34 protein-coding genes and 5 pseudogenes are annotated in these 42,458 nt (G+C 68.5%); 18 read left to right on the top strand and 21 right to left on the bottom strand.

The genetic code is table 11. The features are described from left to right. Nucleotides 1–236: 236 nt before the first annotated feature. Nucleotides 237–950 (bottom strand): VOC family protein, encoded by a 714-nt coding sequence (locus ACIF8T_RS38190; protein WP_400041795.1) that lies wholly within the window; start codon nt 948–950, stop codon nt 237–239. A 181-nt stretch (nt 951–1,131) separates the two neighbouring features. Here ACIF8T_RS38190 and ACIF8T_RS38185 point away from each other — a divergent pair, with 181 nt between their 5' ends. Then, the gene (locus ACIF8T_RS38185) at nt 1,132–2,814 is read left to right on the top strand and encodes an SWIM zinc finger domain-containing protein (protein WP_400041793.1); all 1,683 of its coding nucleotides are present in this window, start codon (nt 1,132–1,134) and stop codon (nt 2,812–2,814) included. 205 nt (nt 2,815–3,019) lie between these two features. Here ACIF8T_RS38185 and ACIF8T_RS38180 read toward each other — a convergent pair whose 3' ends face one another. The 6 genes and pseudogenes from ACIF8T_RS38180 to ACIF8T_RS38155 form a co-directional block, all read right to left on the bottom strand. Continuing rightward, nucleotides 3,020–4,168, bottom strand: coding sequence for a cytochrome P450 (locus tag ACIF8T_RS38180; RefSeq protein WP_400041791.1), 1,149 nt, complete (start codon nt 4,166–4,168; stop codon nt 3,020–3,022). A 620-nt stretch (nt 4,169–4,788) separates the two neighbouring features. Beyond that, nucleotides 4,789–5,591: pseudogene (locus ACIF8T_RS38175) on the bottom strand (transcriptional regulator); the annotation flags it as partial. Nucleotides 5,592–5,767: 176 nt separating this feature from the next. Further along, nucleotides 5,768–6,148 carry a beta/gamma crystallin domain-containing protein gene (locus ACIF8T_RS38170; protein ID WP_400041789.1) on the bottom strand — a complete coding sequence of 127 codons (381 nt, stop codon included), beginning with the start codon at nt 6,146–6,148 and terminating at the stop codon, nt 5,768–5,770. A gap of 467 nt (nt 6,149–6,615) precedes the next feature. Next, nucleotides 6,616–6,990 carry a beta/gamma crystallin domain-containing protein gene (locus ACIF8T_RS38165; protein ID WP_400041787.1) on the bottom strand — a complete coding sequence of 125 codons (375 nt, stop codon included), beginning with the start codon at nt 6,988–6,990 and terminating at the stop codon, nt 6,616–6,618. 473 nt (nt 6,991–7,463) lie between these two features. After that, nucleotides 7,464–7,829: a beta/gamma crystallin domain-containing protein gene (locus ACIF8T_RS38160; protein WP_400041785.1), complete on the bottom strand. Its 366-nt coding sequence runs from the start codon at nt 7,827–7,829 to the stop codon at nt 7,464–7,466. Between the two features lie 90 nt (nt 7,830–7,919). Next, on the bottom strand, nt 7,920–8,777 hold the full coding sequence (locus ACIF8T_RS38155; protein WP_400041784.1) for a hypothetical protein: 858 nt from the start codon (nt 8,775–8,777) through the stop codon (nt 7,920–7,922). A gap of 345 nt (nt 8,778–9,122) precedes the next feature. On the opposite strand from ACIF8T_RS38155, the gene ACIF8T_RS38150 reads away from it, so the two are divergent. Next, nucleotides 9,123–11,417, top strand: coding sequence for an ATP-binding protein (locus ACIF8T_RS38150; protein ID WP_400041782.1), 2,295 nt, complete (start codon nt 9,123–9,125; stop codon nt 11,415–11,417). 130 nt (nt 11,418–11,547) lie between these two features. Here ACIF8T_RS38150 and ACIF8T_RS38145 read toward each other — a convergent pair whose 3' ends face one another. Both ACIF8T_RS38145 and ACIF8T_RS38140 read right to left on the bottom strand, forming a co-directional pair. Further along, nucleotides 11,548–12,420 carry an IS3 family transposase gene (locus tag ACIF8T_RS38145; RefSeq protein ID WP_400041781.1) on the bottom strand — a complete coding sequence of 291 codons (873 nt, stop codon included), beginning with the start codon at nt 12,418–12,420 and terminating at the stop codon, nt 11,548–11,550. Next, on the bottom strand, nt 12,417–12,725 hold the full coding sequence (locus tag ACIF8T_RS38140) for a transposase (protein ID WP_400041779.1): 309 nt from the start codon (nt 12,723–12,725) through the stop codon (nt 12,417–12,419). Before ACIF8T_RS38140 ends, ACIF8T_RS38145 begins: the two co-directional genes overlap by 4 nt. 276 nt (nt 12,726–13,001) lie before the next feature. Between ACIF8T_RS38140 and ACIF8T_RS38135 the strand changes: the two are divergent. The 3 genes and pseudogenes from ACIF8T_RS38135 to ACIF8T_RS38125 form a co-directional block, all read left to right on the top strand. Further along, nucleotides 13,002–13,235, top strand: a pseudogene (locus tag ACIF8T_RS38135) (IS1380 family transposase); the annotation flags it as partial. A 94-nt stretch (nt 13,236–13,329) separates the two neighbouring features. Then, the gene (locus ACIF8T_RS38130; protein ID WP_400041802.1) at nt 13,330–13,716 is read left to right on the top strand and encodes a hypothetical protein; all 387 of its coding nucleotides are present in this window, start codon (nt 13,330–13,332) and stop codon (nt 13,714–13,716) included. A 2-nt stretch (nt 13,717–13,718) separates the two neighbouring features. Further along, nucleotides 13,719–14,030 carry an RICIN domain-containing protein gene (locus tag ACIF8T_RS38125; protein WP_400041799.1) on the top strand — a complete coding sequence of 104 codons (312 nt, stop codon included), beginning with the start codon at nt 13,719–13,721 and terminating at the stop codon, nt 14,028–14,030. A gap of 102 nt (nt 14,031–14,132) precedes the next feature. Here ACIF8T_RS38125 and ACIF8T_RS38120 read toward each other — a convergent pair whose 3' ends face one another. From ACIF8T_RS38120 to ACIF8T_RS38110, 3 genes are all read right to left on the bottom strand, one after another. After that, nucleotides 14,133–14,345 carry a hypothetical protein gene (locus ACIF8T_RS38120; RefSeq protein WP_400041801.1) on the bottom strand — a complete coding sequence of 71 codons (213 nt, stop codon included), beginning with the start codon at nt 14,343–14,345 and terminating at the stop codon, nt 14,133–14,135. 47 nt (nt 14,346–14,392) lie between these two features. Then, nucleotides 14,393–14,836, bottom strand: a complete 444-nt coding sequence (locus tag ACIF8T_RS38115; protein WP_400041778.1) for a hypothetical protein — start codon at nt 14,834–14,836, stop codon at nt 14,393–14,395. 118 nt (nt 14,837–14,954) lie between these two features. Continuing rightward, nucleotides 14,955–15,677, bottom strand: a complete 723-nt coding sequence (locus ACIF8T_RS38110; RefSeq protein WP_400041776.1) for a hypothetical protein — start codon at nt 15,675–15,677, stop codon at nt 14,955–14,957. A 277-nt stretch (nt 15,678–15,954) separates the two neighbouring features. On the opposite strand from ACIF8T_RS38110, the gene ACIF8T_RS38105 reads away from it, so the two are divergent. Next, entirely contained in the window at nt 15,955–19,761 is a 3,807-nt protein-coding gene (locus tag ACIF8T_RS38105; RefSeq protein ID WP_400041775.1) for a WD40 repeat domain-containing protein, read from the top strand. Nucleotides 19,762–19,818: 57 nt separating this feature from the next. Here ACIF8T_RS38105 and ACIF8T_RS38100 read toward each other — a convergent pair whose 3' ends face one another. Next, on the bottom strand, nt 19,819–20,028 hold the full coding sequence (locus ACIF8T_RS38100) for a transposase family protein (protein WP_400041798.1): 210 nt from the start codon (nt 20,026–20,028) through the stop codon (nt 19,819–19,821). Nucleotides 20,029–20,111: 83 nt separating this feature from the next. Beyond that, a pseudogene (locus ACIF8T_RS38095) lies at nt 20,112–20,420 on the bottom strand (oxidoreductase); the annotation flags it as partial. Nucleotides 20,421–20,472: 52 nt separating this feature from the next. On the opposite strand from ACIF8T_RS38095, the gene ACIF8T_RS38090 reads away from it, so the two are divergent. Beyond that, nucleotides 20,473–20,820, top strand: coding sequence for a TetR/AcrR family transcriptional regulator (locus ACIF8T_RS38090; RefSeq protein ID WP_400041773.1), 348 nt, complete (start codon nt 20,473–20,475; stop codon nt 20,818–20,820). Between the two features lie 260 nt (nt 20,821–21,080). Here ACIF8T_RS38090 and ACIF8T_RS38085 read toward each other — a convergent pair. After that, nucleotides 21,081–21,888: pseudogene (locus ACIF8T_RS38085) on the bottom strand (transposase family protein). A gap of 108 nt (nt 21,889–21,996) precedes the next feature. Between ACIF8T_RS38085 and ACIF8T_RS38080 the strand changes: the two are divergent. Next, nucleotides 21,997–22,218, top strand: a complete 222-nt coding sequence (locus ACIF8T_RS38080) for a hypothetical protein (RefSeq protein ID WP_400041771.1) — start codon at nt 21,997–21,999, stop codon at nt 22,216–22,218. A 1,226-nt stretch (nt 22,219–23,444) separates the two neighbouring features. On the opposite strand, the gene ACIF8T_RS38075 is transcribed toward ACIF8T_RS38080, so the two are convergent. Further along, on the bottom strand, nt 23,445–23,600 hold the full coding sequence (locus tag ACIF8T_RS38075) for a DUF6131 family protein (RefSeq protein WP_400041770.1): 156 nt from the start codon (nt 23,598–23,600) through the stop codon (nt 23,445–23,447). 103 nt (nt 23,601–23,703) lie between these two features. Further along, nucleotides 23,704–23,883: a hypothetical protein gene (locus ACIF8T_RS38070; RefSeq protein ID WP_400041768.1), complete on the bottom strand. Its 180-nt coding sequence runs from the start codon at nt 23,881–23,883 to the stop codon at nt 23,704–23,706. Between the two features lie 353 nt (nt 23,884–24,236). On the opposite strand from ACIF8T_RS38070, the gene ACIF8T_RS38065 reads away from it, so the two are divergent. Both ACIF8T_RS38065 and ACIF8T_RS38060 read left to right on the top strand, forming a co-directional pair. Beyond that, a complete protein-coding gene (locus ACIF8T_RS38065; protein WP_400041766.1) occupies nt 24,237–24,587 on the top strand; it encodes a transposase in 351 nt (116 codons plus the stop codon). A 464-nt stretch (nt 24,588–25,051) separates the two neighbouring features. Then, complete coding sequence (locus ACIF8T_RS38060; RefSeq protein WP_400041765.1) at nt 25,052–25,537, top strand: hypothetical protein; 486 nt, start codon at nt 25,052–25,054, stop codon at nt 25,535–25,537. Between the two features lie 1,130 nt (nt 25,538–26,667). On the opposite strand, the gene ACIF8T_RS38055 is transcribed toward ACIF8T_RS38060, so the two are convergent. Then, on the bottom strand, nt 26,668–28,020 hold the full coding sequence (locus ACIF8T_RS38055) for an endonuclease domain-containing protein (RefSeq protein WP_400041763.1): 1,353 nt from the start codon (nt 28,018–28,020) through the stop codon (nt 26,668–26,670). 171 nt (nt 28,021–28,191) lie between these two features. Here ACIF8T_RS38055 and ACIF8T_RS38050 point away from each other — a divergent pair, with 171 nt between their 5' ends. Continuing rightward, nucleotides 28,192–28,371, top strand: a complete 180-nt coding sequence (locus ACIF8T_RS38050; RefSeq protein ID WP_400041800.1) for a hypothetical protein — start codon at nt 28,192–28,194, stop codon at nt 28,369–28,371. On the opposite strand, the pseudogene ACIF8T_RS38045 reads toward ACIF8T_RS38050, so the two are convergent. Continuing rightward, nucleotides 28,352–28,516 (bottom strand): annotated as a pseudogene (locus ACIF8T_RS38045) (XRE family transcriptional regulator); the annotation flags it as partial. The gene ACIF8T_RS38050 and the pseudogene ACIF8T_RS38045 sit on opposite strands and share 20 nt — an antisense overlap. Nucleotides 28,517–28,883: 367 nt before the next feature. Here ACIF8T_RS38045 and ACIF8T_RS38040 point away from each other — a divergent pair. The 5 genes from ACIF8T_RS38040 (at nt 28,884) to ACIF8T_RS38020 (ending at nt 37,978) form a co-directional block, all read left to right on the top strand. Further along, complete coding sequence (locus ACIF8T_RS38040; protein ID WP_400041761.1) at nt 28,884–29,213, top strand: trypco2 family protein; 330 nt, start codon at nt 28,884–28,886, stop codon at nt 29,211–29,213. A gap of 568 nt (nt 29,214–29,781) precedes the next feature. Further along, nucleotides 29,782–33,960, top strand: a complete 4,179-nt coding sequence (locus tag ACIF8T_RS38035; protein WP_400041760.1) for a hypothetical protein — start codon at nt 29,782–29,784, stop codon at nt 33,958–33,960. Between the two features lie 537 nt (nt 33,961–34,497). After that, nucleotides 34,498–35,391: a replication-relaxation family protein gene (locus ACIF8T_RS38030; protein WP_400041759.1), complete on the top strand. Its 894-nt coding sequence runs from the start codon at nt 34,498–34,500 to the stop codon at nt 35,389–35,391. Between the two features lie 962 nt (nt 35,392–36,353). Beyond that, a complete protein-coding gene (locus ACIF8T_RS38025; protein WP_400041758.1) occupies nt 36,354–36,959 on the top strand; it encodes a TetR/AcrR family transcriptional regulator in 606 nt (201 codons plus the stop codon). Between the two features lie 23 nt (nt 36,960–36,982). Then, nucleotides 36,983–37,978, top strand: coding sequence for a DMT family transporter (locus ACIF8T_RS38020; protein ID WP_400041797.1), 996 nt, complete (start codon nt 36,983–36,985; stop codon nt 37,976–37,978). Nucleotides 37,979–38,500: 522 nt separating this feature from the next. On the opposite strand, the gene ACIF8T_RS38015 is transcribed toward ACIF8T_RS38020, so the two are convergent. Next, on the bottom strand, nt 38,501–39,091 hold the full coding sequence (locus ACIF8T_RS38015) for a TetR/AcrR family transcriptional regulator (RefSeq protein ID WP_400041757.1): 591 nt from the start codon (nt 39,089–39,091) through the stop codon (nt 38,501–38,503). Between the two features lie 75 nt (nt 39,092–39,166). Between ACIF8T_RS38015 and ACIF8T_RS38010 the strand changes: the two genes are divergently transcribed. Continuing rightward, a complete protein-coding gene (locus tag ACIF8T_RS38010; protein ID WP_400041755.1) occupies nt 39,167–40,096 on the top strand; it encodes a DMT family transporter in 930 nt (309 codons plus the stop codon). A 793-nt stretch (nt 40,097–40,889) separates the two neighbouring features. Here the strand turns inward: ACIF8T_RS38010 and ACIF8T_RS38005 are convergent. Then, nucleotides 40,890–41,438 (bottom strand): SMI1/KNR4 family protein, encoded by a 549-nt coding sequence (locus ACIF8T_RS38005; protein ID WP_400041753.1) that lies wholly within the window; start codon nt 41,436–41,438, stop codon nt 40,890–40,892. 815 nt (nt 41,439–42,253) lie between these two features. Between ACIF8T_RS38005 and ACIF8T_RS38000 the strand changes: the two genes are divergently transcribed. Then, on the top strand, nt 42,254–42,376 hold the full coding sequence (locus ACIF8T_RS38000) for a hypothetical protein (protein WP_400041751.1): 123 nt from the start codon (nt 42,254–42,256) through the stop codon (nt 42,374–42,376). Nucleotides 42,377–42,458 lie beyond the last annotated feature (82 nt).

The following is a 42,458-nucleotide window of genomic DNA, read 5'->3' as shown; positions in this document are numbered from 1 at the left end:
ACCCGCTGGAACAACTCCCACAACCCGTCCGGGACCAACCGCTCCACGATCGTCATGCCTCAAGATTACGAACCCAAATGAGACGATGTCTTAGCCGGGGGTGGGCAGCCGCAGGGAGGCCGTCCCGGGCCGGGCACCGCTCTGCGCCTCAGGGCCCGGCGGCAGCACCGACGTCTCGAGAGCACCGACGAGCCCACCGCGGCAACCGCCTGCCTCGGTTCCCGTCGATTCCGGCTTCACCGGCGTGTGAGCACGCGGAACTCGTTGCCGTCGGGGTCGGCCAGCAGCACCGCGTCGTCCCCGCCGTGGGCGGGATCAAGACGCTTCGCTCCGAGGGAGAGCAGGCGCTCGACCTCCGCCTGCTGATCGCCGTTCGGCGCGAGGTCGAAGTGCAGGTCCTTGCCGGAGTCCGGCATGAGCGGCGGACCACCCCATGTGATCTTCGTACCGCCGTTGGGCGACTGGATGGCGGTCTCCTCGTCCTGGTCCCAGACCAGCGGCCATCCCAGCGCCTGGCTCCAGAAGTGGCCCACGGCCTGCGAACCATCGCATGCGAGCGCTCCGATGAAGCCGCAGCCGGCGAGGAAGTTGTTGCCCGGCTCGAGGACGCAGAACTCGTTGCCCTCGGGGTCGGCGAGCACCACATGGGAGGCGTCCGGTTCCTGGCCGACGTCGGCGTGCTGCGCGCCGAGGTCGAGTGCCCTGGCCACGGTTTCCTGCTGGTTCTCCAGGGAGGAGCTGGTCAGGTCGAAGTGCAGCCGGTTCTGGGCGATCTTCTGCGCCCGGGAGGGACGGAAGCCCAGGCGGTAGCCGGCCTCGTTCCCGGACAGCAGGGCGACGCCATCGTAAAAATCGTCGGCTCTCTCCAAGCCCAGGACGCCGGACCAGAAATGCGCCAGGCGCTCGGGCTGGTGCGCGTCGAAGGAGATTGCGAAGAGTCGGCTGCTCATTGCGCCACGCACCCTCGGTCCGTTGAGTGTCCACTGTCGGCAGGGCGCCATGCCGACGCCGCGAACGCGGATCCTACGGGCCGGCCGGCCTCGGTTGCAGCCGAGTATTCCACGGCCCCGCGTGCGGACAGCCCGGGCCGTGGGGCCTCCGGAAGCCGCCGATCTGCGATTGAATACCGGTGTGGCACGGAAAATCGTGGGGTTCGGCGAGGACGATCTGCGGGCGCTGGCGGGGACTCGGTCCTTCGAGCGGGGGCTGGGTTACCTGGACGCGGTGAGCGGTCTGGAGGTAGAGGAGCACTCGGTCACCGCCGTGGTGCACGGTACGGACGTTTACGAGGTAGAGCTCACCCTCGGCGGGGACGACGGGCCCTCGGGGTGGTGCGACTGTCCCTACGGGCAGGAGGGCAACTTCTGCAAGCACTGTGTGGCGGTGGGACTGACCATGCTGCGGCGGGCGAAGACGATCCCGCATCAGCAGGTCGCCGCACGGACACGAGCCTCCGGCCTGGAAGCGTGGCTCACGGCACTGTCCCGGGACGAACTCCTGGCGCTGGTGCGGGAGCAGATCGCCGAGGACCGCCGGCTGCGCCGGCGCCTGGAACTGCGGGCCGCCGTCGCTCGCTCCGACACCGATACGGTCCGGGACCGGATCATGGCACTGATTGATCCGCGGCCTTTCGCCCGGTACGGGTACGTCGAGTACGCCGATGCCTCCGGGTACGCGCAGCAGGTGGCAGAGGCGGCGGCTGCGCTGCGCGTCCTGACCGCCGACGGTCAGGCGATGCAGGCGCTCGGTCTGGCCGAGGAGGCGATCCGAGTACTGGGAGAGGCGTACGGGGAGATCGACGACTCCGACGGTGTGGTGGGGCAGGCCGCCGCCGCGGTGGCCGAGGCCCATCTGGAAGCGTGCAAAGCCGCGCACACCGATCCAGAGCACCTGGCCGAGTGGCTGGTCGGCCAGGTGCTCGGCGACAGCAATGACGTGATCGACCTGGACCCGCTCGACTACGCCGAGGCGCTGGGGCCGAGTGGGCTTGTCCGCCTGCGGCAGTTGGCGGCCGAGGCACGGCGGCGCAGGCCGTCCGGCTGGGCGGAGCAGCATCTGATGGAGCGCCTGGTCGAGGCGGAGGGCGACGTCGACGCGCTGGTCGCTCTGTACGCGCAGAACCTCGACCCGTCCGGTGCAACGCATCTGCGCATCGCCGAGGAACTCGAATCGGCGGGCCGCGCGGACGAGGCGCTCACGTGGGCGGAGCACGGAATTCGGGACTGTGCCGCCGAGACGTACATCGACGGCCGCCTGGTCGACTACGTGTGTGCCCGTTACTCGGAGGCGGGGCGGCCGGCGGACGTAGTCGGGGTGCGCCGGGACCGCTTCCGTGTCGAACGGTCCCTGGCCGCCTACCGGCAGTTGCGCTCCGCCGCTCAGACGGCGCAGTGCTGGGAGGCCGAGCGTGTGGCCGCGCTGGCTGCCCTGCGAGAGGACGCCCGCCGCGCTCATGGCGGGCGGTATCGCGGACCCGTGCTGATCGATGCGCTGCTTGACGACGGCGATGTGGACACGGCCTGGCGCGAGGCCGCCGGCCTCGCGGACGACCGGCAGTGGGAACATCTTGCCGACCTGTCACGCGAGACACGTCCGGCCGAGGCGCTCGGAGTCTATCTGCAACTGGTCGAGCGGCTGAAGGAGCCGACCGGCGACCGTGCCTACGAGCACTTGGCCCGCCTGCTGCTGGGTGCCCGTGACTGCCATCGTGCGCTGGGAACGCAAGAAGCATTCACCGGCTACCTCGCCAACCTGCGGGCAGAACTGAAACGCCGGCGCAAGCTGATGAGCATCCTCGACCGATGCGGGCTCTGAGGGAGCGCAGGCCCGCTCACCGCGTACCGGACGACAACTCCCAGATCCAGTGTCTCGCGTGTCCAAGAACAAGGGTCAAGGCCCGTGCCTCCGGCGGTGGCAGGAACAAGGACCTCGACAATCCTCATTCTTGCTGGTCAGAGGAACTTTCTGTTTTCCGGACCGCCTGCCGGACAGCCCGCTTCATGAAAGCGAGAGGCTCAGTTCAGCGCTCGGGTGTTGCGGCGGGGGCGAGGCTGGTCCAGCCGGCAGGTGGAGCCAGGAGTGTACGGACGTGGGGCTTGCGGGTGCGCCTTCGCACGTGCCCCCGGTGGTCGTAAAGGATGAGGTGGCCGAGGCGTTCGAGTGCTTTGACAGCGAAGCCGTTCGCCGGGCACATGCCGTCGCCTTTACCGAAGGGGAGGTAGGAGCGCCGCTGGTCGTCGGTCGGCTGCTCCCAGCGCGAGGGACGGAAGTCCAGTGGCCTGTCCCATACGGCCGCCGACCGGTGGATCGCGTGCGTGCCGATCAGGATGTGCTCGCCCTCGTGGACCCGGGTGCCGGCAACGTCGTGGTCGGCGGCGGCCACCCTGATCAGGCGCCATGCGGTGGGGTACAGGCGCAGTGCCTCCCTGACCAGCCAATGAATCTGTTCCTGCCGCACCGCCGGGGTGTCGTAGCCGTGCTGGATGCCGAGCATCACCACCCACTCGAGAGTCACACCGGTGAAGCCGACCGTGGACAGGACGAGGCGTTGCAGCAGTTGTGCGCGATCGCCCGGGGATAGTTCACCGGGCAGGCCGAGTACCAGATCGACCAGGTCCTGTGGGTCGCCTTTTCGCGCCGGCAGCCGGCGGAGTTGTTCGGCGAGCCCGGCTCGGACGGCGGGCACCGTACGGTGCGAGCGTCTCAGCACGTGGCCGACGATGTCGTCAGCCACAATGCTCGACGTCACGTAGGCGTCGACGAGCGCGTTGATTTCGGTATGACGCTGGTGCGCGATAACGGGGGCGAAGTACCGCCGGACCATTTCGACGCCCCAGCGCTGGTGCCGCAGACGGCCGCGGTCGTCACTCACCTCATCGAGGGCGGAGTCGAGGTCGAATGATGCCGCCAGGTCGTGCCGGGCCAGGACCCTGAGTAACTCGCGGGAGGCTTCGCTCCGGACCGCCTGGGGCAGGGGGTGCGGTCCCAGGCGGTAGAACCCGGACTGGGACAGGTAGTTGCCGGCCGAGTCGACCAGGACGTCCCGGGCCGCGTCGGCATCGGCTACGAAGAGGGTTCCGAAGCGGAGCCTGAACGGACCGTCGCGGTCCGCGGCCTGCTCCTCCCAGCGCCGCAGTTGCGGCCACAGACTTTTCCTGTCCAAGAGCATGGGTTGTTCACCCGTCTGACGGAGGGTGGGACGCGCGGCGGCTTGGCCGCGCGTCCCATCCCTTTACAAAGAGCACGTCAGGCGTTGTGCCCGTACCTGTCGCCGTACTGGTTGCGGCGCGTACGCGCTTCACCACTGAGCACCCGGAGGCTTTTGATGATCCATGACACGGCGGCTGCCCTACCTTGCCGGTCGGAGTTGTACCTGTTCCGGCTGCCGAGCGTCAGTCCTGCTTCCCGTAGCCGACGAAGTACCCGTGCCACCGCGCACGCATCTCACCGCTAAGCGCCCGAAAGCTGCTGGTCACCCACGACATCGTCGTCCTCCTTGCCGGTCGGTGCTTTCGGGTTCTACGACCCGATAAGGCATCTCGCCGTCTGCTGCCGCTCTCGTCGTGCGTGGCCGATTCACCGGTGAGTCGGCCGACCGCGAGGGCACCAATTAATCCGTGACGCTACTCCCACTGCAGAAACGGGTGAACTGTCGGAACCGGCCAAAGACGGTGATGCGACCGGGCGACACAGCCGCGCTATGACCGGCCCTCTGCCAACACCCACGGGCCTCCGGCCCGCTATCGCCAGGGACCAGCGGGCGCGTTCACGACCTCGGGTAAGACATGAGCCCGGCTCGACGGCGTAGGCGACGGTGGGCGTTGCGTACCAGGCCGGACCCTCGGGGCGCTCACCCTTCGGCGTGAACGGAGAGGGCAGCAGGCTGCCGTCCAGCTCCACCCACTCCTTGCCGACCTTCACTCTCGACAAGTCGACGTGGGAGAGGTCGACCAGCCAGGAGCCGGGCAGCTTCGGGGCGAAAACCGGATTGGTGACATGGGTGGGCGTGCCGAGGCCGACGATCAGGCCGTTGGCTCCGGCGGCGAAGGCCATGTTCACGTCGATGCCGACCAGGTGCCACAGGGTGCACTCGGCATCCGTCACCGGCCGCGCCCAGCAGTAGGCCTCCTCGAACAGCTTCTCGGCGGGGCCGCGGACGTGGAAGCGCGGCAGGTCCGCCAGGAGCGGGTGCCCGCCGGGTGCCTCGCACGGCGCGCAGTCCCCCCGGGTCCTTGCCCACGCTGCCGGGGTTGTGCTCGGAGCGCCGCCTGCCGTCGGCGCCGGGCTCGGAGGCGCAGGTCGGCGGGTGCAGCGCGGTCATCAGCTCCAGGCCCGTCACGGTGGTCGAGCCGCGCGGCGCCATCACCCGGGACGCGTAAACGCCCAGCACGCGGCGAGGTCCGCCGGCGAAAGCTGTGCGGCGTGGCCCCAGTGGCGGGCATCGAGCGCGTTCCACGACGGGATGCACAGTTGCACGCAGGCCCGCTCCGAACGGTCGCCGGGCGGTAGATCCGCGCCCACGGTCCGAGCCCGCGCTTGGTGAGTTTCCAGTCGGCGCGAGCCAGCTGCTTGATGACCTTGTGGCCCTCCGGCGAGAAGTGGAAAGAGGGGCGGGAACCTCGGAAAACCGGCTTCCGCCCCTCTTACGAGGGTGTGCTCGTCAAGCACTTAGCGTCGTGATGCTGCCGCTCAGATAGCGAAGAACCACAACTCGATCGAGTTTCCCACCGTGCGGCACTCTGCCGGGCATGCGGTGTGGAGCTGCGAATCAAAGGATTCTGATCCGCTCTATCCTGACCCCGTCAGGATGGTTGGGCCATGTGAAGGTGGTCCACTTGCCGATGGGGGTGTCGGGCTGCCACCTCCCGTCCCCATACCACTGGACCCGGTTGTTTCCGGTCCAGATTTTGTGAACCCATTGGGTTCCCGACCTTCCGAAGGACCATTCACCCGCGTTGGCATAACACGTGTGGTAATACTTCACGGCGCCGGTGCTCGTGTTGTGCCAGTCCACATGAAGGTACTCGTTGATGTCGTTGCACTCGACCGGGTTGATCGCGGACGCGGACTGCGGGGTGAGGATGAGCGAGGCCGCCGCGACGGCGGATACCAGTGCGGCCTTGACTGCCTGCCGGTTAATTCGTCTCACGCATTTTCTCCTTCGCGGAATTGTGCAATTTCAGGCCACCCGCCCTGGCGCGGTATCATGCGCAAATACAGGTGAAGTCACCGGCCTTGGGCGCCAGCTGTACAGCCGGTGGCGCTGAGCACTTGGCCTCCGTTTTTTACTTGCGGTGGCGTCCGGATCCTGAGAGGAAAAAGAAAGCACATTCCTGCTGGGGCGACAGGTTTTGTCTAAGAATCCTGCCGTTCCAGCAGAAAAGAATTTTCCGCGTGCACACTGCCGTCTCGCGCCCCAAGCTCGTCGTCTCGTATCGTCCGACGGGCGCAAGGCGGTCGACCATGCCGGGTCCCGTCTGTCGGCCGATCTCACCGATGCCACCGGCCTGACCGGTGCCTTCGCCGGTGCACTACGTCGGCTGCAGCCGCGCGGGACCAGACACGGCCCGGGCCGGGTGGCGGTCGATCCGGCGGGTGCCCGTTATCGCCGGTGGATCAGAGGATCCTGATCCGGTATGCCCTGACCCCACCTGGGTGGTTCGGCCAGGTCATCTCGGTGTACTTGCCGATCGGCTGCTCGGGCTGCCACCTTCCGTCCCCATACCACTGGACGCGGTTGTTACCTGTCCAGATTCGGGTGACCCAATAGTCCTGGACGCCCCCCACAGAGTGCTGGCCGGCGTTGGCGTAGCAGAAGTTTTCGTCCCGAGTGGTGCTGCCCAGGTGCGCTGTGACGTGGAGGTATTCATGGTTTCCGCATGGGACGATGTCGATCGCCGACGCGTTCGTCGCTGTGGCGGCCATGAGGGAAGCCGTCAGGGACACAGTCGTCAGTGCAGCCAGGGCCGCCCGTTTAGCTGTCTGATGCATGGGTGTTCTCCTCAGAACTCTTTCACCGAAGGCCCGGCGTAAGCGCCGCGGCCGAATGGAACGCTACGGACACCGCAGGCCGCGGTCGTCGCAGACCGCGGTCGTCACCCTGCGGAGCCATTTCGACGTAGCTCCTGCAGGGGACAGGTCCTGCGCCGGGCCCCAGGGAACGGATCGCCGTGGACGTGGACAGGTGTGGTCGTTTTCGGGCCGTCCTGTCGGCGCGGCTGTCTGGATACCGGCCCCGCGAGTTCCCCGGCCGGGCTGCGGACACAGCTCCGCCAGGGGATATTGCGATTGTTCGGGCCGAGCGGGCTAGGCCGTGCTTACCCACCGCTGGAGGCTCCGACCCTGTTCGCTCACACGCCAGCGGCCCTGCAATTAATCGATCTTTGAGGGCCTTAACGATTGGCCCTCAAAGATCGAGGACGGCGATCGGACAGGACCACCGTCCCCCCGCTAACACCGACGGTTCAGAGAATCCTGATTCCCGTTACGCTGACCCCACCCGGGTGATTCGGCCAGGTGAAGACAGTCCACTTGTTGATCGGGGTATCGGGCTGCCACCTTCCGTCCCCGTGCCACTGGACCCGGTTGTTGCCGGTCGAGATCTTCGTGATCCACCAACCCCTGGCGAAATCTAAGGTTCCGGCGTTGGCGTAGCACACGGGTTGGGTGGGCCCATGGGTCGGGTGGATGTCGATCTGCAGGAACTCGCCTGAACTGCACGGTACCTTGTCGATCGCGGACGCCTGCGTCGTGGTGGCGAGGGTGAGTGAGGCCGACGCCACGACGGCCGTCAGCGCGGACAGGACCACCCGTTTGGCTTTTTGGTTCATGGAACTTCTCCTTTTCGTGTCGTGCTGGAGGGCCGGACGGTGGTGCGGTCTGGCACAGTGCCGTCCGGAGTCGAGGGGTGAGGCTTTGGTTCAGGTCGTGTCAGACGCGGCCAAGAGGTGTGCGGCCCGGTCGACCTGCGCCTGAACCTGTTTTTTGTAGCCGGTCAGGACTTTGGCGTTGGCGGATATGAGCTGCTGCTGGTATCCGGTGAGGACAGCGAAGTAGACGGCGGCCAGATTCGATGACCGCGTGCAGGACTCGTCGGCCGCGGCCGCGGCGATCTCCTTCGCGGTCGCCTTCTTGGCGTTCAGGAAGCCGTTGGCCAGCTCCTCGGGGTCGTCGGCCGGATGTCCCGCCGTGCTCATGCAGGCCGACCAGCGTTCACGCGCGGCGCCGACCCGACTGTCCGCGGCCGCCTGCTGGAACGACTGGCCGAACAAGTCTTGGGTGAGCTTCCATCCCCGGGTGTCGGCGAGAGACGGCACTTGTTTGTCCGCCTTGTCCCAGCAGGCGTTGTAGTCCTTCAGTTCCTGGCCGGTCGGGCCTTGGGTGGCTGGAAGGGATACTGCGACGTGGAAACCGAGGCGCTTGGCGGTCGCACTGCCGATGTAGCCCCAGGCGCCGGCCGGGCGGATCGCTTCTTTTTCTTCTTTCGTCTTCGCGGCAGTCTGGGTCTTCTTCTGGCCTGAATAGCTTGTGTATCCCCGGTTTTGCATGCAGCGGGCGACCAGCGCCTCGTTTGTCCGGTACAGCAGGACGTCGTCCTCCTCGGAGGTGCCGTAGGCGGACAGCGGGAGGCCCGTCAGACCGTCATATCCGGTGGCGGGTGTTGTCGACGTGGCCGCGATGGTCGGCGGGGTCGGCGTCACATGCGTCGCGCTGTCGGCGAGGCCAGCGGAGCAGCCCGCGGTCAGCACAACGGCAGCGATCGCCGTGATGGAGGTCATGCTCATGACGGGCCGTACGGCTCGCCGCGTGCCGGGGGCAACTCGAACGGTTCTCATGCTGGGCTTGCCCTTTCCGGGAGCAGGAGCGCGGTGCCGGCCGCAGGGAGGCCAACCGGTTCTCGTCGGATCGGCCGGTCCGCCAACCCTGAGATCTGCGGCCCGGGGCGCGGAGCCAGGTACGCGGACGGCGAGCAGGGGGTGTTTTATGGACAGATGCATTCACCACCCGATCGGGGCGGATGTGACAAGTAGACTGCTCATCACGATCGATGCCCAGGCAGAACAGCAGGCACAAGTACCGCCGGTACAAGATGCCTGCACGCATACTCGGCGGGGAAGCGGACGTTGGACAGCTCGTTAGGGGCGCTCTTACGGCGCCTGCGGCATGCGGCCCATATGACCATCGAGGAGTTGTCGAACGCTTCCGGGGTGAGCGTGCGAGCGATCGGCAACCTGGAGCGCGGTGAGAGCCTCGGGCCGCAGCGCGCCACCGTGATCGCACTCGCGGACGCGCTACGACTGACCGGTGATTGTCGCGACGAGCTACTACAAGCCGCCCGCGCAGGTCAGCGCCGCAACCCGGCACCGGCACCGGGGCTGATGACGATGCCTCGCGCGGTGCCCGACTTCACCGGCCGCAGCCAGGAGGCGGACTGGCTGGCCTCACTCGCGGACGGTTCGCCGGACGAGCCGGCGCCCATCGTCGTGATCTCGGGCCAGCCGGGGATCGGCAAGACCAGCTTGGCCGTGCACACCGTCAGTAAGCTGTCGCACCGTTTCCCCGACGGGTACTTCTTCGTCGACCTGCGCGGCCTGGAGGCACGGCCGCTGGACCCCAGCATCGTTCTGGAACGGCTGATCCGCACCCTGGCGCCGACCCATAACCGGCTGCCGCTCGATTTGGGTGACCGGGCAGCCCTGTACCGGTCCGTGGCCGCCGGGCGCCGGATCGCCGTGGTGTTGGACAACGCGGCGGACGAGGCCCAGGTACGTCCCCTGCTGCCGGCGACCGGCGCGGTCCTGACAGTGATCACCAGTCGTCGGCTGCTCACCGGCTTAGAAGGGGTGGCCCGGCTCCCACTGCCGCCACTGCCTGACGCAGAAGCCCGCGACCTGCTGGAGCACCTGATCCCCGGCCCACCCGCCGCTGGCCATGCCACCGACGCGATATCGCAACTGGCGCACTCCTGCGGCAACCTCCCGCTGGCCCTGCGGATCGTCGGCAACCGCATGGCCAGCCGCCCCGACTGGTCACCCGACCGGCTCGCCGCCCGTCTCGAGGACGAGGAACGCCGTCTGGACGCACTGACCGCTGGCGACCTGGAGGTCACCGCGGCTTTCGAATTGTCCTACACACAGCTGTCCGGCGCCGCGCAACAACTCTTCCGACGACTGTCCCTGATGCCGGGAGCGCACTGTGGTCCCCAACTGGCCTCAGTGCTGGGAGGGCTGCCGGACGCCGACACGGAGGACGCCCTGGACGAGCTGGTCGAGCTCGGGCTGCTTCAGTCAGGTTTCAGTGCGCGCTACTGGTTGCACGACCTCATCCGCATCTTCGCCCGACGGCGACTGGAGCAAGAAGAGCCCGAAGACGAGCGCGCCGCCGTCGAAGCACGAGCGGTGGACTGGCTACTGGACACGGCGATCGCGGCTGGCCGCTGGTTCGAACCGGACTACTACAAGGCTCTCCCTGAACACTGGGACGACCGCGTGCAGCTGAACTCCCCTGAGGCCGCACAGCAATGGTTGATGGCCGAGGCTGACGGCTGGCTCGCCGCGCTGGAACTGGTCGCCGCCACTGGAAGGTGGCGACGGGTGGTCGACGTGGCCGAAGCCATGCACTGGTTCTCCGACCGCTGGATCCACTGGGGGTACTGGCCCCGGGTATTCACCCTGTCCAGCAATGCCGCCGCCGAACTGGCCGACCACACCGCCGCCGCAACGCATCTGAACTACCTCTCCTGGGCGCACAACGCTTGCCTCGGCGACACCGCGGGAGCGAGCGACTGCGCCCGTCGAGCCCACGCGGAAGCGGTCATCGCCGGGGACCTGCGACAGCAGGCGTGGGCCGACTCATACTTGGCGGTGGCGCTGTTGAAGGCCGGGGATGCCCACGGCGCGCTGCCACTGGCCGCCCGAGCGAGGCGAGGGTTCCGCACCGTGAACGACCGAGAAGGCATGGTGATGCACTCGCTGTCCACCCTGGGCAAGGCGCTCGAGCGCATCGGGAAGCCCGACGAAGCGCTGTGGGCCTACAAGCACAGGCTCACACTGGCGTCCGACCCGGCCACCGCGCCGTCGCCCATGATCGCGGAAATGACACGGGTATCGGCGGCACGCGACATCGGCCTGCTACACATCACGCAGCGAAGGTGGCAGGAAGCGATTGAAACACTCGAGCCGGCCGTCGCCTGGGAACCGGCCTCGAACATTCCCCAATGGCAAGCGCAGATGTACGCCGCGCTCGGCCGGGCACGCCGGGAACTGGGGCAGACCGGAGGCGCGTTGGCCGACGTAGACCGCGCCATCGCGATCTACCAGCAGATCGGTGACGACAATGCCATAAAGGCCATCCAAGCCCTGCGCAACGGTTTGGGCCCGGACCCGAGCACTCGATCCACAACGGAAACGACATCATGAAGTGGCCGACGGATCACCTTCCATCCATGCTGGCCTCGCTGGTCAACGCCTGCTCCAAGCCGTCGCCGGACTACTCTCCTACCAACAAACTGAGCTTGTTCCGCTTTGACGGACACCGTTGGTGTGGTGGTCAGGCCGCGAGGGTGGCCTCGTAGTCGGCGGGTGTGCGGTAGCCGAGACTGCTGTGCAGCCGCTGCAAGTTGTACCAGCTCTCGATCCACTCGAATATCGCGGTGCGGGCAGCAGCCCGGCTGGGCCAGGAACGGGTGTCGATCAGCTCGTTCTTCAGGGTGGCGAAGAACGACTCGGCCAGCGCGTTGTCCCAGCACTGCCCGGTGCGGCCGACCGAGAGCCTGACACCGAACTTCGAAGCCAGAAGGGCGAATTCACGGCTGGTGTCCTGGCAACCACGATCAGAGTGGAAGATCACCGGGCCGGCCGGGCGGCGGGTCCGGCAGGCGGCGCGCAGGGCATCGGCGACCAGCTCGGTGCGCAGGTGGTCGGCGGTGGCCCAGCCGACGACCCGGCGGGAGGCGATGTCGATGACGGTGGCCAGGTAGAGCCAGCCCTCCTCGGTGGCGATGTAGGTGATGTCACCGCACCAGCGGGTGTCGACCGCAGCCGGGTCGGGCTGGAAGTCGCGAAGGACCAGGTCGGGTCGGGTGGCCGCGTGCGGGTCGGGGATGGTGGTGCGGTGCCGGCGTCTTCGGTGCCGGCCGGCCAGTCCGGCCAGGCGCATGAGCCGGGCCACCCTGCGGCGTCCACAGCCGGCGCCCTCGCGCTGGAGAACGGCGTGGATGCGCGGTGCCCCGTAGGTTCCGCGGGACTGCTCGTGCACGGCCGTGATCTGCTGCGTCAGCTCGGCGTCCCGCAGTGCGCGGGCTCCCGGCGTGCCGGTGCGGCGGGCATAGAAGGCGGCTCGGGAGACCTTGAGCAGTTCACACGCACGCTTGACGTTGTGACCTGCGGTTTTCTCCGCCTCGATGAACGGGTGCACCGTCACCGGGTCTCCTTCGCGAAGAAAGCCGTGGCCCGCTTGAGGATCTCCACGTCCTCCCGCAGCCTGCGGTTCTCCCGCCGTAGTGCGGCCAGTTCCTCGCGTTCGCTGCTGGTCAGGCCGTCCCGTTCGCCGGCGTCGACCTCGGCCTGCTTGACCCAGTCCCGCACCGCGGTCTCGGTCAGGTCGAAGTCCTTGGCGACCTGACCGACCGAGCGGTCACCCCGCCGGGACAGCTCGACTATCTCGGCCTTGAACTCCGGCGTGAACGAGCGGCGAGGGCGAGGCTTCTTCTTCCCCATGCTCTCCATGATGGACATCATCCTTCCGGGGCCGAAGCCCCTGATCTCTGATGTCCGTCAAAGCGAATCAAGCCCAAAACTGCAGTCCTGTCCGATGGCCCACGCATATGAACCTCGACAGCGTGCTTGTGGTCCTCGACCTGACGCTTCCGGATGGCTCACGGATCGGTGTCCGCTGCACTCCGACATCACCTCATCGGCGGCGTCATTGCTGTGTTCGGTTCCACATGCTCGTTCCTGCCATGCGAGGGTGGTCTGCCGCGCCGCACGTGGCAGTGCGGGGGCGCGGTGGCGGGGCTCACTAAGTACCGGCGCGGGCGGCAGACCCTCATCCGCTGCGATTCCGCCTGCGGCACCCACGACTTCGTGTCCTGGCTCGCGAAGCGAGGACGCTGGCTGTCCTACTCGGTCGGCTTGGTGATCACCGAAACCATCCACAGCCACGTCCTCAAGATCCCGGCACCAGCCTGGACCCCGGCCATCGAAACGGACGGTGAGATCCGCGACGGCGCACTGGTCTGCCACTACGCCGACGAGACCGCCCCCGCGCACAGTCAGAAGCTGGTGGCCGCGCACCTACGACGGAGTGCACTGGCAAGGCCATCACGACGCCGTGGCGAGCGGCTGGTCGGCCGACCGGTCGGGCATGCCAGTGATCCGGAAACTGTCAAGCGGCACCTATTTCACGAGTTACGAGATCTGCAACCCCGGCGGTCAGTACCAGTGCATGGTGTGCTTCCGGACCTCGGCGGACGACTGGAACTGGGGCGATCCCGCATCACTGGGGTTCCGTCCGGAGACCGTCGACGGCAAACACTTCCGGGCCGCACCCATCATCGCCTGGGCGCCCGCGCCGAGCAGCGGCCCCGACGGACGGATCCTGCTGATCGGACAGCGCCTGCTCAACCGGGACGGCACTCCGGCCGCGGACAGCGGACGTACGATCCTCGCCAACACGAGAACGGCAGCGGACCCTGGTACGAGCTCGCGTCGCCGGTGAGCATGCCGAACCCAGGTGTGAACTGCTGCCAGAACTACAGCTCACCGCTGCTGCCGTCGGCCGACGGGTCGAGGGTCCTGCAGATCGCCACCGACTGGAACGGCACGGTGTGCCGGCCGTACTTCGCCACCGGCGGCCTTACCGGCAGCAGTGACGCGGCGGGCATCGTCGACGGCGCCCGCTACCGGCTGGTGAACACCAACAGCAAACACTGCCTCGACGCCGCCGGCGACTCACGCGTTCCCGGCGGCAACGTCCGGCAGTGGACCTGCAACGGTCCTCAGCCGCAGCTCTGGCGACTGGAACGCGTTTGAGCGGACAGTCCGGGCCTGGCAGCAGAAAGCGGACGGTGCTGGCACCGAGGCGGAACACCGTCCCGGCCGCCGTGCTGACCGGGACGGTGTTCCGCCGCCGGGCTATGTCTGGTACCGCTCCTCTATGGCGGCCGGACACGACTGTGCGGCACGGATACGGCCGACGTCGAGCTTGAGGCTGCGGTCGAAGCGGTAGATGCCGTTCTGCTCCTGGAAGACGAGCATGGCCGCGCCGAACACGGCGATCGCCGCCAGTCGCCTCTGGCGCAGCAGCAGATAGCCGACGCCGGGCAGGGTGGTGTTGCCTGGCGCCACCGTGAGGCGGTCGGTGGGCCCCCTTGGGGGTTCGTACCTCGGGCACGTCATGAGATCTGCGCCCCCGCGCGTGCCGAGAAGTACCGGCGGCCCGTCTCACCGCTCACCGTCCACAGGGCCGCCAGGTCCGCGAACGCGAACAGAAACGCCGGATGGCTCGGCGCTCCGGCGATCAGCGAACCGAGGAAGGTGAGGACTGTCCCCAGGGCCGCGATGGACAAGCACACGATGAGCGCGACACGCACCCAGGAGCGCCGCCCGCGCGCCATCGCGACACAGGTGATGTGGAGCGCCGCCAGCCCGCAGCAGAACAGCGCCAGCAACCAGGCCATGGCCATCGGCATGGGAGGGTCTTGGCCATGATCCAGCTTGCTCTGGACCTCGTCGATGATCGCCCAGCCGCCGAAGAAGGCTCCGATCGCGTGCACGCAGACCAGGACGAGGATGAAGATCAGGGATTTCGGCATGCGGGTTGTCGTGGAGTTCGGCACCGCCGTCACCTCGGGTTTTCGTTGTCCGGCAGGTCGTGGACCCGCGCCCAGTCCACTTTGCAGACGGCGCTTTGCAGACCGTCCTTGTGGAAGTTGTCGAGTTGAATGGTGTGGTGCATCAACGGCGCGCACCGGATGCAGTCCCGGTCCTCGCTCGCGCCGCTGGAGAAGCGAAACCATTCCTCGCCGTCGATGAAGCCGCGCAGGTGGTCAGGGCCCAATCGGCGGCGATGTTGCGCCACTGCGCCAGGTTCACTCTGCACCTCCGCGTGTGCTCCTGCTGCACGGGAATGTCCTCGGGGTGCGGGTAGTGCAGGAACGCCTCGGCGCAGCGCTCACCGGGTGCGCCGTTCTTGAGGGAGTCGTACTTGCCGCCCTCGGGGTGCTCGTTTGCGTCCGGCCAGAGGATGAGCAGCAGGTGGTACGTCCGGCCGTCGTCGGGCGTGGTCGCTCGGGAGTGGACGCGCCTCTCCCACCTGCCGTACTTCTGGCTGTGCTGCGAGGCAAGCCAGCCGGTGTCGCCGTCCGTCTCGCCGGTCATGAGCAGGACTCCACCGGCGAGGCGGGCGTTGGTGTCGCGGCGGCGGCCGTTGCTGGCGTGGGCGAGCCAACAGGCGGCCGGGTCGCTGCCCGTCAGGCGCCACTTGGCGCGGTCCGGTACGGTCGGGTCAGCCCCGGAGCCGTAGTCGAACTCATCCTCCAGGCGGCGAGCGGTTCGCCGAAACTGTGCCGCTCCGCTGCGGTGCTTGCGGAGCCGGGCGCTGTCGTCGCCGTGAGCGTCAGCGTGAGTGCTGCCGTGCCCAGCCACGGCGAGGTGCCGGGTGCGATGTCGTCCGTACATGGCCCTCCTTCAGCCTATTGCGGGTGTGTGCGGACGGGAGCGGCCCAAACCCTCCCCTCGCAGGGTTCGGACCGCCGCGCACGTCCTGTCGGGGCCTCGTCCTTGGGCCATTCGATCGACGTCTGCGGTTGTTCGGCTGGTCCCTCACCAGCACCGAACAATTCCGGGGCGTGAACTGAGCCGAGAGGATTGAAGGAAGCGTGAGGATTGGGTGAACAGCAGTGCCCTTTCCGGGAGCGCCGCCGTTGGCCAAGGAAGGACATACGAAGGGGGGAGCATGCCGGGACAAACGGGGCCGGGCCGAGCCGAGGGCGACCTGGATCCGGAAGCCGGACCGGTGCAACGGTTCGCCGCCGGGTTGCGGGCGCTGCGCAAGTCGGCCGGCAGACCCACCTACCGGGAGATGGCCCGGCAGTCGCGCTACGGCGTGACCACCCTGTCGCAGGCGGCGGCCGGGAAGCAGTTACCCACCCGCGCGGTGACGCTCGCCTATGTGAAGGCGTGCGGCGGTGACATTGCCGAGTGGGAGCGGCGCTGGCGTGAGGCGTCGGAGGAACTGGCCGCAGAGGCCGCCGACGACGAGACCGCCCGGCCGCCCTACCGCGGCCTGACCCGCTTCGAGCCCGGTGACGCCGGACTCTTCTTCGGCCGTGACCAGCTTGTGGAGCGACTCACCGAACTGAACCGCAAGCACCGCTTCACCGCTGTCTTCGGCCCTTCGGGCAGCGGCAAGTCTTCACTGCTGCGGGCCGGGCTGATCCCTAGGCTGCGGGCGGCTTCCGATGGGAACGTGCCTCCGGCGGCTGTGCGGATCCTCACGCCCGGCGCGGACCCGCTGCACACCCACGCCGACCGGCTGGAGCCGGTACCGGACATCGACGCCGACACCTGGCTGATCGTCGACCAGTTCGAGGAGCTGTACACTCTTGGCGCCGACCCTGCCGACCGGGACGCCTTCATCGATCGCCTCGTCGCCGCCGCCGACTCCGGCAGCAGGCTGCGCGTCGTCATCGCGGTGCGGGCCGACTTCCTGGGCCGTTGTGCCGAACACCCCGCTCTGACTGCCGCGTTGCAGGACGCCACCCTGTTTGCCGGGCCGATGAGCCGCGCGGAGTTGCGGGAAGCCATCGTCCGCCCGGCCGCCGCGGTCGGCCTGATCGTGGAACGCTCTTTGACCGACCGGCTCCTGGATGAGGTTGAGGGCGCTCCCGGCGGACTGCCGCTGATGTCGCACGCCCTGCTGGAGACCTGGCGCCATCGCAGCGGCCGCGCCTTGACGGAGGCCGCATACGAGTCCGCCGGCGGACTGCACGGCGCCGTCGTACGGACCGCCGAACAGGTCTACGACGAACTGACTCCTGACCAGGCGGAGTTGGCCCGGCGCATTCTGCTGCGCCTGGTGACGCCCGGGGACGGGACCCCCGACACCCGCCGCCCCACCGATCATGCAGAGCTCGACTTCGGTGACCCCACCGATACTCGGCTGGTGCTGGAACGTCTGGCCCGGGCCCGCCTCATCACCTTCGACGACGGCACAGCCGACCTCGCCCACGAGGCTCTCATCACCGCCTGGCCCCGGCTGCGTGCCTGGATCGACGCCGAACGCGACCGGCTGCGCGTTCACCGCGCGCTCTCCGAGGCCGCCCGCACCTGGCAAGACCTCGGGCAGGAGAACGCCGCGCTGTACGCAGGCTCACGGCTGAGCGCTGCCCGCGACGCCTTCCCGCACCATACGGCACGACTGGACCCGGTCGACGACGAGCTCACCCCGCTGGAAAGACATTTCCTCACCTCTTCCCTCCACCGTCGGCACCGTGCCGCACTCCTGCGCCGCGTGGTCGTGGCCGTACTCGCCGTGCTCGCCCTGCTCGCCACCGGCACGGCGGTCGTCGCCCTCCAGGCGCGTGCCGCAGCGCAGGCCGAACGGGACGACGCCGTCTTCGGGCAGCTCACCGCCGAGGCCGACCGGGTTCGCGAAACGAACTCCGGTCTGGCTGCACGGTTCGACGTCGCCGCGTACGGCATGCGCTCCACACCGGACCTGCGGACCCGGCTGGCCTCGGACGCGGGCCGAGCGCTGGCCACACGGCTGCCCGGCCACGACGGTGTCGTCAGCTCCGTGGCATTCGCACCCGACGGCCGCACTTTCGCCAGCGGTGGCCACGACAGCACCGTCCGGCTGTGGGATGCCGGCGGCCGGGCCTTGGGCGAACCTCTGCGCCTCGGCACGAGCCTGGTCGGCGCGGTCGCCTTCGCGCCGGGGAACCGGGACCTGCTGGTCGCCGCCGGCGAAGGTGGCGCCGTCCGCCTGTGGGACCTGCGTGACCGGCAGCGCCCGCGCGTCGTGGGCAGGCCGCCAGCGAGCCACGACGGGCAGAACATCGCCACTGTCGCCTTCGCTCCCGACGGCCGCATCCTGGCCACGGCCGGTGATGACGGCACTGTACGGTTGTGGAACGTGTCCGATCCGGCCCGTCCGGAGCCGCTCGGGAAGCCCGCCGTGGCCGACGAGTCGCGAGACCGCAGCGTCCGAGCCGTCACGTTTGCCCCGCACGGGAAGACGCTCGCGACGGCCGGCTACGACGGCACCGTACGGGTGTGGCGGTACAGCACAGACGACGGCATCACACCGCTGGGCGAGCCTCTGCGTGCCCACACCGACCCGGTCTGGACCCTGGCCTTCTCCCCCGACGGCCACACCCTGGCCAGCGCCGGCTTCGACGAGACCATACGCTTATGGGACGCGTCCGACCCGGACCACGTCGAGCCCTTGGGCAAACCGCTCACCGAGCACTCCGCGCCGGTCATGTCGGTCGCGTTCAGCCGCGACGGCGAAACCCTGGCGAGTGCGGGCGAGGACGACGCACCGCTGCTGTGGAACGTTGCCAACCCCGCCTATCCGCAGCAGCTCGGGGAGCCTCTCACCGGCCACACAGGGGCCGTGTGGGAGGTCGCCTTCAGCCCCGACAGCCGCACCCTCGCCAGCACCGGCGCTGACGGCAGCGTCCTGCTGTGGCACCGGCCCCCCACCGTCCTCACCGACTTCACCAACCCGGTGACCGCCGTCGCCTTCAGCCGCGACGGCCGCCTGCTCGCCGCCGCCAGCACCGATGACGGACTGGTGCGCCTGTGGGACGTACGCCGCCCGGACCGCCCACGCCGGCTGCCGCGGACGCTCCGCCACAAGGACCGGGTGCTGACCGTCGCGTTCGCGCCAAACGGCCCTACGGTGGTCAGCGGCAGCGCGGACGGCACCGTACGCCTGTGGGACGTCACCACACCGGACCGTCCTGCCCCGCTCGGCGAACCCGTGCCCGCGCACGACGGCGCAGTCAACGCCGTCGCGTTCGCGCCGGACGGCCGCACGCTCGCCACCGGAGGCGAGGACGGCACGGCGCGGCTGTGGGACGTCCGGCGCCGGGACCGCGCACGCCCGACGCTCGGCGCACCGCTGCGCGGCCACACGGACGCCGTCACCTCCGTCGCCTTCTCGCGCGACGGTCGCCTGCTGGCCACCGGCGCCGAGGACGCCACGGCCCGCCTGTGGCACGTACGCAGAGGAACATCGGCCCGTCCCGCGGGCGCCGCACTCACCGGACACGACGAGGCGGTGCACACGGTGGCCTTCTCCGCGGACGGCAGGACGCTGGCCACGGGCAGCGACGACCGCACGGTCCGGCTGTGGGACGTGAAACGGAGCGGTTCCGCACGTCCGGCGGGCAAGGAGCTGACCGGACACCGGGCGGCAGTCAGAGCCCTGGCCTTCGCCCCGGACGGGAAGAAACTGGCGACCGGCGGCGGCGACCACACGGTCCGCCTGTGGGACGTGTCCGACCCGGCCCGCACCGAGCCCTTCGGCCAGAGGCTCACCGGCCACCTCGACACCGTCACCACCGTCGCGTTCAGCCCTCGGGGCGACACGATCGCCTCCGCAGGCTACGACCTGACCGTCCGGGTGTGGACCCTCGACCCGGACCGCGCCGCGGACCACGTCTGCGACCACACCGACCAGGTCCTCACCCGAGCCGTCTGGGAAGAGCATCTGCCGCGGCTCGAGTATCGAGAGGTGTGCGAAGGGCATTGAACGGCGTCCCGTAAGGGAGTGGAGGACAGGACTTGATGTCTTCGACTGGGGTGGGGTTCATCCAGCGAGGACCAGGTTGCGCAGCCGGGTCACGTCGAGGGCGGCGTGGTGGGCACCGTCGCTGCGTAGTCGGCGGTCGCGGAGGATCTTGTAAGTCTTCATCCTGGAGAAGGCGTGCTCAGCACGGGCTCCCGCTCGGCAGTGGACGGTGTTGTCAGCCTGCTGCGAGGGGGTGAGTGGTCGGTTTTTGCGCGGCCAGTGCGGGATGAGAGCAGGACTACCGCGATAGCCGCCGTCGCCGAGAACGGGCCGCGTTCTTCACGGTCCGGTCCACGCCCGATTCGCGGTAGGACCGGGGAGCCGGAGATTGTGAGGCGGCGCTGGAGTTCCAGTGTGAAGAGGAGATTCGCCAGCTTCGACTGGGCGTACGCGCGCCGCGGGTCGCAGTCGGACGTCCAGTTCAGGTCCTCGAAGCGGATCCGTCGGCCGGCCCAGCGGTGGGCGCCGGAGGATACCGTCACCACCGGGTCGATGATGTGCGGCAGGAGCAAGTTCGTCAGCGTGAAGTGGCCCAGATGGTTCGTGCCGGACTGCATCTCGAAGCCGTCCGGCGTCCACTGCTTCGGCAGCATCATCACGCCCGCGTTGTTGATCAGCACCAAAAGCCGTCCCTACCACCACGGAGACCGACGCGCCACCCTGCTTGCAGCTATGGAACACACTCTGCGTGAGAAAGGAGTCGGTTCCCTGTCGCTGCGTGAACTCGCCCGTGAGGTCGGTGTCGGCCACGCCACGCCCGGTCGGCACCTCAAGGACAAGCAGGCCCTGATCAACGCCCTGGCACTGACTGGGTACGATCGGCTGAGGCAGGCCCTGGACGCCGCCGACGACCCCACACTTCCCCTCGAACCTCAGCTCACCGCTCTCGCCCAGGCCTATCTCGGTTTCGCCACCGACAACGCGGAGCTGCTGGAGCTGATGTACGCCCGCAAGCACGACCCCGACGCCTCGGAACAGACGACCGCCGCCGTCGAACGGACGGTGGACAAGCTCGCCTAGGTCGTCGCAGACGCCCAGAAGCGCGGCGAGATCATCGCGGGCGCCCCCGAGGACCTGAACCTCGTCGCAGGCGCCGCCCTCCACGGCATGGCCGCCTTCATCACCGGCGGCATGCTGACCCCGGAGGCGGCCCTGGCTGGCGTAGAGACCCTGATTCATCACCTGCTCCACGGCCTGAAGCCCCGCTGACGGTCGCATACGAGCCAGCAGCCCGACTGGCCGTCTCCTTCTGGGCAACTACAACACTCAGTGAGCCGTTTTCATCCTGAATAGCTGCAGGTCATGAGCGTGTGGATGGCCTGGACGATGGTGCCGATGCGACGGGCGGGGCATCTGGCTCGCCGGAGCAGTCGCCAGGACTTCAACTGCGCGAAGGCGCGTTCGCCCGGTGCTTTCAACCGGGCGTGGTCATGGTTGAACTGCTGGTACGGCGCGGATGGTTCGCGGTGGTTTTTGTACGGGTGCGCACGATCGCGCCGGCGCCCTCCCTGGTAGGCGTGGCCCGCGAGGATGAGGATCTGTCTCGTGAGACAGGCTTGGATGATTCCGTGAGCACGCACGGCGGTCAGATCGTGGGTACGTCCTGGCGTGGCACGGGAGAACCAGGAGGGTGTGTCGTCCGGCCGTGCGGTGACCTGGACGTCCATGCGGTGCTGCTTGTACTCGGGAGCAGTACGGCTCGTCCGCATGGATGCGGTCGGTGACGTTCAGGGTGCCGTCGACGGTGACGAAGTCGCCTTCGCCCAACCCGACCAGAACTTCGCGCGGGCCCGGCACCCAGGCCGCAGGGACGTCCAGGGTCTCGTCGATGTAGCGCCAGGCGGTGGCTGTCGAAACGCCGAAGCCGGCTGCCGGCGCGGGCGGCGTCTCGTTCTTGCGCAGGTGAAACAGGGCGAGCAGGGCCTACTTGAAACAGCTCAGCTTCCGCCACCGCGTACGGCGTTCACATCTTCGTGCGTAGATGAGGCAGGAAACGTTCTCGACCAGCTCATGCGGGACGCCGACCGTGGCGCGATACGGGACCAAACGAGGCTCCTCGGACGATGCGTGGTGCGTAGAGAACACCACCGCAACGACCAGGAGCCTCGTCTTGTCATCCACCCCCGTTGACCTGCCGCTTCACCCTACGGAAACAGGATGAAAACGGCTCAGTACCGCGTAGGGGACAGTTGGAGCTTGGCCTTGTTGCCGGAGACCGATTTCACCCAGATCCTCAGATTGTTGAACTGGACGGTGCCACCCGGGCTGGTGCTGCCGCTGAGGCGCCCGTCGGCGGCTGACATCTTCACGGATCGGGAGCTGATGCTCATGATCTTCAACTTCCCGAACCCGAACTTGCGGCTGTCGACCTTGATGGTCTTGGGCGCCGACACGGTGGTCCTGCAGCGCCCGTCGTAGCAGGGCCCGTTCGCGGCAGACGCCAACGGCGCCATCACGCCGAACCCGAGTGTGCCCGCCATAGTTAGCGCCACGGCACTCATCGCGGCCCGTCGGCGCATACCAGTGGTAGTCACCAGGGTGGTGGCTGTCAGTCGACAGATATGGCTCATGTAATCGCCCTTCGGCCGGTCGGAAATGGTGCTGCGGGGAGTTCATGTGCCACCGGAATCCGGGCACCCAGTGTGCTCGGGTTCCGGGTCGGCCGGTGCCCCGCTGCACTGATTCCAGCACTCGCCTGGTTGTTCAGAAACCTGATCCGTCCCCTGAACAACTCGTGGCTGCGCCCGGGACGGGGCGGCGCTGGCAAGCGCGCGGTAGAACCCAAGGCAGTGGAGGACCTCACGCGATCTCGCCCCGTCCTGTCTCGTGCGGTTCCGCGCTCAACAGGTCTGTCAAACGTCCGGCCCTGTCTCATATTCGGCAGTGACGGTGTCATGAGGAGTCGTTGACATTCATGTGAAGGGTGCCAACGAGCTCGGGCAGACGGTTTTCTCGGGCCTGTCCCCACTGGTCATCGAGGACGCAGCCGACGAAAGTGAGCGGATCGTGGTGCGGGCACGGACTCCGCTGGACACCGCGGTCTGCCCGGTGCGCGAGGCCTCGTCAGAACGCGTGCACGGATGTCACTGGCGGACGGTGGCCGATGTGCCGATGTGCCGATGTGCCGATCGATGAACGACGGATGGTGGCCCGAGTGCGGGTGCGGCGTCTGGTATGTCCCACGCGCGGCTGCCGCCACACCTTCCGCGAGCAGGTGCTCGGCGTCCTGAACCGATACCACCGACGTACGACTCGCCTGGCCAGGCAAGTTAAGACCGTAGTGAAGAAGTTAGCGGGCCGGGCCGGGACCCGGTTGCTGGCGCTGGTGGACTGGATCACGCTGCCGCAGGCCGGACGCACCCGGGTGTGGTTCTCCACCGCCCACGGGGCGCAGATCACCTCGGAGTCGCCAGGGCTGCGGGGCCGGCGGCCCTCGAGGACGGTGCCGGACCGGACCACGGTGCGACCCCGGGCCGGAGCACCTGGCCGCCACCTGGCACCTATACCCGCCTCCACGCTCATGTACCGGCGTCGGCGCCGGGAGCGCGGCAACGGTTCACCGGACAAGACTGCAGAGGGTGTCTGGGCGGGCGCCGGTTTCTGCTTGCGAGATCACCGCCGGGTTCGGTGCGTGTGCGGGGAGGTCACCAGTAGTGCCGGCGTCCGGCGACCGCATGCCCCATGGAGCCTAGGATCCACAAGAGCGCGCCAATGACCGCGAGGACGATTCCGACCGTCCACAGGATCGATATCCCGGTGACGAAGCCGACCACCAGCAGGATGATGCCAAGGAGGAACATGACCGCCTCCGTTGCGCGGTAGTACTGCTCTCACCGTGAACCCCAGCGCCGCGTCAGGGAAGCCTCGGGGTGGCTGAGCGCGACCAGGTCAGATGGGGCTGCATCAGGGCTGATCCGTGGGCGGCGGCCGGCCACCGTCGACCGGTGAGGGCGCCTGCCGCATCTGCGTGACCAGCAGGTCCAGTATGCGAAAACGGGCCAGGAGACCGAAAAGATGCGCCTCGTCGATGACAGCCCCGTACCAGACGGTGTCCTCACCCAACGCCGCGGCGTCCAGCATCACGGGGAAACTTCATGAGCGGGATACACCCTGTAACCCTGCGGATCCCTGATGCTCCGGCCCACATCCGGCGTGGGAGCCTGCGGACCGGCCGCATGCGGCAGAAGCGGGGAAGGACCGGGCATTCCTCCCCCGGAGCACAGCCCGACCGCGCGCCCTGACGAGCACAGCCGGCGCGGGTTCCAGGAAGTCGCGGTCATGATGCCGCACCGCCCGTTCGGCCGTCGGCGCCGGACTGCCATCCCCACCAGCCCTCCCCGCCGGGCTTCCGTCCAGGCCCGGTCCCGTCGTGAGGTTCCCCTAGACACGGGAAGTGGTGACGGCAGGTCAGATCGGACTCACAGAGAGGAGCCCGGTTGACGCCTGCGTCAAGGAAGTGCCCGCTGGAGTTACGTGAGCGTGCGGTGCGGATGTACCGCGCCGCGGAGCCAAAGCCGGTGATCCGCCGTATGGCCGAGGAGATCGGTGTCCATCACGAGGACCCGCGCGGCTGGATCCGTCAGGCCGAGGCCGAAGCCGGTGAGCGCGACGACCGGCTCATCAGCCCCTCCCGAGCAACGGGGGAACCTCGTGTCTGCAATCCGCGAGTGTGTAGCCACGCCTATAGGGACGACGCCCAGACGACAACACCGAGCGGGACGAGGACACAGGCAAGGCCGAAGCTGAGGAATGTGTACGCGAGCACCTTGAAGGCTTTGTGTGCTTGAGCCCGAAATGCGGCAAAGCAGGTAAAGCTGATGATCGCAAGGCACGGCAGAGTGATGAAGACGAAGCCCAACGCTGCCACGATTTCTTCCCGTCATCCGACCGCCCCGCAGCCCGAAACTACAGCAACGACTCCAGCCGCCCGTCACCCGGCCCGGCAACGACCAACTGGTCCGCTCACGCGAACGGTGACAAGCCCTTGATCTCCAGGTGAGCAAGCAACGAGTCAAAGCATGCATCCGCCATGGCCAGGTCCGCACGGAAGAACGAGTCCTCATCAAACGGTCCACCACTGACAACGACGACCACAGTCCGGCTATGTCGCCCGGAAGCCAACGGCGCTGGTGCATAGCGGCCCAGCAGACGATCACTGCAGTCGCCGCTGACCGGACCGCCTCGGCAGCACCCTGACCGGTGGTTGTACTGTGCCGCTCACATAGAGGGCGCTCAGGCATCAGGGGGTCGCGTGAACATCGGCATGGCTCGTCCGCTCGGACCGGGCGGCGAGTCGCGAGGCGCTCTCCGCCAGGTCGCACATCATCTCGGCGCCATGCATCTGAGTGGCGCGATCCTGCTGTTCACCTACGTAATCCCTCCGGCCTGGGCTCTCGACGCCTACGGCGCGGCACCGGCCGGCAACCCTTCGGCGGACGTGCCCCCGTTTGCAATCGTCGCTGTGATGCTGTTCCACTGCGTGGGCTTCCACGTCCTCGTGCAGATCCCCTCCGGACTTCTGGGTACGAGGCTGGGTTCCCACCACGGCGGCATGATCGTCTACGCCTCACTCCTGGCGATTGCGGGAGTCCTTACCGCCTTGGCTCTGCTGATAGTCCTGCGTGTGGAGGATGTCGGTGAAGTCATGCAACTGTGGGCCGACTTCATGATGCGTGGCGCGCTCGGACTGGCGGGCTACCTGTGGATGACTCAACGAACCCGCCGAGCAGACCGCTGAGGCCACCCTGCTGTTCGTCCTGGGCGGCACCGGACACCCGGTGTACGGCATGTCCATCCGCTGCGGCAACGCCACGCCATGCAGCACCTTTTGTGCCAGGTGTGCGGCGGCCCGGCCGCGACGACTGCGGGGTGCTGTAGCTGCTGGAGGACAACCAGGGCGGCTGAGCGGGCTGGCCGAACGACCTGCTGACGACGCATCCGCCCCTCTGCCTGCCGTGCGCCGGCACGGCCGTCGCGCAGTGCCCGCACCTGACCGGCAACGCCGCCGCCGTCCGCGTCCGCGACAGCGACGTCTGCGCCGTCTACGGGCGCATCTGGTCAACCTCGGCATTCGGACGACCAGCACGCACCGCGGTCAAAGACGTCGTGCCCTACGACACAGCAGCAGCACGCTGGGTGCTCGCCGGACAACTCGTCCGCGCCCTGAACTACGGCACCATCCTTGACCTCCAACACGAACTGCGATGATCGCCATAAACGGGGCCGCCCGGCGAAGCGCTCCCCCAGTCCCCCACCGGGCGGCCCACCAGTCGACGCGACACGTAGGGAAGGAACGGAGCGCCCCGCACCCGTACCCGTAGCTGGTATCTCACCCGGACGACGCGCGCCTGCCCCGGAACCTACTCGCCCTGCGGGGGTGGCCCTCTATTACCCCCTCGCCTCCGCGCTCACTCGCGAGGTGTCGCTGTACTCAAAGACCTCGAGCAGTACGGTCCCGTCCAGGGGCTATGGACGCCTCTGTCCGGCGGCACGTCCCGCCCGTAGACCAATCTCTAGCAATCCTGCTGCTATGGCCAGCCAGTAGGTGGTAAGCCCTCGATATCCCGGACCGACATTCGGAGCATTCGACCGTTTTCTGCCCGTTGGCCCACCCTTGAAGTCGCAGGAGTGTCCGCGGGGAAGTGAGCCGTCATCGGGGTGCCATTTGGCCTTGATCGCCACGTCCCCCCGCGCGAGCGGAGGTGGCCGACCATGGATGACCCGCCGGCCCTCGGCCTGCCGTCCTCTCCACGCGAACGGAGGTGAGTCGGGTCACGTCCGCAGCTGGAGTGGTGTACCTACCGATGGCCACTCGGTGATCTCGTCATTATCCCGACCAGCGTCGGTATCGGGTCTGTCGTTGTTGACTCAAAAAAGCGCCAGGCCCTCACCGCTGGTGTCCGCGATGACGGGCCGGACTTGGGCTGGGAGGTCGTCCAAGCGGTCGGGTCCGGCCTCAGCCGCTACGGCAGGAACGGTCTCGGTCAGCCAGGTGCGAAACCGCTCGGCTGCTTCGCGGTAGGGGACGTGCGCCAGGACACGGTGCTCTCCGGAGGGGCACAAGTCGACGGCGACAGTGAACTGGCAGGAACCGGGCGCATGGTGGCTGCCGGTCCAGGACACGCGCAGCGCACCGCAGGGTTTACGCCCGCGGGAGCTACTGGGATCACGGTGGGTCGGGCGCAGTGGTCGGCAAGCTATGTGGGCGGTCCATGCGGCGAGGTGGGGCAGGGGAAGGGTGGTGCGGGCGCGGCAGCCGGGGCAGCGGTGCCAGTGGCGGAGCCAGTCGGCGGTATGGGTGTGGAAGAGGCGCGTGTAGCGATTCGTCACGCGGATGTGGTTGCTGTAGAGGTGGTCGGGGCGTTCTTGTGTGTTGCAGGAGTGGCAGACTGGGGCACGGACGTAGCCGTGTTCGTGGCAATGGTCGAGTACGGCGGCGGGCGCGGTGCGGCAGACGGCACACGTCCACTCGGCCACCTTGCGGGAGATACTGGGTTTCCTGCTGAGTACCGAGTACAGGTGACCTTTCAGTTCCTCGTTGTACGGGCGCAGTGGAGCGATCGGGCGGTGGGAACTCGTCGTCTGCGGAGCGTCGACGGTTCGGGCCTGCCGGTGGTGGGAGGGCGACTCGGCGACGGTTGCGCCTGCCTGACGGGTCCGCGCGGCTCGCAGCCACCGCGTTTCGGTGTGCTCAGCCGCATCCAGCAGCCTGACCACAGCACGCGGCAGCCACCACGTCCGCGTCTTCCGGTCACGGGTCTTCTCCACGAGAATCCGCCGCCAGTCGATCCCCGCCAGATGGCAGAGACGGCCGTCGTCACATCGTGCTGCCCGCTCGGGTTCGCCCAGTTCCTGCAGTTCCCGGGCAATGCGCCGACGCCATCGCAGCAGCGTTCCCTCATCGTGCTCTAGCTTTGCCCAGTCACGGAACGGACCGATACGAACCAGGTCCCGGCGATCCATCTCAACCGCGTTCAGCTCCGCTGCCGCCCGACGCACCTCGGCCTCCGCAACACTCCACCGGCCGCCGCCAGCCTTCACCGTCACCACCACACAGCCGCCGAGCAGGACGTAGCCCATCTGAGCATGAGCAGGGGAGCGGGTGAACGCCGCAAAAGCCGTCGGCACAGTGCTTCCTGCCGTCAAACCGGCCCACAGAGCGTCCGCGGCGCCCAGAGTGATCAGATCGCCCATACGGCCCGGAGTGACACGCTCTGCCATACCGACAGGCTAACGGCCGACCTCCACAACACCACCCGCAGCGCCTCCACATCTACAGCCTCGACAACCAAGCGCCCACAGACCCGCGCAGACCATTACCGAGCCGAGCGCGCAGCACCTGCGCAGCCGCCGGTCTCATGGCATGGAAAGCCCGGCGAGCAGTGGGACACCATGCCGATCACCCCCACCACCGCGGCGTCACTGAAGACAGCGCACACCCTGACCGTGGTGCGCGCCCATCTGGCCTTCGCCGCCGACGCCCGCCGACTCGGGCACGAGCACGGCCCCTGGGACTGGACGCCGGAGGTGTCGCACTCCATCGGCGAGGGAGAACGCGTTCGATGTCGGTGAAGCGGACCTCGTCCAGGCTCCCGGCGCGGCGGCCGCCGTCCTGGAAGTACACCTCGCGCAGCGCGTCGGCGGCGATCTGCTGGAGCTGCTGGTCGCTGGCGCCGGCTTCCTGGGCGTCGAAGAGGCAGGCGGCGTGCTGCGGGACTACGCCGAGCCCAACTGCGGGCACCATAACCACATCGCCGACCCCCTTGAGTTGGTCATCCAGAGGGCTTCGGGCTGACCGCCTGTCTTTTCGGGAATGCCTCCTCCACCGCGGGCGGTCCCTCGCAGCGAAACCGGCTTCGCCGAGGGCTCTGCCGGCGTCGCGAGCTGACCGCAACACGAGCGTCAATCTCGCACTGGGGCGGGCCCGAAAGCCGCCTTCCGATCCGGTTCGGTGGGCAGGGGCACCCCGCCTTCCCGATCCGCCGGACAGGGCAACCGCCCCTTGGCTATAGTCGGTCCGCTGCGGTGGAGCGCCAGGCGGAGTGCCCGGCCTCTGCGACTGCGTATGAGTCCGGGGGGACCATTTGAAGATCGAGCTCGGGGACGCCGTCGCCGCTGTGCGCGACAGCCTCATGGAGGCCGCTCGACGTGGCGAGGGCCAGGACGTCACCTTCGACGTCGGTCCGATCGAGTTGGAGTTTCTCGTTGAAATCCGCCATGAGGCGCGGGCCAAAGCCGGTTTCCGTGCCTGGGTCGTCACCGCAGACGCCGAGGGTTCCGCAGCGCGCGGTCACAGCCACCGGGTGATGGTGACCCTCACACCGCGTCGTGGTGACGGCCCGGTGAGGATCGTCGCGCGAGGGCGGGACACGGCGGCCGACGCTGTTCCGGACGACGACCTTCTCATCCGGTGAGCCCGATGACACGCGTCTTCCTTCCGGGGGTGCAGGGGTCGGTGCCCGTCCGGGGTGTCCGGTGAGCCTTAACCGAGTTGTGCGGGTGGCCACAGAGGACGGGTGGGCGGCAGGGTACGAGATTGCGCCCTGTCTGGTTCTGACGGCCGCACATGTCGTGGGCGATCTTGACTCGCCGGTCTTGGTCTCCCGAGCCGGGAGAAGCACCGATCACCTCGGGTGCGTGGTGTGGCGGGGGATGCCGGAGGACTGTGTCGAGGATGACAGGTCTCACATAGACGCCGCGCTGGTGCACATCTCCTCGGAAAGCTGGGTGCCCGCCGAGCCCGCCGGAGTGTTGTGGGGGCGGATTGCCGGAGACGCATCCGCTTCGTGGCGCGCCACCGGTTTCCCTCATTCCGAGCAGCGCTCCCGGGAGTCGGAGCAGGCAGAGGGCAGGATTAGTCCCCTCAGCGGTCTAGCCGGGGGCGTTTACGTGCTGGACTGCACGACCTACCGTGGCCGAGGGACCGATGACTCCGCCTGGCGAGGGATGTCGGGAGCGGCTGTTCTATGTGACGACTTCGTGGTGGGCGTCGTCGTCAGGGACGTGCCCGACCGCATCCCGGCAAGGCTGGAGGCGGAACCGGTTATCAAGCTGCTGCGTGACAAAGCATTCCTCGCCGCCTTCGACGAGTACGAGGTTCGCGGTCCGCACATTCCCCAGCCCGTCGAGTACGTCACTCTCTCCGACCCCGATCATCACACGGTAGTACGCCGCCCTCCGCGTTCGGCCGTGGAGTTACTGCACCCGGCGCGTGCGGTCGTGCCCTTCCACGGCCGGGAGGAGGAGCTGCACGCACTGACCGCGTGGATGCAGCAGGCCGACAGCGAGGTTGCGGTGCTGCACGCCCCCGGCGGCCGGGGCAAGACCCGGCTCATGGTGGAGCTCGCCCACCGCCTCCAGCCGCGGTGGTCTATCGTCTGGCTGCGTCCCGGTACTGCACCGGGGCCCCATACCTGCGCGCCCGGACTGCCTCTGATGATGGTGGTCGACGGTGCCGACGGCCGCATCGAGGAGACGCGTGCGGTACTGGAGTTCACCGCGCGGCATCGCGGAGCGCCAGTCAGGGCGGTCCTCCTCGCCCGTTCGGCCGGCGACTGGCGCGAGGAGGTCGCCGGTGATTCCCTCCAGCTTGGATCGATGCTGTCGGCCGCGTTGGTCCATGAGCTCGCGGAACTGCCGCTGGGCGACCTCGACGGCTATCTCACCGCCGCCCACGCCCTGGCCGAAGAGCTGGAAGCGCTGTCCGGTCAGAAAGGGTCCTTAAAGGGCTGGTTCACTGAACGGACCCCGCCTCCCCTTCCTGAGAACACTGACGGCTCCCCGCTTACCTTTCACATGGCCGCCCTGGTGCATCTCCTGGACGCGGCGCAGGGGGTAGCGGCCCCCGCAGGTGACACATCGGCGGTCGAGGAACGTCTCCTGCAGCACGAGCGGGCGCACTGGCGTGGCACCGCCAGTGCGCACCGGATCTATCCTCCTCTGCTGCGCAGGACGCTAGAGGACGTGGTGGCCGCGGTCGTGGCCCTGGGGCCGAGCGGTCCGCGCGAGACGACCGCCGTACTCGCCCGAGTGCTCGGTGACGACAACGGCGGCGGAGTGCCCGGCGGGGTCCGGGCCGTGCACGCCTGGGTCCTGGCCGCGCTCCCGGCCGAGGGCGGCGCCATCGGGCGTCTGCGGCCGGACCGGCTGGCCGAACGGCTGGTGGGCGAGCATTTCCGAAACAGCCCGGGCCTGGTCGACGCGCTGCTGCCGACCGCGACACCCGGTCAGGTCACCAGATTCCTCACCCTGGTCACCCGGGCCTCCGTGCGGGGGGCCGGCCCCAGCACTGAGGAACTGACCGACTGGTGCCTGCGCCACCCGGCGGCGCTCGGTCCGGCAGCCGTCGCCCTGGCCTCCCGTCTGGAAGAGCCGGCCCCCCTGCTGGCCGCGCTGCAGGCTCTCATCGACCGCCCCGACGCCACGCTCGACGACCTCGAGCACCTGGCCGCGGCTGTCCCGCCCCACCCATATCTACTGGCACCCTGGGTGCTGGCCCTGCACCGGCGCATCGTCGCGACCCACCGGCTGCGTGCCGCCGACGACCCCGAGGCACGCCCGGGTCTTGCCGTTGCCCTGCGGGAGATGTCCAAACGCTTGTCTTCCGTGGGTGAGCGGGAGAAGTGCCTTGACGTAATACAGGAGGCTTACGACCTGTGGCGGGAGATCCCGGCGGACCATCCGCGCCACCAGGCCGAACGGGGAGCCTGCCGCGTCAACTCGTCCCAGTTCCTCAGCGATGTCGAACGCCGACGGGAGGCGTACCAGGCCGCGACGGAAGGCGCGGAACTGCTGCGCGCCGCGTTGCGCCCCGACGACTGCGAGAGCCGGGTGAACCTGGTGAAAGCCCTGGACACGCTTGCGGTGGCCGCGAAAGCCCTCGGAGACTACGACACGGCGTGGCGCGTGGTCGAGGAGAGCAGGGAACTGTGCGAGGCCCTGTGGGATGGCGATCCGGAGGCGCACGACTCCCTCATGGTGAACCACCTGAATAACCACGCCATCGTCGCGATGGAATCCGGCTGCCGCGACAACGCCCTGGCATCGACCCGCAGGGCGGTCAAGCTCCGGCGGCGGCTCGCCGACGAGAACCCCGACGCCGAGCTGTCGGGGCTCGCGCTGATCCTCGCCACCGCCTCCTCTGCGGCGCAGTTGGCCGGTTCCCACCGCGAGGCGCTGGGCAACATCCGTGAATCCGTCGCCATTCGCAGGCGGCTCGCCGAGGCACGCCCGCGTGTGTACCAGGCGGACCTCGCGAACGGCCTCAACAGTCTGGCCATCGACCTCGACAACCTCGGGCACCATGCCGAAGCGCTCGACGCAGCCGAGGAATCGGTATGGCTCCACCGTGACCTGGCCGACGAACAACCGCACATTCATACGCCCCGTCTGGCACTGGCCCTCAACACCCTGGCGCTGAAGCGTCAGACCAACGGCTACCGCCGCCGGGCGCACCGCATCGCGAAACAGAGCGTCCGCCTCCACCGCGAGCTCGCCCGCGTCGAACCGAACAGCTTTCTCAACCTCCTGGCCACGTCCCTCATCACCCTCGCGGGCACGTTACGCGCCGAGGACGGAACACCCCAGGAGACGGCTCGTGCGGCCGACCACCTCCGAGAGGCGGCAGACATCCTCCGGGACCTGGCCCGAACCGCCCCGTCAGCCCACCTCCCGGACCTCGCCGCCTGCCTGAACAACCTGGCAGGCGCCTACCTCGCACTCGGTGAACCGGACAAGGCTCTGGAGACGGTCCAGGAGTCCATGGAACTCAACAGCGAGGCGGAGAGGAACCTGCCGAACCTGTCGGCCGCTTTCGCCGAGCCGATGCTCCGGAACTGGCTGACCGTCTTCAAAATCCACTGCGACCTCGGCGACTTCGACAAGGCGCTCCACGCGGGCGCGCAGGCCCTGCAACGGCTGCGCACACTGACCGTTGAGGCGCCCGCACGCTACGAAACCGATCTGTGGAGCGTCCTGGCAGCTACCGGTGAGCTGCTGTGGGCCAGCAAGGAGCACGAGGAGTCCCTCAAGCGATCTCGGGAAGCACTGGACATCAAGGACCACTGGGTCCGGCAGGACCCCGAACGTCACCGGACTCAGCAGGCCGACGCTCTTGAGATGCACGCGCGACGGCTGTGGTGGCTCGGCCGCACGACAAAAGCGGCCACGACCGCGGACGAGGCGTGCACGCACCGGCGCGCCGAACACCGGCACCATGGCGACGACGCCACCGGGCTCGCCCTGGCACGTTCCGAGGCACTGCTCGCCGAAATGCTGGACGCCTGCGGTCGCTGGCAGGACGCCCTGGCCCCCGTGGACAGCGCTCTCGCCGGGCTGCGTACCCACCACTCCGGTGATCCGTCCGGCCTTCGGGCCGAACTGTCGACCGTGCTCCTACGCCGGGCCGGCTTGCTGTGGCGTGCCGGTGCCCCGTCAGAAGCGGCCGTGAGCATCGAGGAGGCGGTTGCGGTCGCCCGCACCGACGCCGAACCGCCGCTCGCCGACGCCGTGGTGGGCGACGCTCTGCTGCATCGGGCCATACTGTTGTTCGAGGCGGCGGCTGCCTTGGATGAGGCTCCGCCGGAATCCGCCATGTCCCTGCTCACCGAGGTCGTCGAGTTCTGCGCGGCGCTGCCTGAGGACACCTTGGGCGAACTGCTGCTGCGCGCCGGCTCACTGCACGCGTTCGCCACGTGCGCCGTGACCGTGCCAGGCCGGGAGGAGAAAGGAGTCACGGCGAGCGAACACGCCGTGGACATCGTGCGCCGCCTCGATGACGGCTCCCCACCGCTGGGCCCCATATTGACCGAATTCCTCATCGGGCACGCACGGGCACTTACCCTGACCGGAAGGGCGCAGCGCGCCGTGAACGTCGCGCAGGAAGCGGTTCGGCGGGTACGTCTCCACTCCGCCGGGGAACCGCACGCCCACCGTGAACTGCTCGCACGCGCTCTGGCCGCTTTCGCTCGCGCCCGGCTGACGGCCGGCGACCGCTCCGACGCCGCCCGCGCCGCTTCCACCGAGGCCGTCGACCTGTTCCGCGAACTCATCGAGGAGCAACCGCTCGCCCTGGCCCGGCACGCCCGTGAGGCGCAGGAAGTTCACGACCGGCTGCACGCAAGCCGCCCGGGAAGTACGGAAGAGTCGGCTCCGTCCAGCTGAGCGCGGACCGCGCGCCGCCTGTCCAGGCGCAACCATGGAGGGTGCAGCCGAGTGCCGGCGCCGGGCGACCACTGTCTCGCGCTCCTCGCCGGGCAGGGCGGCCCTGCCCGGCGAGGCGGCTACGCGCCCTTGTCAGCAGCGAGCGATCCGAATCGGAGGCATTGCGATCTACAGGTGCGGTCAAGTGCAGGCCGCCCCGCTCTCCCAGTCGCACACTGCCCGTCCCCATTCCCTTCCCCCTTCTCCTGGCGGTGAGGTGGTCGCCGGGGGGCATACAGGGGATGTCGGGCTCCCGACCACGGTCAGGCCAGCGTGGTGACCTGCGAATACGTGAGCCGGGCCCGGACAGATACGGGCCGGTGTCGGCAAGGATGCCAGAGGGGTTGTCAGCATGCTCGGGGGTGGTGTTGTCGGATCGTGACCATGGTCGGGCCTGCGTGGTCGGTGCTGTGGTCAGGGTCGGCTGCTGGCGTGATCCGTAAGCGTGGCACCCGTGGGGACGGTGCCGCACCGAGCGGATGCGGGAGCAGGGCGACGATGAGGTATGTGGACGCGGGCGGTACCGACCGGCTGGCGGTGTTGGTGCAGTACCGGATGGCGACCACCGAGCAACTCCACCTGCTGCTGACACCGGATGTCCGGATCGAGCAGACCCGGCGACGTCTGGCCAAGCTGCGCTATGAAGGGCTGGTGGAGCGGATCACGCTGCCGCAGGCCGGAAGGCTGCGGGTGTGGCTCCCCACCGCCTACGGGGTGCAGATCGCCGGCGAGTGGCCCGAGCTGCGGGGCCAACGGTCCTCGAGGACGGTGTCGGATCGGACCGCGGTGCGGTTGCGGGCCGGGCACGGGCTGACGGTGACCGCGGTGGCGCTCGCGTTTGTGCAGGACGCTCGCCGCCACGGCGACACCTGCCTGCCACTGGACTGGATCCCCGAGGTCCACCACCCCCTCGGGGGCGGCGAGGCCGTCATCCCCGATGCACTGTTCTACTACCGCAAAGGGTCCGATGGGCGCGGTGCGATGCTGCGGGCGTTCATGGAAGTCGACCGGGCCACCATGGGACCAGAGCGCCTCGGTGCCAAACTCGGCGCCTACGCACGCCTCCACAGTTACGTGCCACGCCCGCGTCCGGCACGCGACGCCGGCCGGTGGGGCCGGAGCCGCCGCAGGAGGAATGGCGACGCCGCTACCCGCTCTTCCCCAGGCTGCTGTTCATCCTCGACGGCACCGGCCCCACCGGGATCGACAACCGTATCCGCGCCCTACACACAGCCGCCGGCCAACTCACACCGGACGCTCTACTGGGCGTCCCCGTCCTGGCCGCGGCACTGGCCGACATCTTCCACGACGGGCCCTGCGCACCCGTCTGGCGCCCCGTCCAGGATCCCGACCAACACGTCGGCTGGAGCCACTGAGGACCTGCTTCTCTGAAGTGCCGGCCGCTGATCTGACGGTCCCAGGCCAAAGCGGCTTCAGAGGTTCTCCTGCGTCGGTGGTGGACCGTCCCGCGGGAACAAGAAGTTCTCCCACGCCTCCAGCCCGAACAACATGAGCACGAGCAGCACCGGCAGGAGCAGAGCGATCACGACCATGACGCCTCCCGGTGGAGCAGTGATCACGGCAACGCGGTGGCAGAACTCCTGACCCAGACTGGTCCGAACGGGAGAACGGCGCTCACTCGACGGCGGGAGACTACGGGCCGTTCGGGTGAATTCCGAGCGGTAAAGCTGATCATCACCGCTGCAATGATCAGTCCCGCCGCATCTCATACCGCTGCCCACACCACCCACAGAGCCGTGGCCGGGCTGCGCACCACCGTGGTCGGGACTGCGGTCGGATGCCGACCAAGCAGGTCAGTGCACTGCACAGACCAAAGCAGCGGATTACGCAGCCGCCCGCCCACTGCACACGGGGCATCCCGGCGCGCCCAGAGTGCACCCCACCCCAACCATGACTCCGACCACGGCCAGCAACGACCCCAACCATGCAGGTCAGCGCGCTGCACAGACGATTGCGCAGCCACAGAACACCGGCCTTCGGCGCCGGGACCAAGAACCGTCACCGTTCGGCGCGGTCGCGCGTTGCGCAGCCCTTGCACAGGACCGGACTGCCGGCAGTGGCGTCCGGTGCTGTGGCGGGTGGCTCTGTTCATGGAGTGCGACAGCACTTGCTCATGACTGGGAGGCCTCCCCCGCCTCGCCCGGAATCAAACGGTACGTGGCATCGGACGGCACGTGCGGGGCCTCCTCCTGGCTGCAGGGGGCCAGCGTCGGGTGGCAGAGACGGTAGGGCTGAGCCCGATGAGGCAGCCTCCACGCGCACGGGGCGCCTGTCGACTTTCGCAGTTCCGGTCCTCTAGTCTAGGTAGACCTACCTACCTAATCTGGAATGTGATGAGCAAGACCGATGCGAGCGTGGCGGGAAGCGGACGGCGGCGACCGGCCCGGGAACGACTCCTGGAGGCGGCGGCCCGGCGCTTCTACGCTGACGGTGTGGCGGCGACGGGGATCGACACGATCACGGCCGAGGCCGGCGTGGCGAAGATGAGCCTGTACAACAACTTTTCTTCCAAGGCTGACCTGGTCAGGGCCTACCTGGACGCCCGGCACGAGGAGTGGCTCGGGCTCTATCGAGCCCGTCTGGAGCAGGCCGAGGGCCCGCGCGAGGGTGTGCTGGCGGTCTTCGATGCGTACGCGGACCACGCGGCGTTTGCGTACGAGCACGGGTTCCGCGGGTGCGGGCTGCTGAACGCCGCCGCCGAGCTCCCGGCCGGCGACGAGGGCCGGGCCGTGGTCCGCGCCCACAAGGAAGAGGTCGAGCGGCTGATCGCCGGGCACCTAGAGCAACTGCTGCCCGGTCGGACCGAAGAGGCGCGCGCGGCAGCCGAGCACCTGTCCTTCCTGCTGGAGGGCGCGATGGCCCGCGCAGGCTTGGAGGGCGACGGTGAGCGTGTCCAGCACGCCCGCTCGATGGCCGCGGCCCTGCTGGACCGGCTGTGACCGGCATCGACCGCGGCCAGCCAATGGGGATCGGGGCCCTGTGCGTGCTGGCCGCTTCGGTGCTGTGGGGGACAACGGGTACGGCCGCCACCTTCGCCCCGGACGTGGGCCCGCTCGCGATCGGGGCCGTCGCCATGGGTCTCGGTGGACTGCTCCAGGCCCTGATCGCCGCTCCGCGGATCGCCCGCTACGCATCCCGGCTCCGCGACCAGCGCGGCACGGTGCTCCTCGGAGCCGCCTCGGTGGCGGTCTACCCCTTGGCGTTCTACAGCTCCATGCACCTGGCCGGAGTCGCCGTCGGCACCGTCGTATCGATCGGCACCGCCCCTCTCGCCTCGGCCCTGATCGAACGGGTCGTGGACGGCCGCCGACTCACCCGCCGCTGGGCCCTCGCCGCCGCCCTCGGCTTGCTCGGCACCGTCCTGCTGTGCGTCGCCAAAGCCGCCCACGCCACCGACGACACGGGTCGCACCTCCACGGTCGGCACGCTGTTCGGCATCGGCCTGGGACTCGCAGCCGCCGCCACGTACGCCCTCTACTCCTGGGCCGCGCACAGGCTCATCACCCGCCAGATACCCTCGCGGGCGGCGATGGGCGCCATCTTCGGACTCGGCGGACTCCTCCTCCTGCCAGTCCTCCTCGCCACGGGCGCCCCGCTCCTCGCCTCCTGGCCCAACGCCGCCGTCGGCACCTACATGGCGCTCGTCCCCATGTTCGCCGGCTACGTCCTCTTCGGCTGGGGCCTCGCCCACGTACCCGCCAGTACCGCCACCACCCTGTCCCTGCTCGAACCGGCCGTCGCCGCCGTCCTCGCCGTCATGGTCGTCGGCGAACGCCTCCCCGCCAGCGGCTGGATAGGCATTGCCTTCGTCATCACCTGCCTCGCGGTCCTCACCACCCCCACACCCACCCGCCGCCCACGCGACCAACTGCCGAATTCCATGGACCACGACAGCATCCTTCCCATGAAGGCGGCAGGTGCCGTCCAAAGTGGTGAACATTCAACACGACACAGCTGACGCGCCTCCCGAAGTCATGAACAAGCGCTGTCGGACCTCAGGTTTGGCTCAACTTCTGTGAAGGCGGCTGGTGCTCTGACCTTCGGGCAGCACTGGGTTCCGGTCCGCTCAGGCCAGGTGCCTGTGGACGCTCTGAGAAAGGACGTCCTCACCCTGTTTCACAGAAGTTGTGCCAGAGCCGGACCTCACGAACAAAGCCATGCGGATTTCCGACCATGGGCCCCGCCGCTCCACTGTTGATCGTGCGGATCGCGAATCCGGAAGCCGACTGGTCGACAGCAGGTACGGCGGAAGCGGAGGAATACCGGCCCGGTCGGGCCATGCCTGCGCAGGCTGCCCAGCCCGGTCGCGATGAGGGGAATCTTCCGGTCGTGGAGATGACGGTCCTCCACCTGCTCGCCCTGCCACGGATGGTGGGCGAGGCCGGCCAGACGCGGGACTCCGCGGCGGGGGTTGCGCTCCCCGATCTGGTCGGACACAGGCAGTGCCGACGGGTGCGGCGCTTGGTCGTGCCCGGATCCATCAGCCCCCGGCCAGCAGCCGCCGGGCCTCTTCACGGGCCCGTACGAAGGGTTCGGGCAGGACACCGAGGCCGTGGGCCACAAGCGCTCCCTCGTGCAACAGCATGAGTGTCTGGCCGAGACGACCTGGGTCGCTGGAGCCGGTCTCGCGGGCGAGCGTGGTGAACAGTTCCAGCATCCATGCCTTCTGCGCCGTGATGACCGCGTAAGCCGGGTGGGCGGGGTCTTCGATCTCTGCATGCGCGTTGATCATGCTGCACCCTCTGGCTCCGTACTCCGCCGCCCACGCGCGTGAGGCGTCGAAGACCGCGAGGATGCGGGCGGCCGGCTCCTGCCCCGCCACCGCGTCCAAGTGGTCGCCAAGGAGTAGCCTCCAGCGTTCGTCCCGGCCCGCCAGGTACTCCACGACGATCCGTTCCTTGGAGCCGAACCGGTCGTAGAGGGTCTTCTTCGTCACCCCAGCCTCGGCGGCGATCAGGTCCACACCAACGGCGTGGATGCCGCGCGTGTAGAACAGCCGCTCGGCGGCGTCCAGGACGCGGCGCGCGGCAGGGGTCATCCGGATGCGGGCCGGGTGCTGTGCGGGCTCCATGCCCCAGAAGTATACCGGTCTGTATAGTGGGCACTCGAGGGGACTATACCGATCTGTTTACTTGAGGTGGTCTCCGTGAACGTCCTGCTCCCGATCGCCTTCGTGCTCTGCTGGAGTTCCGGGTTCATCGGCGCCAAGCTCGGCGCCGACAGCGCCCCCGCGCTCACCCTGCTGCTGTGGCGGTTCCTGCCGCTCGCCGTCCTCCTGCTCGCCGCCGCGGCCGTCTCCCGAGCCGCCGGGAGGAGGCCGGCCCGGCTGGACATCGGGCGGCAGGTGATGATCGGCCTGCTCTCCCAGAGCGGCTACCTGCTCAGCGTCTACTACGCCATCCAGCTCGGGGTCTCCAGCGGAACCACCGCCCTCATCGACGGCGTCCAGCCGCTCGTCGCCAGCGCACTGGCCGGACCACTGCTGCGGCAATACGTCTCGCGCCGACAGTGGCTCGGCCTCGGGCTCGGGCTGGCCGGGGTCGCCACAGTCACTCTGGCCGACGCCGCCGAGACGGGGACCGACGTGGCCTGGTGGGCCTACCTCGTGCCGTTCCTCGGCATGCTGTCGCTGGTGGCGGCCACCTTCCTGCAGGGACGTGCCCGGATCCCGGTCGCACCCCGGGCGGCCCTCACGATCCACTGTGTGACCAGTGCAGTCCTCTTCTCCATCCTGGCTCTCAGCTTCGGTGCCGCGACACCGCCCACCGACTGCTCCTTCTGGCTGGCGACCGCCTGGCTCGTCATCCTGCCCACCTTCGGCGGCTACGGACTGTACTGGCTGATCCTGCGCCGCTCCGGCGTCACCGAAGTCAACAGCCTCATGTTCCTGATGGCCCCGGTCACGGCCGTCTGGGGCGCCCTGATGTTCGGCGAACCGTTCAACGCCGCGACCGCCCTCGGTCTGGCGGCCGGCATCGCGGCCGTCGCCATCGTCCGCCGCGAGGCCGCACACTTCACCCCTCCGGACTCCCCCGCTCCCGTTCCGTCACCCTCCACGCGTCAGCGAGTGCGGTGACGAACAGCAGGCCGTCACCCAAGCCGGCGGCCGGCTCCGCCTCGCCGGGCCGCCCCCCGTCCTGCGCGTCCTGCAGCTCGTCGGCGTCGACCAGCTCCTCGACTGCCGCGACACCCTTCACCACGCCCTCACCCCCTGATCGCCCGCAGCCGCAGCCGGGCACACGCACAGGTCCGCCTCGGCACCAACGCCCGCGGCCGGGCACCAGCGCCCGTGGCCACAGTCGGCGACAGCCGGCGCTTCCAGGGCCACCGCGAGCACCACCGCCCTCACCCCCGAGCAGCTGGCTCCGTCAGTGCCTCGACGGGTGACCTCTTGCCGGAGCGGTCGTTGAGCAACACGGCACACTCACGCGCCATCCGCCGTCTTCTCTCCCGTCGGCGGATACCGCGAGAGGCGAGGGTCAGGGCATCTGTCGGCCCTGGGCCCTCGCCTCTTGTACAGCGCTCCCCTTCCCGCCCGGCACGTATCCGTCCCAGGACGGCCATGTCCACTTCCGTACACGTCCGCCGTCGGCTCTGAGCGGTATGTGACCCTGGCTGTGTTCACGAGAACGGGTTCTGGCCCAACTTCTGTGAAGGCGGCTGATGCTCTGACCCTTCGGGCAGTACTAAGTTCGGGTCCGCCCAGGTCAGGTGCCTGCGGACGATCTGAGCAAGGATGTCCTTGTTCTGTTTCACAGAAGTTGAGCCAGAACCCGAGAACGAACAGCACATGTTCGCCACTTCGGGAGGCAGCGGAGGCACCACGGATTCGAACGGCCCGCGAGCTTCGATTGCGCAGGGCGGAGCGTTTAGTCCCACCAGTCGTCGCCTGTGTGCCAGCGCCGCACCCACTCCTCGAAGCCCCACGTGTGGTCATTACGCGATGGGATGGCACCGACGTCGGCGACCATCCACACCTCGCCGCGGCGGCGGCCGGCGGTGAGCAGGAGCCAGAACGACTGCCCGTCCTCGGACCCGAGGACCACGGATCCCTTGTTGAATACGGCGTCGATCCGCGGATCGTCCTCGACGGGGTCGACGCTTTCGTCGTCCTCCCATGCCCAGGCTGCCTCCAGGGGGAACGGTTCGCCCGGCTGTCGTGGGCCGAGGTCGGGCCACGCGCCGGGCAGTCGACCGAGTGGCTGAAGACCGCCGTCGCGGGCGGGGCCGAGGCTGGAGCCGTTGCTGATCTCCGCGATAAAGGTCCTGTACGGCTCAGGGAGGACGACCCGGTTCTCCCGCTCCCATTCCGCGACGGCCTCATGCCCGAGTGCCGGTTCGCGCCCTTCCGGCGGGAACGCGGAACGCAGGAAGTCGAGAGTGGCTTCGCCGGGACGCTGATCACTTGTAGCTGTCACGTAAGCATGCTGGCAGAAAGGCCTCCAGCCGATCGCCGCCCCCTCCGGCAGCTGTGCCGCCCGAAGTCGTGAACATCGAACAGGGCCGGGTCGAGCTGCCTCCCGAAGTGGCGAACATGTGCTGTTCGTTCTCGGGTTCTGGCTCAACTTCTGTGAAACAGAGCAAGGACATTCTTGCTCAGATCGTCCGCAGGCACCTGACCTGGGCGGACCCGAACTTAGTACTGCCCGAAGGGTCAGAGCATCAGCCGCCTTCACAGAAGTTGGGCCAGAACCGGTTCTCGTGAACACAGCCACCTGCGGCTCGTTCACCACCACCGCCAGCACCGGCGTCGACGCGCTTAAGGTGTACTGCCGCGCCTGCCGCCGCCCCTACAAGGACGTCGTCGGCAAGGACTGCGAAGCGCTCGTAGACAACCGGCACCTCATCGGCGGCGACCAGACGGTACGTGCCAAGAGGAAGATACCCAGCCGTCCCCGCACGCCAAGCTCCTGTCCGGCGGCCACATCCAGCGGCGCGGCATCGGCGCCTGCGTCTCCGGTGCCTCCCGCCTCGCCTGATAGGACCCCCCGTGCGTGTCTTTCTCCCCGGCGCGCTGTGCGGTGGCCTCATCTACTACGGCACCGGCCACGGGCAGCTCTCCGCGGTCGTCTTCGCTCTCGTCGCCATCGTCACGTGGCTCGGGATGTCCTGCGCCGTGATCGCCCGGGACAGCTCCCGCAGTGGGGCTGACTGGGACGACACTGGCTGCCCTGGTGATCGCGCGCCGCGTAGCCCGCGACGCAAGCCGGCGGGCCTTCCTACCGTTCGCCGCGTGAACCCTCCAACACAGCCCTCACCGCTCCCCAGCCACCAGACACCGCGGCGGCGCCTCACCCGCGACCTGATCGGCCTCTTTCTGGTCGTCGTCGGGACGGTCGGCCTCCTAGTGCCGTGAGTCGGAGATTCTCTGGCAGTAGGCGGCGACCTTGTCGAGGATCTCGTCGGCGGTCTTCGTCCAGTCGAAGGGCCGGGGGTTG

Source organism: Streptomyces sp. NPDC085946 (genome assembly GCF_044540485.1).
Taxonomy (GTDB): domain Bacteria; phylum Actinomycetota; class Actinomycetes; order Streptomycetales; family Streptomycetaceae; genus Streptomyces.
This window is presented reverse-complemented; position numbering and strand designations above follow the sequence as displayed.

What these genes read in the sequence shown, in the direction of transcription:
- ACIF8T_RS38050 (WP_400041800.1), top strand. Translation starts at nt 28,192, where the DNA reads ATGCCGATCACCCCCACCACCGCGGCGTCACTGAAGACAGCGCACACC.
- ACIF8T_RS38165 (WP_400041787.1), bottom strand. Translation starts at nt 6,990, where the DNA reads ATGCATCAGACAGCTAAACGGGCGGCCCTGGCTGCACTGACGACTGTG.
- ACIF8T_RS38015 (WP_400041757.1), bottom strand. Translation starts at nt 39,091, where the DNA reads ATGGAGCCCGCACAGCACCCGGCCCGCATCCGGATGACCCCTGCCGCG.
- ACIF8T_RS38180 (WP_400041791.1), bottom strand. Translation starts at nt 4,168, where the DNA reads ATGCTCTTGGACAGGAAAAGTCTGTGGCCGCAACTGCGGCGCTGGGAG.
- ACIF8T_RS38025 (WP_400041758.1), top strand. Translation starts at nt 36,354, where the DNA reads ATGAGCAAGACCGATGCGAGCGTGGCGGGAAGCGGACGGCGGCGACCG.
- ACIF8T_RS38055 (WP_400041763.1), bottom strand. Translation starts at nt 28,020, where the DNA reads ATGGCAGAGCGTGTCACTCCGGGCCGTATGGGCGATCTGATCACTCTG.
- ACIF8T_RS38160 (WP_400041785.1), bottom strand. Translation starts at nt 7,829, where the DNA reads ATGAACCAAAAAGCCAAACGGGTGGTCCTGTCCGCGCTGACGGCCGTC.
- ACIF8T_RS38020 (WP_400041797.1), top strand. Translation starts at nt 36,983, where the DNA reads ATGGGGATCGGGGCCCTGTGCGTGCTGGCCGCTTCGGTGCTGTGGGGG.
- ACIF8T_RS38105 (WP_400041775.1), top strand. Translation starts at nt 15,955, where the DNA reads ATGCCGGGACAAACGGGGCCGGGCCGAGCCGAGGGCGACCTGGATCCG.
- ACIF8T_RS38125 (WP_400041799.1), top strand. Translation starts at nt 13,719, where the DNA reads ATGCCGAACCCAGGTGTGAACTGCTGCCAGAACTACAGCTCACCGCTG.
- ACIF8T_RS38190 (WP_400041795.1), bottom strand. Translation starts at nt 950, where the DNA reads ATGAGCAGCCGACTCTTCGCAATCTCCTTCGACGCGCACCAGCCCGAG.
- ACIF8T_RS38140 (WP_400041779.1), bottom strand. Translation starts at nt 12,725, where the DNA reads ATGGAGAGCATGGGGAAGAAGAAGCCTCGCCCTCGCCGCTCGTTCACG.
- ACIF8T_RS38075 (WP_400041770.1), bottom strand. Translation starts at nt 23,600, where the DNA reads ATGTTCCTCCTTGGCATCATCCTGCTGGTGGTCGGCTTCGTCACCGGG.
- ACIF8T_RS38155 (WP_400041784.1), bottom strand. Translation starts at nt 8,777, where the DNA reads ATGACCTCCATCACGGCGATCGCTGCCGTTGTGCTGACCGCGGGCTGC.
- ACIF8T_RS38110 (WP_400041776.1), bottom strand. Translation starts at nt 15,677, where the DNA reads ATGTACGGACGACATCGCACCCGGCACCTCGCCGTGGCTGGGCACGGC.
- ACIF8T_RS38030 (WP_400041759.1), top strand. Translation starts at nt 34,498, where the DNA reads ATGAGGTATGTGGACGCGGGCGGTACCGACCGGCTGGCGGTGTTGGTG.
- ACIF8T_RS38090 (WP_400041773.1), top strand. Translation starts at nt 20,473, where the DNA reads ATGGAACACACTCTGCGTGAGAAAGGAGTCGGTTCCCTGTCGCTGCGT.